Source organism: Microcoleus sp. LEGE 07076, from assembly GCF_015207455.1.
Lineage (GTDB): Bacteria > Cyanobacteriota > Cyanobacteriia > Cyanobacteriales > Microcoleaceae > Microcoleus.
This window is the reverse complement of record NZ_JADEWV010000019.1, coordinates 1-49,777: the sequence shown is the minus strand read 5'-3', so window position 1 is coordinate 49,777 and position 49,777 is coordinate 1. Positions and strand designations below refer to the sequence as shown.

General features: G+C 46.2%; 43 protein-coding genes, 1 tRNA gene, 2 pseudogenes and 1 riboswitch. Of the genes and pseudogenes, 24 read left to right on the top strand and 22 right to left on the bottom strand.

What is annotated here, in order from left to right; genetic code table 11:
* The 4 genes and pseudogenes from IQ270_RS05220 to IQ270_RS05205 form a co-directional block, all read left to right on the top strand.
* Positions 1 to 245: pseudogene (locus tag IQ270_RS05220) on the top strand (hypothetical protein); the annotation flags it as partial.
* Positions 246 to 394: 149 nt separating this feature from the next.
* A complete protein-coding gene (locus IQ270_RS05215; RefSeq protein WP_193972185.1) occupies positions 395 to 3,178 on the top strand; it encodes a DUF3536 domain-containing protein in 2,784 nt (927 codons plus the stop codon).
* Positions 3,168 to 3,398 carry a hypothetical protein gene (locus IQ270_RS05210; RefSeq protein WP_193972184.1) on the top strand — a complete coding sequence of 77 codons (231 nt, stop codon included), beginning with the start codon at positions 3,168 to 3,170 and terminating at the stop codon, positions 3,396 to 3,398. Before IQ270_RS05215 ends, IQ270_RS05210 begins: the two co-directional genes overlap by 11 nt.
* Before the next feature lie 32 nt (positions 3,399 to 3,430).
* Positions 3,431 to 3,664 carry a ferredoxin-thioredoxin reductase variable chain gene (locus IQ270_RS05205; protein WP_193972183.1) on the top strand — a complete coding sequence of 78 codons (234 nt, stop codon included), beginning with the start codon at positions 3,431 to 3,433 and terminating at the stop codon, positions 3,662 to 3,664.
* 93 nt (positions 3,665 to 3,757) lie between these two features.
* On the opposite strand, the gene IQ270_RS05200 is transcribed toward IQ270_RS05205, so the two are convergent.
* From IQ270_RS05200 to IQ270_RS05185, 4 genes are all read right to left on the bottom strand, one after another.
* A complete protein-coding gene (locus IQ270_RS05200) occupies positions 3,758 to 3,991 on the bottom strand; it encodes a hypothetical protein (RefSeq protein WP_193972187.1) in 234 nt (77 codons plus the stop codon).
* Positions 3,992 to 4,132: 141 nt separating this feature from the next.
* Positions 4,133 to 4,927 (bottom strand): YdcF family protein, encoded by a 795-nt coding sequence (locus IQ270_RS05195; protein WP_193972182.1) that lies wholly within the window; start codon positions 4,925 to 4,927, stop codon positions 4,133 to 4,135.
* A 279-nt stretch (positions 4,928 to 5,206) separates the two neighbouring features.
* Positions 5,207 to 5,533 (bottom strand): hypothetical protein, encoded by a 327-nt coding sequence (locus IQ270_RS05190; protein ID WP_193972181.1) that lies wholly within the window; start codon positions 5,531 to 5,533, stop codon positions 5,207 to 5,209.
* 87 nt (positions 5,534 to 5,620) lie between these two features.
* A complete protein-coding gene (locus IQ270_RS05185; protein WP_193972180.1) occupies positions 5,621 to 7,186 on the bottom strand; it encodes a bifunctional aminoglycoside phosphotransferase/ATP-binding protein in 1,566 nt (521 codons plus the stop codon).
* Between the two features lie 124 nt (positions 7,187 to 7,310).
* Here IQ270_RS05185 and IQ270_RS05180 point away from each other — a divergent pair, with 124 nt between their 5' ends.
* Positions 7,311 to 8,327, top strand: a complete 1,017-nt coding sequence (locus tag IQ270_RS05180; RefSeq protein WP_193972179.1) for an adenosine kinase — start codon at positions 7,311 to 7,313, stop codon at positions 8,325 to 8,327.
* Between the two features lie 332 nt (positions 8,328 to 8,659).
* Complete coding sequence (locus IQ270_RS05175; protein ID WP_193972178.1) at positions 8,660 to 9,121, top strand: hypothetical protein; 462 nt, start codon at positions 8,660 to 8,662, stop codon at positions 9,119 to 9,121.
* A 90-nt stretch (positions 9,122 to 9,211) separates the two neighbouring features.
* Here the strand turns inward: IQ270_RS05175 and crtB are convergent, their stop codons facing one another.
* The 3 genes from crtB to IQ270_RS05160 form a co-directional block, all read right to left on the bottom strand.
* The gene (gene crtB, locus IQ270_RS05170; RefSeq protein WP_193972177.1) at positions 9,212 to 10,141 is read right to left on the bottom strand and encodes a 15-cis-phytoene synthase CrtB; all 930 of its coding nucleotides are present in this window, start codon (positions 10,139 to 10,141) and stop codon (positions 9,212 to 9,214) included.
* Between the two features lie 208 nt (positions 10,142 to 10,349).
* Positions 10,350 to 11,726, bottom strand: coding sequence for a 15-cis-phytoene desaturase (pds, locus tag IQ270_RS05165; protein ID WP_193972176.1), 1,377 nt, complete (start codon positions 11,724 to 11,726; stop codon positions 10,350 to 10,352).
* A 37-nt stretch (positions 11,727 to 11,763) separates the two neighbouring features.
* On the bottom strand, positions 11,764 to 11,994 hold the full coding sequence (locus IQ270_RS05160) for a hypothetical protein (protein ID WP_193972175.1): 231 nt from the start codon (positions 11,992 to 11,994) through the stop codon (positions 11,764 to 11,766).
* A gap of 104 nt (positions 11,995 to 12,098) precedes the next feature.
* Here IQ270_RS05160 and IQ270_RS05155 point away from each other — a divergent pair, with 104 nt between their 5' ends.
* A complete protein-coding gene (locus IQ270_RS05155; protein WP_193972174.1) occupies positions 12,099 to 12,737 on the top strand; it encodes a restriction endonuclease subunit R in 639 nt (212 codons plus the stop codon).
* A 210-nt stretch (positions 12,738 to 12,947) separates the two neighbouring features.
* Here IQ270_RS05155 and cbiQ read toward each other — a convergent pair whose 3' ends face one another.
* Genes cbiQ through IQ270_RS05140 form a run of 3 tightly spaced genes read right to left on the bottom strand, consistent with a single transcriptional unit; the run spans position 12,948 to position 14,839 of the window.
* Positions 12,948 to 13,748 (bottom strand): cobalt ECF transporter T component CbiQ, encoded by an 801-nt coding sequence (gene cbiQ / locus IQ270_RS05150; RefSeq protein ID WP_193972173.1) that lies wholly within the window; start codon positions 13,746 to 13,748, stop codon positions 12,948 to 12,950.
* Positions 13,745 to 14,077 (bottom strand): energy-coupling factor ABC transporter substrate-binding protein, encoded by a 333-nt coding sequence (locus IQ270_RS05145; RefSeq protein ID WP_193972172.1) that lies wholly within the window; start codon positions 14,075 to 14,077, stop codon positions 13,745 to 13,747. The genes cbiQ and IQ270_RS05145 overlap by 4 nt, the downstream gene beginning before the upstream one ends.
* A 3-nt stretch (positions 14,078 to 14,080) precedes the next feature.
* Positions 14,081 to 14,839, bottom strand: coding sequence for an energy-coupling factor ABC transporter permease (locus IQ270_RS05140; protein WP_193972171.1), 759 nt, complete (start codon positions 14,837 to 14,839; stop codon positions 14,081 to 14,083).
* Positions 14,840 to 14,860: 21 nt separating this feature from the next.
* A riboswitch (cobalamin riboswitch) is annotated at positions 14,861 to 15,026 on the bottom strand.
* Positions 15,027 to 15,204: 178 nt separating this feature from the next.
* Between IQ270_RS05140 and IQ270_RS05135 the strand changes: the two genes are divergently transcribed.
* Both IQ270_RS05135 and IQ270_RS05130 read left to right on the top strand, forming a co-directional pair.
* Positions 15,205 to 16,050 (top strand): Uma2 family endonuclease, encoded by an 846-nt coding sequence (locus IQ270_RS05135; protein ID WP_193972170.1) that lies wholly within the window; start codon positions 15,205 to 15,207, stop codon positions 16,048 to 16,050.
* A 243-nt stretch (positions 16,051 to 16,293) separates the two neighbouring features.
* On the top strand, positions 16,294 to 17,874 hold the full coding sequence (locus tag IQ270_RS05130; RefSeq protein ID WP_193972169.1) for an FAD-dependent oxidoreductase: 1,581 nt from the start codon (positions 16,294 to 16,296) through the stop codon (positions 17,872 to 17,874).
* A gap of 327 nt (positions 17,875 to 18,201) precedes the next feature.
* On the opposite strand, the gene IQ270_RS05125 is transcribed toward IQ270_RS05130, so the two are convergent.
* Both IQ270_RS05125 and IQ270_RS05120 read right to left on the bottom strand, forming a co-directional pair.
* A complete protein-coding gene (locus tag IQ270_RS05125) occupies positions 18,202 to 20,364 on the bottom strand; it encodes a pentapeptide repeat-containing protein (protein ID WP_193972168.1) in 2,163 nt (720 codons plus the stop codon).
* A gap of 18 nt (positions 20,365 to 20,382) precedes the next feature.
* Complete coding sequence (locus IQ270_RS05120) at positions 20,383 to 20,706, bottom strand: hypothetical protein (RefSeq protein ID WP_193972167.1); 324 nt, start codon at positions 20,704 to 20,706, stop codon at positions 20,383 to 20,385.
* Between the two features lie 154 nt (positions 20,707 to 20,860).
* Between IQ270_RS05120 and IQ270_RS05115 the strand changes: the two genes are divergently transcribed.
* The gene (locus IQ270_RS05115; protein WP_193972166.1) at positions 20,861 to 21,310 is read left to right on the top strand and encodes a hypothetical protein; all 450 of its coding nucleotides are present in this window, start codon (positions 20,861 to 20,863) and stop codon (positions 21,308 to 21,310) included.
* A 152-nt stretch (positions 21,311 to 21,462) separates the two neighbouring features.
* Here the strand turns inward: IQ270_RS05115 and IQ270_RS05110 are convergent, their stop codons facing one another.
* The 4 genes from IQ270_RS05110 to folK all read right to left on the bottom strand — a co-directional run bounded on the left by IQ270_RS05110 (position 21,463) and on the right by folK (position 25,160).
* Positions 21,463 to 22,137: a Uma2 family endonuclease gene (locus IQ270_RS05110; RefSeq protein ID WP_193972165.1), complete on the bottom strand. Its 675-nt coding sequence runs from the start codon at positions 22,135 to 22,137 to the stop codon at positions 21,463 to 21,465.
* A gap of 343 nt (positions 22,138 to 22,480) precedes the next feature.
* Positions 22,481 to 23,947 carry an FAD-binding domain-containing protein gene (locus tag IQ270_RS05105; protein ID WP_193972164.1) on the bottom strand — a complete coding sequence of 489 codons (1,467 nt, stop codon included), beginning with the start codon at positions 23,945 to 23,947 and terminating at the stop codon, positions 22,481 to 22,483.
* Between the two features lie 97 nt (positions 23,948 to 24,044).
* The gene (locus tag IQ270_RS05100; RefSeq protein ID WP_193972163.1) at positions 24,045 to 24,593 is read right to left on the bottom strand and encodes an NUDIX hydrolase; all 549 of its coding nucleotides are present in this window, start codon (positions 24,591 to 24,593) and stop codon (positions 24,045 to 24,047) included.
* A 78-nt stretch (positions 24,594 to 24,671) separates the two neighbouring features.
* On the bottom strand, positions 24,672 to 25,160 hold the full coding sequence (gene folK, locus IQ270_RS05095) for a 2-amino-4-hydroxy-6-hydroxymethyldihydropteridine diphosphokinase (protein ID WP_193972162.1): 489 nt from the start codon (positions 25,158 to 25,160) through the stop codon (positions 24,672 to 24,674).
* Positions 25,161 to 25,316: 156 nt separating this feature from the next.
* Between folK and IQ270_RS05090 the strand changes: the two genes are divergently transcribed.
* Together IQ270_RS05090 and IQ270_RS05085 are read left to right on the top strand one after the other, a co-directional pair.
* Positions 25,317 to 25,784, top strand: a complete 468-nt coding sequence (locus IQ270_RS05090; RefSeq protein WP_193972161.1) for a hypothetical protein — start codon at positions 25,317 to 25,319, stop codon at positions 25,782 to 25,784.
* 347 nt (positions 25,785 to 26,131) lie between these two features.
* Entirely contained in the window at positions 26,132 to 28,483 is a 2,352-nt protein-coding gene (locus IQ270_RS05085) for a PhoX family phosphatase (RefSeq protein ID WP_193972160.1), read from the top strand.
* A 208-nt stretch (positions 28,484 to 28,691) separates the two neighbouring features.
* Here IQ270_RS05085 and IQ270_RS05080 read toward each other — a convergent pair.
* A pseudogene (locus IQ270_RS05080) lies at positions 28,692 to 29,063 on the bottom strand (ATPase); the annotation flags it as partial.
* 271 nt (positions 29,064 to 29,334) lie between these two features.
* On the opposite strand from IQ270_RS05080, the gene IQ270_RS05075 reads away from it, so the two are divergent.
* Both IQ270_RS05075 and IQ270_RS05070 read left to right on the top strand, forming a co-directional pair.
* Positions 29,335 to 30,612 carry a glycosyltransferase gene (locus IQ270_RS05075; RefSeq protein WP_193972159.1) on the top strand — a complete coding sequence of 426 codons (1,278 nt, stop codon included), beginning with the start codon at positions 29,335 to 29,337 and terminating at the stop codon, positions 30,610 to 30,612.
* 86 nt (positions 30,613 to 30,698) lie between these two features.
* Positions 30,699 to 32,801 carry an SPFH domain-containing protein gene (locus tag IQ270_RS05070; protein WP_228056092.1) on the top strand — a complete coding sequence of 701 codons (2,103 nt, stop codon included), beginning with the start codon at positions 30,699 to 30,701 and terminating at the stop codon, positions 32,799 to 32,801.
* Positions 32,802 to 33,026: 225 nt separating this feature from the next.
* On the opposite strand, the gene IQ270_RS05065 is transcribed toward IQ270_RS05070, so the two are convergent.
* A complete protein-coding gene (locus tag IQ270_RS05065; RefSeq protein WP_193972158.1) occupies positions 33,027 to 33,458 on the bottom strand; it encodes a type II toxin-antitoxin system HigA family antitoxin in 432 nt (143 codons plus the stop codon).
* Positions 33,459 to 33,555: 97 nt separating this feature from the next.
* On the opposite strand from IQ270_RS05065, the gene IQ270_RS05060 reads away from it, so the two are divergent.
* From IQ270_RS05060 to IQ270_RS05045, 4 genes are all read left to right on the top strand, one after another.
* Positions 33,556 to 33,840, top strand: coding sequence for a DUF2470 domain-containing protein (locus IQ270_RS05060; RefSeq protein ID WP_193972157.1), 285 nt, complete (start codon positions 33,556 to 33,558; stop codon positions 33,838 to 33,840).
* Positions 33,841 to 34,030: 190 nt separating this feature from the next.
* On the top strand, positions 34,031 to 35,671 hold the full coding sequence (locus IQ270_RS05055; protein ID WP_193972156.1) for an AAA family ATPase: 1,641 nt from the start codon (positions 34,031 to 34,033) through the stop codon (positions 35,669 to 35,671).
* Positions 35,672 to 35,911: 240 nt separating this feature from the next.
* Positions 35,912 to 37,015 (top strand): site-2 protease family protein, encoded by a 1,104-nt coding sequence (locus tag IQ270_RS05050; protein ID WP_193972155.1) that lies wholly within the window; start codon positions 35,912 to 35,914, stop codon positions 37,013 to 37,015.
* A gap of 466 nt (positions 37,016 to 37,481) precedes the next feature.
* On the top strand, positions 37,482 to 38,696 hold the full coding sequence (locus IQ270_RS05045; RefSeq protein WP_228056091.1) for a hypothetical protein: 1,215 nt from the start codon (positions 37,482 to 37,484) through the stop codon (positions 38,694 to 38,696).
* A 476-nt stretch (positions 38,697 to 39,172) separates the two neighbouring features.
* Here IQ270_RS05045 and IQ270_RS05040 read toward each other — a convergent pair whose 3' ends face one another.
* The 3 genes from IQ270_RS05040 to IQ270_RS05030 form a co-directional block, all read right to left on the bottom strand.
* Positions 39,173 to 42,838 (bottom strand): PAS domain S-box protein, encoded by a 3,666-nt coding sequence (locus IQ270_RS05040; protein ID WP_193972153.1) that lies wholly within the window; start codon positions 42,836 to 42,838, stop codon positions 39,173 to 39,175.
* Between the two features lie 535 nt (positions 42,839 to 43,373).
* Entirely contained in the window at positions 43,374 to 43,640 is a 267-nt protein-coding gene (locus IQ270_RS05035; protein WP_193972152.1) for a hypothetical protein, read from the bottom strand.
* Positions 43,641 to 43,748: 108 nt separating this feature from the next.
* Positions 43,749 to 44,135 (bottom strand): AbrB family transcriptional regulator, encoded by a 387-nt coding sequence (locus IQ270_RS05030; RefSeq protein WP_193972151.1) that lies wholly within the window; start codon positions 44,133 to 44,135, stop codon positions 43,749 to 43,751.
* A 265-nt stretch (positions 44,136 to 44,400) separates the two neighbouring features.
* Between IQ270_RS05030 and IQ270_RS05025 the strand changes: the two genes are divergently transcribed.
* The 4 genes from IQ270_RS05025 (at position 44,401) to pyrR (ending at position 47,184) form a co-directional block, all read left to right on the top strand.
* Positions 44,401 to 44,844 carry an Rrf2 family transcriptional regulator gene (locus IQ270_RS05025; RefSeq protein WP_193972150.1) on the top strand — a complete coding sequence of 148 codons (444 nt, stop codon included), beginning with the start codon at positions 44,401 to 44,403 and terminating at the stop codon, positions 44,842 to 44,844.
* A 174-nt stretch (positions 44,845 to 45,018) separates the two neighbouring features.
* The gene (locus IQ270_RS05020) at positions 45,019 to 45,285 is read left to right on the top strand and encodes a GFA family protein (protein ID WP_339384319.1); all 267 of its coding nucleotides are present in this window, start codon (positions 45,019 to 45,021) and stop codon (positions 45,283 to 45,285) included.
* Positions 45,286 to 45,390: 105 nt separating this feature from the next.
* Positions 45,391 to 46,470: an adenosylcobinamide-phosphate synthase CbiB gene (gene cbiB / locus IQ270_RS05015; RefSeq protein ID WP_193972186.1), complete on the top strand. Its 1,080-nt coding sequence runs from the start codon at positions 45,391 to 45,393 to the stop codon at positions 46,468 to 46,470.
* 180 nt (positions 46,471 to 46,650) lie between these two features.
* Positions 46,651 to 47,184, top strand: coding sequence for a bifunctional pyr operon transcriptional regulator/uracil phosphoribosyltransferase PyrR (gene pyrR / locus IQ270_RS05010; RefSeq protein WP_193972149.1), 534 nt, complete (start codon positions 46,651 to 46,653; stop codon positions 47,182 to 47,184).
* A 208-nt stretch (positions 47,185 to 47,392) separates the two neighbouring features.
* Here pyrR and IQ270_RS05005 read toward each other — a convergent pair.
* Positions 47,393 to 47,465, bottom strand: a tRNA-Ile gene (locus IQ270_RS05005).
* 188 nt (positions 47,466 to 47,653) lie between these two features.
* Here IQ270_RS05005 and IQ270_RS05000 point away from each other — a divergent pair.
* Together IQ270_RS05000 and IQ270_RS04995 are read left to right on the top strand one after the other, a co-directional pair.
* Positions 47,654 to 48,325, top strand: coding sequence for a hypothetical protein (locus IQ270_RS05000; protein ID WP_193972148.1), 672 nt, complete (start codon positions 47,654 to 47,656; stop codon positions 48,323 to 48,325).
* A 113-nt stretch (positions 48,326 to 48,438) separates the two neighbouring features.
* On the top strand, positions 48,439 to 49,777 hold a 1,339-nt coding region (locus IQ270_RS04995), incomplete at its 3' end, for a hemolysin family protein (protein WP_228056093.1).

Here is a 49,777-nt window from a genome sequence, read left to right as displayed (position 1 = left end):
GCAAAATTGCCATCGCTGGCTCGATCGCCCCAGATAATATTTTTTCGGGGAAAAGTTGCTATTTAATGAATAAGACTTTAAAATCCAGCAATGTAAATCCAACTCTCAACAAGCAGCCCCTGCAAGCACTAACCCGAAATGGGTGGAAGTGGGAAAAAGCTGCAAAAATTACTTTTTTTAGCTGTTTGAAGAGCAAAGCCTTAGCAGAAAAACCCAGGGCATCGACGCTAGGCATCTTGGAATGAATGCTTGAGTCGCAATACTACAAATGTATCAAAAATTGTTTGCCAAAATTTAGCACTAACAGATGCTTGGTCAAAACCCCTGCTGCGTAAGGTTTCGGTTGCTAATGAGGCTGATTTTATTGTCATTAACTACTTGAGGATTCGATCGCATGGTTTCGATTTCTAAAACTGGGCCCGATTTGCTCCCCGTGTCTGCGCCCAGCGTAACGGCCCCAACTCAAAGCAGCACGGCTACTGCAACGGGAGTGTGCGTGACGATTCACGGTCACTTCTACCAGCCGCCCCGAGAAAACCCTTACTTGGACGCGATCGAACGCCAAGCCAGCGCCTCTCCCGCCCACGACTGGAACGAACGCATCGACATCGAGTGCTACCGCCCGAACGCCTTTGCGCGCATACTCAACGATCGCGGCGAAGTCACGGGGATCGTCAACAACTACGAGTATATGAGCTTCAACATCGGCCCGACGTTGATGAGTTGGCTGGAACGCTACGATCTGGAAGTTTACCAGCGGATTTTGGAAGCCGATCGCAAAAGCTGTCAGCGCCTCAACGGTAACGGGAACGCGATCGCCCAAGTATACAATCACATCATCATGCCGCTGGCGAACGAGCGAGACAAATACACCCAAATTCGCTGGGGGATCGCAGATTTTCGATCGAGATTCGATCGCGATCCCGAAGGAATGTGGCTGGCAGAAACCGCCGTAGACTACGCCACCCTAGAAGTTTTGGTCGCTGAAGGCATCCGCTTCATTGTCTTGGCCCCCTCCCAAGCCGAACGCTGCCGCCCGCTAATCGGGCAAAACCAAGAAGAAAACGAAGAAACAGATTGCCAGTGGCACGAAGTCGGTGGCGGCCAAATCGATCCGACTCGCCCGTACCGCTGCTATTTGAAACCGGAATTGAGGTTGATGGCTGACCACCAACTTTCGCCGCTGAGTTCTTATTACTTGGGCCGCGGACAGGGCGAGGATTCCCCAGCCCCAACGGCCAACACTCCCTACATCGATATCTTTTTCTACGACGGCCCGATCTCGCGGGATATGGGATTCAATGACGTTCTCAGCAGCAGCCAGCATTTGGTGGGGCGCTTGGGTCAAGCTGTGCGGGGAGACCACCGACGGGCCCAATTAATCTCTGTGGCGACGGATGGCGAAACTTTCGGCCACCACAAACACAGTACCGAAAAATGCCTCGCCTACGCGTTTACAGAAGAGTTTCCCCAGCGGGGCTGGACGGTGACGAATTTTGCTCACTATTTAAGCCAAAATCCTAGCAGTTGGGAAGTAGAACTCAAACCCGTGACGGCTTGGAGTTGCTCTCACGGGGTCGATCGCTGGCAAGATGATTGCGGCTGCGGTGGCGGCGGCGGGTGGCATCTGCTGTGGCGCAAGCCTTTGCGGGATACTTTGAATTGGCTGCGCGATCGGCTGATTCCGATTTACGAGGAAGCGGGACGGCAACTGTTGGGCGATCCCTGGAAAGCTAGAGATGAATATATTGATGTGATCCGCGATCGGTCGCCCGCTAATGTTGACAGTTTCCTACAACGCCATCAAGTTCGCCAACTCGATGCAGCCGAACAGGTGGACGCGCTGCGGTTGCTGGAAATGCAGCGCCACGCTTTGTTGATGTTCACTAGCTGCGGCTGGTTTTTTGAGGAAATATCTCGCCCTGAAGGCGTGCAAATTTTGCGCTACGCGGCCCGGGCGCTGGAATTGGCGGGGGAAGTTACGGGCGTTCAGCTAGAACAGGATTTTATCGATCGGCTGGGCCTGGTTCCCAGCAACGTTGACTCTTTCAAAACAGGTGCAGAAGTTTACCGCCAACTGGTGGTGACAGCCCAAATTAGCCTCAGACAAGTAGCCGCCCACTACGCGATTAGTTCTTTGTTTGCCAAATATCCCCGCCAACAGCGAGTTTACTGCTATCAAGCCCAGCAGCAAGATTTCCAAGTTCAGCGGATGGGGTCGATGACTCTGGCTGTGGGTCAATTGCAGTTAACTTCGGAAATTACGCGGGAAACAGAGGTGTTTGTGTTTGCTGCATTCCACCTCGGAGGCTGGGACTTCCACTGCTGCATTCAGCCTTTTGGCAGCCGCCGGTCTTACATGATGCTTAAGGAACGGTTGTTTGGAGTTCTGCAAGAAGCTTCGGCGGCCCACGCGATTTTGGAAATGGTGCGGCTGTTTGGAGATCAGTCGTTTAGCTTGCGGGATTTGTTCGCTGACGAACGCCACCGGATCGTACAGTTGCTGAGTCAGGAAAATTTGACTCGGTTGGATCAGCTTTACACTCAGGTTTATCGGGAAAATTACGGGGTGATGATGGCTTTCCACCGGGATGAGTTGCCGGTGCCTGTGGAGTTGCAGGTGGCTGCTGAGGTGGCTTTGGGACACCGCTGTTTGACGGCTGCGAAGGCTCTGGAACTGGAAACGGGGGAGGGGGAGTCGCGGATGGCGGAAATTGAGGCGATCGCTACTGAAACCGGCCACCTGCGCTGTCAATTGAAGGTTCCTGAAGTTAAGCAAATTTTGGAAAATATGGTTTGGCGCTCTCTGGACGCGCTGCTGCAATCTGCTGCGGGCGATCGGCAACGCTCGCCTGTTGAGTTAGAATCTGATATCGCTGCGATCGAGCGTTTGATAGCTGTGGGCGATCGGCTGAGTCTGGGTTTGTGTTTGGACAAATCGCAGGAACTGTATTTCAATTCTCTGTACAGTCAAATTGTGCCTCTGTGTTTGGGCTGGCTGCAACGGCAAGCGGAGGTGGCAGGCGAAAATAAGGTTGACCCGGTTGCTTTGGATGTCGCGCGTTCAGAGGGCGACTGGGAGTTGTCTTCGCTCCGGCAGTTGCTGGAGTTGGGTCAAACTCTGGCCGTTGATGTTGAGTGTTGGTTGAACCAGTTAAGTCGATCGCTTGCCAATTAGTCGGGAATTGATTTCCCCCGTCATAGAAGCCGCCCGATCGGGATTTAAACTCCCATCGCGCGGCTTATTAACCGAGAATCGATCGGCTTTGCGGCGGAGTGCGATCGAACTACTGACGATCGAACCGCCAATTTTGTTTAATTTTTCGCTCTACTTATGTGGGAAGATAAAGAGACTGTCCCCAAAGCGTACAGGTGTTCTGCACTTGCACGCTTTGTAGAGTTTGGAAGAAAGAACACTAAGTTTAAATTTATGAAAGTTGGCGATCGCGTTTGCGTTAAAAACTCTGTTGTTGTCTACCACCACCCTCAAAATCGCAGTCAACCATTTGATATTAAGGGCATGGAAGGAGAAGTCGTGGCGATCGTTCACGAATGGCACGGCAGACCTGTCAGTGCCAATTGGCCTGTTTTAGTTCAGTTTGACAAAAAATTTAAAGCTCATTTCAAAGAGGATGAGGTTGAATCGATCTCTTCTGAAGTCTAGCTGTTTGATACCCGACTTCTTAAAGAAGTCGGGTATCTTAGTATTCTGTTTTTTGAAGTGGGATTAAGTTAATATTCGTAATTTGTTTAATTCTTAATTTTTTTGCCGTCGGCGGCAGAACCAACTAAAGATATTCAAATCTCCCTGCATTTTCTGCAATTCCTGCTGGTGCTGCTTGGCTGTAGCGTAATACCACTGGCAGTGAAGTTCTAGTTCTTGACGGTACTTAATTTCGTCGTAAAACTCGCGGACAATTTGGTGTCTCTGAAAAATTTCGGCCGCGGGAGTCGGTTCTGGGGCAATGTTTTGCAACTCGTGGGGCAGCATGATTGTTTGGGGGCGACTGTGGCTAATATTGGCTGTAATCACTTTAAGCTAACACACTGAATCTCTTTTGGATTTTGGAAGTGACTTCACGGTTGAGACTACTTGAATTCTTCAATCCAAAATCCCCAATCTAAAATTCTGCTAAAGCCACCCGCGCAGCCGATACACGATTAAGCCGATGTATTCTTTCAGAGCTTTTGTTGACTGATGTAGATAATAGGTATCCGGCAACAAATCCAGTGCGAATGCTTGCCAGTTGTTTTGAGATGCTGCGATATCCTGCTGCGTTATCTGAAAGTCTGTTGGTGCGGCAATTGCTTGAATTCCTTGATGGTGGAAAATTAAGAGCGATCGTGTCATGTGCATCGCCGATGTCACTAGCAAAACTGACCCTTTTATGCCTTTATCCTCTAAGATTTTCCGCACGTTGACGGCATTTTGATAAGTGTTGTGTGAATCGGGTTCTTGCAAAATTGCTGCTGCCGGTACGCCGATTGTTTGGGCAATTTCTGCCATGTCTGCCGATTCTGGAGAACCCCCACCTTTCCAATCTACTCTACCGCCGCTGAGCACTAGCAGGGGAGCTTTGCCTTGACGGTAAAGTCGGGAAGCGTAGATTATTCGATCGCCCGCTTCCCCCAATTCCACCCAAGGGCGGGGCGGCAAAGCTGCTTTGACACCGCCGCCCAAGACGATAATCGCGGATGCTTGGGGGAGTTCGGCGGTTGGCAAATTTTGCCATTCGAGCGATCGAACTAAGGATTTTGACACCGAACCGCTACTTCCGAGCATTAAAATAATTAGAGCCGCAGCAATGGGCGCTGCTACCCATTTTGGACGCCGCCAAAGTGTGATTAAAGCCGCCATCATTAACAGGCAACTCAACCCCAAAGGATAAATCAACAGCGGCAGCAGTTTCGACAAAAATACAAACATTCAGCAAGTCAGTCGATTTGAAATTTGAGATTTACTTGCAGCATTAAATCAGCGTGCTTGAACGAAAGTCTAAATTTCGGCTGTCTGCGCGACTTAAGTCTGGGAGTTCTATTCGTTTTTGGGCTGGTAATTCAAATTACTAATCTGAAGAAATGGGTGATTAATTATCGGTAATTAGTAATTTTGTTGCTCGAAATGTTTAATTTTTATTATTGAGTTCTTCGATTTTAACTCTTTAACTTAAAGCTCAAAACTCAATATTAAAAACTTTTTTATCTGCTAGCGGCGGTCTTCAGTTTTCGACAGCCAGTCAAACAGCGAAGTAGCTTCACGCCTGGAGCTTGTACTATATCTTTTACCGTCGGTTTCCACTACTTGTTTGTTAAGGATAGCATCCGAGGTGTTATCCTTTGAACGTTTGTTCGGGTTGAGTAGTAGTTCGTTGTGCCACCAAGCGACTATTAAACCTGCTGCTACGCCGCCGACGACACCAAAGCCGATACTGATGGGCAGCGTACATCCTATGAAGCGAAACCCAACGGTAAACAACACAAACCATATCAGCGCGGGGCTAAACCCCTTCGAGTCTCCGTTAAATTTTGCCATGATCTGCAAGTTGTTTTTGTAATAATACAGAAAGATATTGACAATATTAGCAGACAAGTAAGATTGACCAGGGCGATCGCACTGCAACTACTGCCCACAAATCAAGTTTAATTGTACCTCTAAATCTTGCGCGGTATCTATAATGTTTACAGAAATTTGCTCAAATTCTGTAAAAGGTTCAAAAGCTGCTTGCTGCGAGCTCAATAGTTCTGCTGTCGCGTCGGCAATATCGCCCCGCCGCTGTTGCAGTCGTTCTCGCAATACTTCAATTGGTGCGGTGCAGTAAACAATTTGCGAGGACAAGCCGCGGGATTGAGCTCTATCTATCACATCGGTTCTCAAGTTTTGGCGATCGAACTTAGCATCTAAAATCACATTCCAACCTCCCTGGGCCATAATTATCCCCAACTCTAACAATCTATCATAAGTCTGCGCCGTCATTTCATCCGAATACAAATCTTGCCCGCCCCGTTGATTTAAAGAAATTCCGCCTAAATGTTTGCGAACAGCATCGGAACGAATCTGGATTGCACCTGTGCGGCGAGCCAAATATCGAGCTGCTGTACTCTTACCAGAACCAGACAAACCCGACATCAAAGTTAACTTTCCCCGGCGCGGTTGCGTGTATTGCCAAGCCTGTTTATAGTAATTAGCTGCTGTCTGTGAAATTTCTGCTTTTTCCGTAGTTGAAATAGCCGCATCGTCCAACATTAACGAAGTCACTTTTGCTCTAACATAAGCTTGACGGCTCAAATAAAGTGGCAGCAATTGTAGCCCTTCCCAATCCCCTGTTTGTTCGATGTAAGTATTGATAAAAGCATTGCCTAAGTCTCTGCGCCCCCGCGATTCCAAATCCATTAAGGTAAAAGCTACATCGTACATCACATCAACAAAGCGAAAATACTCATTAAATTCAATGCAATCAAACAGCAATATTTTATCGTGCCACAATGCGATATTCCGCAGGTGCAAATCTCCGTGACATTCGCGAATTTTATTGTCGGCAATCCGCTGGTTAAATAACTCTTTGTTTTTGAGAAAAAACGCATCAGTATATTTTTTTGTTTCCTGATATTGTGTCTGACTCTGCGGCCCGCCGATATATTTTTGCGAAATCAAGTAATTGTTGTCTATTGCTGTGCGAATTTGACTGACTTCGCCAAATGTGCGAATGTAGCTATTACTAACGGCAGTGCCGTGAAACTTGGCAACTTCTGCCCCTAATCGCACCATAAGTTGCTCGGTCAACAGTCCGCGTTCCAATAAACTGAGAAACAGCGAATCTTGAGAAAATTCCCGCATTTTTAGCGCGTATTCTACAGGATTTTCTGCCGGAGTTGTCTCGGCTGAATCGCTGCCAAATTGAAACAAATCGCCGTTTTGAACAATTGGCAAAACTTCGAGATAAATTTCCGGTGCCGTGCGTCGGTTCATCAGCAATTCTTGGGTACAAAAATGCTGCCTTTTCGGCAATGTTGAATAGTCCATAAAGCCAAAATTGACTGGTTTTTTGATTTTGTAAACATATTCTCCTGTCAGGAACACAAAGGAAGCGTGAGTCTGAATTAGTTGCACGGGTTCTGTGACGCTGTGGGGGTAGAACCCTGGGTGTAACATTTGCTCAATTAGAGGCGGGAGATAAGTATCAGTCATATCGATTTTGGATGAGATCGATTTGGGCTGGGGGATTTAGAGCGAGATAACTTGAAGAAAATAGATGTTGAGTTGAAGTAGATTTATTATAAAGTTGATAATTAGTGTAAACCAAAAATTAGTGATGACAGAAAATAATCAAGATTCCCGTTCGGTGGATGTGTTTGGGGTAGGTAATGCTCTGGTAGACATCTTAGCATTGGTGGAAGATGAATTTGTACGGGGCCACGGACTGAATCGCGGCGGGATGACGCTGATGGATTCGGAAACTCAGGGGGGGATTTTGCACGATTTGGATGGGAATTTGCTGCAAATGCGATCGGGTGGTTCGGCTGCAAATACGATGATTGGCTTGGCCCAAAGTGGCGGTAAAGCTTATTATTCGGGGAAGGTTGCTAAGGATACTAACGGCGAATTTTACCGACAAGATTTGCTGGCGGCGGGGATTAGTTTTGACGTACATCCTGCAACTGAGTCTAATGGGCCAACGGGTACTTGTGTAGTGCTGACTACGCCTGATGCGGAACGCACGATGTGTACTCATTTGGGGGTTTCTACTACTTTGGCTGCGACAGATATTGATGTCGATCGCCTGTCTCATTGCAAGTACAGTTATGTTGAGGGCTATCTGTGGGATGCTGCCGAGCCGCGAAAGGCTAGTATTGAGACGATGGAACAGTCTAAGCGTCTGGGCGTGAAGGTGGCTTTTACTTTCTCTGATGGTTTTTTGGTCGATCGATTTGCTGATGATTTTCACAAGGTTGTTTCGGAATATTGCGATGTAATCTTGTGCAATGCTGATGAGGTGCGGAGCTTTTTTAAGGAGGAATCTTTGTCAGAGTGCGCTCGCAAAATGAGCGATATTGCGGATTTGGCTTTTATCACTAATGGGGCGAAAGGCTGCATGGTGGTGGAGAACAAACAGATTGTTGAAGTACCGGGCTATCCGGTACACGCGATCGATACTGTTGGTGCTGGGGATGCTTTTGCTGGCGGTGTTTTGTTTGGAATTACTAATGGTTACACTTCTGCACAAGCGGCTCGCTGGGGCAATTTTTTGGCTTCAATGGTGGTGCAGGTTCAGGGGCCGCGTCTTGAGGGTTCTCAGGCTCACCGGTTGAGCAAGGTGATTCCTAGTTAGTAATTGAAATGGGCGATCGCACTTTTTTGAACCGATCTGTTGCACGGGCTAACAAGCCCGTGTAACAGCGGACATGAGTCATCTCCAATCCGGTTGTATTGGAATGATAACTAATAGGTGGTAAGATTGAATGAACCGCGAAGATCCAAAGAGCGCGAAGTAACATACTCCCTTTATGATTCGGCGGTTGAAACCAGGTTTACACAATTGATGTCGGCCCCAAGGCCACTGGTTTATCAAGGGGATCCCCAACCCGGATTTGGTATTAAATACTCAGAACTGTTATATTTGTTAGTGCCAATTCCCAATTCCCTGTTTTGCCAATTCCCCTGATGTTATATTTAGCCCAAGTACACAAACAGGACGTTTCAGGCAATATATGTCTGCAATTGCTAGCTTGTCAAAACTCTGATGATACTTGGGCGATAGTTTTGGCAGAAAATGTGTTGGTGCTACCGCCAAATAATTCCCAAAATGTTTTAAATGAAGGGATGCTGGTATTAGCGGATATTGGCGAAAAAAACCTGGTTTTGCATATTCAAACAGCTACAAACTGGGTGCTAGAATTAGTTGAGAAGTATCTAACAACTGGTATTACACCAGAATTTTTGCAGCAAGAATCCCAGAAAGCAGAAGAGTGGCGCCAATCTCTTACTTTGGAGAGTCAAAAATTGTCTCGCCGATCGCTCGAAGTTGAAGCCCGCCGGGAACAAATTCAAAATTTAGAAGCCCAACTCCAGCAGGAAAAGCAATTGCTCAAAAGTACGATCGCCCAATTGAAAACAGATCAGTGAAAACAGAATTTGAACCCGCTCAATAGAATTCGGGGCTGTGCAAACAAAGTCCCAGCAGAGTGGGACTAAGATATCAGCACGATCTTTCGGCTAAAGCACCTTTGACTTTAGCCATGCGGCGGGAAGACACAGCAGTTTCTGAGAATTGCGAACATAAGCCCGCTTCTGAAACACATCGTACTGATTGCGTTCGATCGCATTTAAGATTCTGCTGTACAGCATCGTAGCAGCCCACACTGTCCAGCGGATATCGGGACTCAAAACTTTGATTCCCGGTTCGGCGCTGGCGTACAATTTGCGAGCTCGCTGAATTTGAAACTTCATCAATTCCCGCCAGCGGTTGTCAATTACACCGTTGAATAAATCTGCCTCGGTATAGTTAAACAGGGCTAAGTCTTCTAACGGAAGGTAAATGCGGCCGCGCCGGGCGTCTTCTCCGACATCGCGCAGAATATTCGTCAACTGCTTGGCTATACCCAGGGAAATTGCTTCTTCTTTGGGAATTTGACTGTCCCAGTGCCAGTTCCAGTTAGCAGCGGAGTTTGATTTGTCCACACCCATCACAGACATCGACATCAGCCCGACGGTACCGGCTACTCGATAACAGTAAAGATTGAGCTCTTCAAAAGTTTCGTAGCGGCTGCGGTACAAGTCCATTTGCTGGCCCGCAATCATCTCTCTAAACGGTTGAATGTCGATCGGGAAACGAGACAGCGTATCCACCAAAGCCACGTCGTAATCGTCGTGAGGATGGCCGGCAAACACAGATTCTAGGCGTTTTTCCCACAAATTTAGGGTTTCAGGGGTTGTGGCCTCAGAACCTGGCCCGTCTACAAGTTCGTCGGTGCGGCGGCACCAGACATAAATTGCCCAGATTGCCCGACGCTTGGCTTCGGGCATAAGTTGAGTGCCTAAATAAAAATTTTTGGCATAACTCGCTGTGACTTGGCGGCACAGTTCGTAGGATTCATCCAAAGAAGCCAGAGTTCTCATGCACTGGAGTTTTGACAGTTGCAGCATCCGAGAATAAGAAATTTAAAGATTAGAACTGACATTCCCCCGTTTAGACAACGGGAGATTTTTTACGTCTTTAGGAATTACGCGCTTGAATAAAGAAACCGGGGTTTTTGAACCGAAATTGAGGGTTTTAAGCAAATATTTTGGTTAAAAACCAAACTAATGGTCGCCCGCGCGCAAATCCTAGTCTTTATGAAAAATTCTTAATTTTTCATTTTTTATTGGCCGAAGTTGAAATAGCCTGCGCTGTCAGCTTACCAGAAAGCACAGCACCTTCCATGCTCGCAAGATAACGCTGCATTGTATAGTCCCCCGTTAGATAGAAATTGCTAATCGGAGTTGTTTGCGAGGGACGGCACTCTTGGCGGCCAGGAGTTGCTTTGTAAACGGAACGGGGGGTTTTGACTACGTGATATTTGAGCAGTTTGGCGGGTTCTGGAATTTGGTCGGGAAAGAGCTTTTCTAACTCGACCATTGTGGCTGCGACGATATCTTCGTCAGATTTGCCGATCCAATCTTTTGCCGGTGCGAGTACCAGTTCCAGCATGGATTTGTCTGGGTTGGCATATTCGCGGCAGGTGTTGCTCATGTCGGCGTAAACGCTCAGCAGGGGCGATCGCGAGAACAGCAAATGGTCGATATCTGTTAATTTGCGATCGAACCACAAGTGTACGTTAATAACGGGTACTCCCTCCAAACCTTCGAGCTTTTTGAAATAATCCATTTCGCCCCAAGGTTTCGGCAGCATCAGCTTCAGCGGGTCAACCGGCATCGCCGAAACGTAAATATCGGCTGTCAGAACTTCTGACTCTGCCCCCTTGACACCCCGAATCTGGAAACCGCGCACCGTGTTGTCATCATTGAGCAAAAACTCCCCGATGGGTGCATTCAGCCGGACTTCGCCACCGCGCTCAGTTATGTAGTCTACCATCGGCTGACACAACCTCTCCGTAGGGGAACCGTCTAAAAAAGCCATTTTCGAGCCTTTTGTCTCTTGCAAGAAGCGGTTGAGGGCTGTCAGCAGAATGGTTGCAGATATTTCGTGGGGGTCGATGAAATTCAGCGCCTTGGACATGGCGATGAATACTTCTTTTTCGACTCTGGGGGGGACATTTTGCTTTTTGAGCCAGTCGGAAAAGGAGTATTTGTCCATTTCTTCAACGTATTTCTGGCCCTGAAGTATCGCCGGAACCAAACCGATGCCGAAACTGATTTTTTCGGCCCAAGTGAGCATATCGTTGTTTCTGAGGATAGCCACAAGGCCGTTGAAGGGAGCCGGAATATTCGGAAAGTCAAAGCGCGAATAGGTTCCGGGTGTTTCCGGCTGATTGAAAATCATCGAGTGCTGTTTCCATTGCAGCCTGTCTTCGATGTCGAGCTCTTTGAACAGTTGCAGCATATTCGGGTATGCGCCGAAGAAGATGTGCAGCCCGGTTTCGTACCAGTCACCGTCTGCATCTTTCCAGGCGGCGACTTTGCCGCCGAGTACGTCCCGACTTTCTAGGAGGATGGGGGTGTGGCCCGCGTCGGTAAGATATTTAGCGCAGGAAAGTCCTGCTAAGCCTGCTCCGGCGATCGCAACTCGCATTTGATACTACTTGGCCTCTGTGTTCGCTTTCGTCTCATTATAGTTTACAACTCGTTACAATATTTTGGGAACTCGGGCCGGTGCGGGGAGAGGGGGATGTGTTTGGAGGTGTCGGCTTAGCCCGAAAGTCCCCCAGGGGTTTAAACCGGTGCCGGAGTGCGGGAACTACCTTAAGCTGATTGATTAGACCAAAGGCAATGCCGGCACGGGGAAGCTGCACGGGCGATCGAAAACCGGGTTTTTGCGAAAATACTCGATCGCTCTTCACTAATTTCCTGTTCTCAAAGACTCAAAACTTCAAGTATTTTAATCCAAATTTAGCAACTTTTGCTATCATAAATTAAAAGCAAATTTAATAGAATCCTTGAGCTTATGGTACAAACAATTCAAGCGAGAAATGGAGCGCTGAACGATTTGGAAAATCAATTCAAAATAAAGTGGGTTGAAGACGACCAATTTTTTCGCGAGTGGCAAGACGATCTGCCGGAAATCAGCGATTATGAAAAACAGCGATTAGACAGAGTGAAAGCAAGTTACAGGAATTTGCTCAAACGTCCCCCCCTACTCGAAAATACAGTCAAAATGGTAGTGCTATCTCCGTTTTTGGACTTAGCCGATTTTGATCTTGCTCCTTTTCATGTTACTTCCGAAAAGTCTGTAGAAATTGTTGACGAAGATGAAGGAGTAATTGTCAGGGGACAGTTGGATGTTTTAGCTTTGTTTCAGGAGTTTTGGGTAGTGGTTATCGAATCTAAGAAAGCGGCGTTTTCTCTGGAAGTGGGGATTCCGCAGTTGCTGGCTTATATGTTAGCTAGCGTAACGGGCGATCGACCAACTTACGGATTGTTAACCAATGGATCTAGTTTTCTGTTTGTCAAGTTAGTTAAAGGGGAAGCACCGCAGTACGCTTTTTCGCGCTGGTTTTCTATGTTCAATCCGGGGAACGATTTGTACACCGTACTGAGTATTTTGAAGCGCCTCGGTGAGTTGAATAGGCTATCTCCTACTTAGGGTTATCGATTTATCAGACAATTGGGTTGTCAACCCAATTGTCTGATAAAGGGTATCCAAAACCCGCATTTGATATGACTGGTTCCCAGGAAGAGCTTGGGAAACGATTTCTAAAGGCTCTTCCTCACTCTTAGAGATCGAGAATTTGAGGCAGAGGCTCCGGATCTGCGTTACCAGGAAGAGCCTGGTAACGACTAGAGATTCATGAATTTAGGGTTTAAATAATGCGCTTAACAAAGTTAAAACCGTGCATCCAAATAGGGCTTCAAATGTATATCTTCGCGAAGGTTTGTAAGGGTGAGAATGCCAAACACGCAATTCTCCATTGAAGCCGCGCGATACCAAACTCAGCGAAACTTGACGGTAATTTTCCAAGGTTCGCTGCAACAATTGCCCGATTAAAATGCTTAAACTGTGCATTCCCAGTTTCCAAGTGCGGTAGCCGCAGCGCGAGTTTTGCGCTATCCAAAGTTCATCGGCAATAGCCAACAAACTAAAAATAAACCGATACATCAACAACAAAAGTTCTGCGATTAATACCGGACACCCCCGCTGTCTCAGAACTTGCAATGTTTCAGTAAATGGCACCGTCAACAGAATAAAATACATACAGCTTGTCGAGGCCAAGGTGCGGGGGAATAATAGACTCGCTTGGTATAAGCCAGTGCGACTCACATACAGATAAAATTTGCCGATGCTAATTCCCCAACCTTGCCAAATATCCGCCTGTATTGCTTGGATTTGATTTAATTGAATTCCACCCATGACAAATGCAGGCAAACTTGTCAGCAAAAACATCAACGGCAATGATAGCAACCGCAGGTAAAATTTTGCTGGAATGCGTGCATAAATAACGATCCAAACTGTCAACCAAAGGGCGATCGACAATTGGACGACTGCCCCAGAAACCAGAGACAGAATCAAAAGGGCGATCGCAAAGGATAATTTGTGAGTTGGTGGCAATCCGCGCAAACGATTGGTATAAGCCAGACTATCGATCTGATGATTCATTCCAACGGCGATTTATGATCAGATTGCTGAGATTGCGATCGACCTTTATAAACCCCGATCGCATATCCAATCGCACCCGCCCCCAGCGCCGCCTGAGTCGCAAATAACAGACTTTCGATTTCTCCACTCGCCGGCTCAAACAAATGATTGAACCAAGGTTTATAATCTGGTTGAATTTTGGTAATCGCCATTTGGGCTTGGTCGTCCGATCCGCCATATTCACCGCGCACGAAAGCTAGGGGAATAACGGCAAGGGCGACAACTCCAATTACCAACAGCCAATTTTGTTGTGAAGTAGCTTGCTGATTGCTTGTATTTTTTTCACTCATGACTTAGGACTCCTGTTTCAATAATTTCAGAATTTCCAACTCTGGTTGCCCGTAAGAATGCAGCCAATTCCAAACCAGTACAGTCAGCAATCCCTCACTAATCGCCAGCGGTAATTGAGTAATCGCAAAAATGCTAAGAAACTTGAGGAATGAAGCCATAAAACCGCCAATCGCAGCCGGGAAAGCTAACGCCAACTGCATCGAAGTTGTCACATAAGTCAGCAAATTTGCGATCGCAGCAGCACAAAAAATTGCCCCCCGCTGGCTGCCAGTTCGCATCAGCAATAGATAGATAAAATACGCAGCAAACGGCCCGACAATCGCCATCGAAAACATATTTGCTCCCAGGGTTGTCAGCCCGCCGTGGGCCAACAAAACCGATTGAAATAACAGCACTAAAGCACCGAGTACCGCCATCACCGAAGGGCCAAACAAAATTGCACCCAAACCAGTACCCGTCGGGTGAGAAGAACTTCCAGTTACCGAAGGAATTTTCAAAGCAGAAAGTACAAAAGTAAATGCACCTGCTAAAGCTAATAACAGTTTAAGTTCCGGGTGTTTTTTGGTAATTCGGGCGATCGCACGCAAACCTACCACAAAAAAAGGCAAAGCCACCATCCACCAAAATGCAGCCCATTGTACAGGCAAAAAACCTTCTGAAATGTGCATAGCAGCGGCCGGTGTTGCCGAAGCCAGGACAAGATAACAACTCAAGCCAGCCATCAATCCCAGGCTAACTAACTTCCGATTTCGCGCCTTCATCAAGTACCTCGCAGATGAGACCATTTAAACCAACACATCGGCGGGCATTCTGACTTGAGAGGTAGAGGACTGAAGTCCGAACGATCAAACCTCTTTACAGTTGCGGGACAGCGTTGGACTTGCACCAAACTTTCCCCGTTTCATCTAATGGCTGCTCCCCATTAGAACCGAGTTGTTAAATTGAGTATAGTCGATCGCGCAACTCTCAACCGATATTTTACAAAAATTATTTCAGATTAAGTAAATCAAAATCAGCTATCTTCTTGCTTCTCTTCCTTCGTGTCCTTCGCGTCTTCGCGGTTCGTTCAATATTATCATCAAACCAGTAAATGTTATAATTTTAATAAGTTTTGAGGAAAGCCGCAATGTTAAAGTACAAATTGCCCAGGAACTTGCCCTCAGCCGACGAACTACCAGATTCGGATGAAACACCTGTGGATAACGAACTGCAAGAACTAATACCAGGGTTACTAAAAGCAATCTTGCTGATACTTTGGTCAGAACGCATGGACTGGTTTTTTGGCATAGATATGGGTATTTACCATCACCCAGATGAACCTGCCATTGTCCCCGATGCTTTTTTAAGTTTAGGAGTAGAACGGTTTTATGACGAAGAATTGCGTCCCAGTTACGTGCTGTGGGATGAAAATGTCATGCCACTTTTTGTGCTAGAAGTTGTTTCCCCAACTTATCGCAAGGAATACAGCGCAAAACTAGACATTTATCAAGATTTAGGCGTACTTTATTACGTCATTTATTCTTCCCGCCGCCGTCGAAAACCTCATTTGGAAGTACACAAGTTAGTCAATGGAAAGTACGAGTTACAGTCAGGGAATCCAATTTGGATGCCAGAAATAGGTTTGGGAATTGGTTGTGAAAGGGGAAACTATTCTGGGGTAGCAAGGGAGTGGTTGTATTGGTATGATGCCGATGGCAAACGCTATCTGACACCTGAAGAACAGGTAAAACAATCAGCAGAACGCGCCCAACAGGAATCGCAACGCGCCCAACAGGAATCGCAGCGTGCCCAACAGGAATCGCAACGCGCCCAACAGGAATCGCAGCGTGCCCAACAGGAATCGCAACGCGCCCAACAGGAATCGCAGCGTGCCCAACAGGAATCGCAGCGTGCTGAGCAATTAGCAGAACGCGCCGAACAATTAGCTCAGCGATTGCGGGAGTTGGGGGTAGATCCAGATAATCTGAGCTGATTGCAGTCAAGAGTGCAATACTGACGCACTGTTGACTTTCTGAAACGGGGTTTTTCAAGCGATTGTCGATCGTCCTCAACGGAGAATTTTCCGTAACAACCCCGTTTCTGCGTCCAGGAATGTATGAATATTTATCAAAAAAGATCGGAAAGGGTGCGCGTAGATTTGAAACAGACAGATAATTTGACAGCAAACATTGACAAGCAGCTAGAACAAATAAAAATCTGGAGAGGTTATTAAATAATGGTGATGGATCTGCGTTTTTACGATGTCATAGGCTTTGGGGATGAAGTTCCTGGAGTTCTAGCCGTTATCTCAGCAGCCCGAGAATACCGCCGCCGGACAAAGCGCTATCCGCGAGTTTTGCTGATGTCTAAAGGAAACTTGCAAGAAGGGATTGGCGGGCATTTGGTAAGAGGGGGTCTGGCTTATTTAGATAGAAGTCAGATCGGTAAAGAACTGCGACAATCTTTAAATTTAGATACCTTTGGTTCACCGGCGACAATCTATCAAGAGTTTCTGCAAAAATCCGGTGTCAGCGCGATCGCACTTGACCCCCGCAAAGCCAGCGCAGCGCTGAAAGAAATGCTGTTACAAGCCGGGGTAGATATCCTCAGCCAAGTAGAAATTCAATCAGTCAACAAACAACGCCAAAAAATTGCCAGCATAACCACATCTAGAGGCATTGTTTATGCAGGTAAGCAATTTATTGATGCCACTGTCAATGCCGAATTAGCTCAAGCTGCCGGGGCGAGCAAGCTGAATGGATTTGAAACCTTTGGTCTGTCTAACTCAGAACTTCCCGTCACCCTTATTTTTGAAACCCAAGGACTCAGTGCAAGAAGACTGAAAGAACTCGATTACATTTATCTAAAACGCTTCACAAACCTCGCCGATTCTGAAAGTCAAAAGTTTTTGCTGTACGCTGCAGGCAAGGATGTCAAACTAGCAGAAGAACTCCGGCAGGAAATGAGCGACACCAAAGGAAATCTCAAAACTCTGTGGGCTGGTAACGATTACATCGATGTGCGATCGCCTGCGCTGTCTGTAGCTTACCACTCCTTTAGAGGAAGAAAGCTATCTTTTCCTGAAACAGGCATAATTTTAGATGAGGGAAATATAGCCATACTTCCAGATAGCAGACTTTCCTGGAATGCCTTGTTATTTGCAGTCACTGGCAGCGAAGCAGAAGCCTTAGCCAGAAGCGGTAGCAAACCGACAGCTAATATGCAAAAAGAGATGTTATTTGTAGCAACTTGGCTGAGGAGTTTGGGGGCTACTTCTGTTAATTATGCCTCAGAACTGTATATCAGACACGCAGGCAATGTGACGGGAGTTGTAGAACCTTTAACGGGCGCACAAATGCTGTTAGGTGGCGTACCGGCAAATCAGGCACTGGCAACATTTAGCTATCATTTTGATGTGCGCGGAGGCATCGCTGGTATGGGGGAGAAAGCAAACAGTTTAGGGTGGTTTAACAGTCTGAGTTTTAAACAGCCTACCTTCAATATTGGCATCCGCCACGCATTGATGAAAAACATTCCTAACCTGGCAGTTGTCAGTCCGTGTTCTGGATTTGAAGGGTTTGCCTGTTCTGTGGGCAGAATTGTTGAATTCAACGCCGCAGTTGGTCAAGGTGTCGGTATCGCTGCCATTAATGCTATTCTAAACAACAAAACTCTAGCTGATGTATCTAACGGAGAAGTCAGACAAGTTCTCGTTGAAACAGGTCAGTTGCCTAGAATTTTTGGAGTTGCTAACAATGCTGATGGAATGCTGTTGGCGCAATTCGAGACTCTTGTCGGTGCTGATGCTATTGCTTAAGAAGTCATTTGTTATTGGTTATTTGTTATTTGTTATTTGTTATTTGTTATTTGTTATTTGTTATTTGTTATTTGTTATTTGTTATTTGTTATTTGTAACAACTGGCAACTGACAAATAACAACTGACAACTGGCAACTGCTTTCCGTCCAACGTCATCAGGAAGAAGGAAGAAGGAGCATCAAGCGCGCTAGCTTTTGTAGTGCTGTCCTCGCTCGCACGGGCTTTTATCACCAAGCGAGCGAGGACATCGCTCAAACAAAAAATGCTTTTTACAAAAATGAAATGCTCCCCTTGAGTCCTCACTACAAACCGATAATCAGCAACCTTTAATTCTTGGGCGGGCACTTGGGATGGAACCCCCCCTGCAAACAAATGTAAGCAATTTGACTTCGATCTAAATTTTTAGCGTCGGCAAAATCAACTCCTTGGAATCGACCTGATTTACTACCTACCGGACTTTGAATAAATTGATCCGAACCCGCCTTTGAGAGAAACACAGCCCCTTTAAAATTGGCTCCCGCTAAATTCGCGCCCCTAAAATCAACGGAACTCAAATCCGCATTCTGCAAATTAGCATCTTGCAACCGAGCATCTTTAAAATTCGCGTTGGCGAGTTTAGCCGAACTTAAATCGGCATTTTGTAAGTTCGCACCGTTCAAATCTGCACCGGACAAATCAGCACCTTGCCATTCCGATTTTGACAAATTTGTCAAGGATAACTGAGTGCCTTGAGCCTTGACTTTTCCCAAACGCGCGCCTGACAAATTTGCTTCCGAAAAATTCGCGCTGCCGATATCTGCACCGGTAAAACTGGCATCTTTTAACATTGCTTGCTGCAAGTTTGCCCCAATTAAAAGAGCACTGCTCAAATTAGCTCCATTCAAGATTCCGTTTGACAAATTAGCTTTGTTCATGACAGCGCGGACAAAAGTAGTCCGGTTCATTACAGCACTGTTCAAAGATGCTCCGGTTAAATTTGCTCCTTCAAAATTAGCGGCGCTCAAGTCAGAAATCCAATCGTCAAATGTACCCGGACGCCTGTCTTCGCCGGTGCCGTAAAAGCGAGTTCCCTGCAAGCTGGCATTGGTTAAATTAGTGTTTCTCAGTTTAATTCCTGATAAGTCAACTTTGTCTAATACTAAAAGAAACTGAGCCGGGCCGGCAGGACTTTGACTTAAATCTGTGCGGCTGAGATCCGCGCCGTTGAGCTGGCTGCTATACACTGTGAGAATTTTGCCGATCGCCCTTTGGACTGTTCGCTGGCGGGCCGCGGCTAACTCGCGTTCGGGGGCTTTCCCCCCGAAACGCAAGGATTCGAGGTCATTGCTGAGTGCTTGGTTTAACCGCCGCAAGTCAGGTAAAGCTTTCGGGCCGGTACTGACTAAAGCTTGCTGGATCGCGTCCAGCATTGGGCGGCTGTCTTCTTGGGCTAGCAAATCCGCTAGCAGGGGTACGGCGCGGGAGTCTTCCACTGCCCCCAAAGCCAAAATTGCCGATCGCCTCCCCGATGTTCCGCTAGCCGAAGCCGGAGACAATTTGCTAACTAAAGCTACAAATAACTCGTCATTTCGCTGCCGAGAATCCCGCAAATTAGCTTGACTTTGAGTGTAGATCAGAGTGCCAACAAACAAACTTAAAATCAATCCCGCACTGCCAATCGTAACTATCACTAAAGTTGTGCCTGGATGTTGGCGCATCCAATTCCACAAACTGGGTTCTTCTTTGACATTGGTTTCTGGAGTCACAACCAAAGCTGCAATTTGCGCGTCTTCTTCAGTCCAATCTTGACTCTCGACAGGATTGGGCGACATTTGGTCCGATTCCCTACGGGATAGCTTCGCTTCACGAGCATTTACCCCCAAAGTATTCGCGAGGCGATCGTGCCCGGATTGCCGTTTGTAGCGGAATGCCAAAGCGCCATCTGCCAGCACTGCCAAGCCGCTCAGCCCCCCTAAAATGATTAAATCAGGAAACGCACCGGACAAGCGCCAAATGCCGTAGGCGATGCCCAGAGGCACTCCCCAGCGCCCCAAACTTTCGCGGAGCAGCACTCGTCCAAAACCCGGACGAGTACCCGAGGCTGTGACGACTTTAACCGCAAACCAGCGTTTCGGGAGAGTTTGACCGGTTCTGGCGAGCAAAAACAATTGCCACGCGGCTAAAACAGCAGGTGCCAGCAGCGCCCCGGACCAGAATAGATTAGTTAGAGGTGCGACTCTGGGGTTGCGATCGCGCACGGGGATGCCCAAAATACGGGCTACAGTTTCCGATACTGCTGCTACTGAGGAATTCAGCGGTACAGTTTGAGCATCCTTGTTGACTAATGACCCGATACTGAAAGGAACGAGGGCGCTGGCCGCAATTAAGGAAATTTCAACGGCCCAAGCGCCGCACCTGCGAACCAACAGTGGCATTTGCTGGGATTGTGCTTGCCAAGAGGGAGACGGATCGGGTTGATTAATGCCACCGGGTGCGGTTGGGCTAGCCATATTTATAATTTCCTATTGTTAGTCGTTAGTGTTGGAGGAATCAGGAGAAATTGTCAATTTATATGCTATGTAGATTAGCACTCCGAGAACGCCAAGAGTCACCAGTGCGGAAATTAGCTGTACGATGCTATTGAACACTGTCAGGACAACGATCGCCCCGACAGCAAAGACTGCCACTTGCCCGGGTTTGGGGAGTTTTTGAAACTTATCGAGAAATTGATTGTAGAAAGTTCCGAGCGCTTGATAGGTATCTGAATTTTGTTGGATGAGGGGCGATCGCTCTAGTTTAGCTTTTAGTTGTGCGATCGCTTGCTGCCAATTGAAGTTATTTTGAGGATTCATAAAAAAATTTGGGAGTTAGTTTAGCTGTAAGCCGATCGTTTTAGGGCGGTCAGATTAATAAGAGTCACATTAGCCCGTTCGGAACCGCTAATTATCCTCTACCGTCAAACAAGTGGAACCTTCCGCCATTGTGTTCGGATAAATAAGGATAAAAATGAAGATATGCTATCCGTGCGATCGCCCCAGACAGCGCCTTGGCTCGATCGCAATCCTAGCCCTAGGAATGATTTTAACTGCACCGGGGGCCCTTCGCAGCCAACCGCTACAAATTGCTCCAGGATTTCGCGAACCGCTGAGTGTTTCAGGAATCTCCGGCGGCCCGAACAATAGCGGCGAGTGCGGTTTCGTAGCCGCCGGGCCGAACCACGTCATCGAAGTAACGCAGGATTTACCTTACTGGAAAATTGCAGTACAAACAGCGGGAGCGCCGAGTTTGATGATTCAGGGGCCCAGGGGTAGTTTCTGCGTCCTACCGGCGAATGCTGCTGCGGGGAATGTAGAATTTTCCGGTTATGGGGACAAGGGAACTTATGTAATTTTCGTGGGCGATCGATCGCAAGGTCAACACCCTTACTCTCTCTCTATCACTCAACAGCGCAACTAAAAAAGCAATTAGATTGTAGCAAGTTGGTTAGTAGTAAGGACTTTAGTCCTCAAAGCGTGATCTCGTTTCCGGTTGCATCCCAATCATAAAATCGAGTCAACAGTTAACACTCAACCATTCAGTTTTTCGACCCGCCCGTCAACAGTCAACAGTCAACAATCACCTGACGGTGCAACCGGAATTGATAGGATTTGTTCTCTCACCCACTTGCGAAACAATCGGAGAGTTTGACTCGTGCCCGCTGTTTGACTTTGTTCGCAATATTCAGAAATAGCTTCAATAATTGGCAAATTGGGAAATGTTGGACTAATTGCCGATTCAACATATTTCCCATCTTCAAGCACATTAATTTGAAGTTGGTTATTTTCATAGCGCCAAATTTCCGGTACTCCCAGCGCCTCGTAAGCATCCAGTTGAGTCTTGGAAGTTAAATCCACTTCAATTGCTAAATCCGGCGGCGGATCGATACTTAAGTCAATGCGCTTTTTGCCAATCATTAAAGCGTAATTCTGGATGTAAAAACATTCATCCGGTTCAATTCCTTGCAACATACTTTTTCGCTTAAAAGTAGTTGAACCAAATGGTTCAAAGTCTATTTCAAGTTCCTCAAACAAAATTTTCACTAAATAGCCAATAATAATTTTAGCCTTCTCATGTTCTGGTAGCGGCATCCTAATCTCCAAAATTCCTTGACTGTAAGCTATTCTAGAGGCGCGGTGTTCTCCCAACTCCTCTAGAATAGCTTCAAATTCCTGCCAGTTGACATCGTTCAACAGCAGTCTATGTCCGGGCGGTACACTGATTTGTCTTAATTGCAGCGTTACCATTTCAACCTCCGATTTATATGACTTTATTATAACTTGTGGAATATTTTAAATTTTGCGATTCGATCGTTCGGACTTCAGTCCTCCCAGGTTCGATCGTTGGGACTTCAGTCCTCTCCGTTTTGGACAAAGAAGGGCTAAAGTCCTCAATACAAACCACAAGAAATTCAGTTTTATATGTTTGGATAAAGAAAAACTAAAGTCCTGACTACAAACCACAAGAAATTCAGTCCTATATGTTTGGATAAAGAAAAACTAAAGTCCTCACTACAAACCACAAATAATCTATATTAGACTTCTTGCAAAATAGTTAGGACGTTGCTCAGAGCAACGTCCCAAAATTTGATTAAAATGACTTTTCCAAGAAATCTGTTTTTTGCTGCTTAAAAAGTTCCTTAAACTTGCGCTGCTGCTCCTTGTGGTCTACAATCGGATCGGGATAATGAAGCAGTCGGCGTTCTATAGGTGAAATATTTCCTGTTAGCAAAAGTTTTGTATCAACTCGGCGCAATTCTGGAACCCAGTGCCGGATATATTCTCCTTCCGGGTCAAATTTCTGAGCTTGACTGGCGGGATTAAATATTCGCAAAGGTTTCGGATCCATACCGCTCGATGCGCTCCACTGCCAGCCCCCATTGTTAGCAGAAAGGTCGCCGTCAATCAAATTTTGCATGAAGTATTTTTCACCCCACTGCCAGTTAATAATTAAATCTTTTGTGAGGAAACTAGCGACTATCATCCGACAGCGATTGTGCATCCAACCAGTCTGATTTAACTGCCGCATTGCCGCATCGATAATCGGATAACCAGTTTTGCCCCTGCACCAAACTTGAAATAGTTTTTCATCGTTATCCCAAGGAAAGTTTTTGAATGCTTCACGGTAGGGCCCATCTGCTAATTCAGGGAAGTTATACATGGCGTGTTGGTAAAATTCCCGCCACGCTATTTCCTGTTGCCAAGTGCTAATGCTTGTGCGCGCTTCTTCGCTGCGACAAGTGTCCATTACTCTCTGGGTAGCTTGCCAAACTGTGCGGATACCAATTGCACCGAATTTGAGGGCTGCGCTGAGTTGCGATGTGCCATTAATTGCGGGAAAATTGCGCTGTTCTTGATATTGGTAAATTGCGATTTCGCAAAATTCTTCCAACTTTGCTCGCGCTGCATCTTCTCCGGGTTCTATTACTAACTGATTTTCCCAAGTAAATCCCAAACTAGATGCCGTTGGCAGTGTTTCTATTGCACCTGCTTGGTTGGCGATTTCTTGTTCTTGGGCGGTTAATCCGGTCACTAATTTCAGATAAGTTATCGGCAGTGTCTCTACTGGTTCAGCTTTGGGTTTGCTGTTCCAATTTTTCCAAAATGGTGTATAAACTGTGTAGGGTTGTCCTGCACCGCTGCGAATTTCATCTGGGGCGTGCAGGATTTGATCCCAGAAAATTTCAACTTTAATTACTGCTTGTTCGAGAGCTTTTGATACGCTTATATCTCGCTCTTTTGCATAGGGTTCAATATCCCGGTTCCAAAATACTGCTTTAGCATTGAGTGCCGTTGCTAATTTCGGTATTCCCAGACGCGGGTCATCTTGAATTATTAGTAATTGGCTGCCTGCTTCGCTGTAACGTGAGGAGAGTTTTTCCAAACAACCTATCATGTATGTGACACGGGCGGGCGCTACGTCATCGCGATCTAGTATATGGGTATCGAGACAAAAAATTCCGACTACTTTCGGGCTTTGCTGGCGCGCGGCAGCCAATCCGATGTTGTCAGAAATACGTAAATCTCGACGGTGCCAAAATAAAATTAAGTCTGACATTTGATTTGAGGTTTGAGATTTTTGTATGGTGCGTCGCGGCCACAATTCTAGTTGTTTATGACTGTATGTGAGCGACGCACCGTACCGCGATACTATTTTACATCAAAAAAGGGCGCGCTAGGAAAAAGCTAGAAATTGATTTTGCATCAATTGGTTCGCCTGCTAAGATAGCTTTTTCTAATTCCTCTGGAGTGAATAAAACTGTTTCCATGTCTTCATCATCGTCTTGTTCTGGCGGCTTTTCCAGCTTGACCAAATCTTGGGCTAAAAAAGCATAAATGATTTCGTCGGAGTAGCCCGGGGCGAGAAAAAATTTGCCTAATTCGTGCCATTTTCCGGCGCGATATCCGGTTTCTTCTTCGATTTCGCGTTTGATAGTTTCGGCGGGCTCTTCATTCAGTTCGATCGTCCCGGCGGGAAATTCTAAAATCCGCCCTTTGGCGGCGAACCGGTATTGCCGCACCAAGACGAGTTTACCTTCGGGGGTGACGGGAACTGCAAGTGCTCCGCCGGGGTGGCGAATACATTCCCAGTCGCCTTCGGAACCGTTGGGAAGGCGGAGGCTGGCTACGTCGAAGTTGAATTTGCGTCCTTGGTAAAACAGGCGCTGTTTGAGGAGTTGGGGCAGTTCTTTTCCTAATGGCATAAGCGAGAAGCGAATAATGTTTGATTGCACCGATTTAAGACATCATAGGCGATCGCAGTCCTGGATTTTGCTCAATTTCTACATTTTCATTTTTGCAACTCCTGAACAGTTTACCTTTTGCACGAGTTGGTCGATCGCACTTTTCGTCACTGGATGCACCCAATCCGGCGCAATTTCTGCTAAAGGTACTAATACAAAAGCTCTTTCGAGCATCCGGGGATGAGGTAAAGTCAGCGTCGGAGTTTCTAGGATTAAATTATCATATAGCAGCAAATCGAGGTCTAGGGTTCTCGGCCCCCATTTTTCGCGGCGAATCCGATTAAATTTTATTTCTATTGCTAATAAAGCTGCTAGCAATTGTTGTGGTTCTAGGGCAACTTCTAGGATGGCACAGGCGTTGATGTAATCGGGTTGGGGAGGCCCGACTGGGGCGGTTTGATACCAGCTAGAATGGGATTTTACTGTGATTTCTGGGGTGTTGTTGAGAGTGGCGATCGCGCTTTTGAGCGTGGCTAGGGAGTCGCCTAGGTTGCTGCCGAGGGCGATGGCGCATTTTGTTGATTTCATTGATTATTAGTTATTGGTTATTAGTTATTGGTTATTAGTTATTGGTTACTTTCTGAGTGACGCGGGAAAAGTTTTATTATCTTAATTTTAGCTTAATTTACGGTTAATCTTTATTGATTATCATTAATAAATGTCAATATTCAATTTACAAATATAATGAGTTTTCACCGTCGCCTCTTGTCTGCCGTTATTTTAGTAACTATCAATTTTACAGCAAATGTATCGCTCGGTTTAGCAGAAGCTAAGGAAACGTATCTTACCTTAAATTCGGACGATAGTCAATCTTTCACGGGTTTAGTTCAGCAGGCGGAAGATTTGGCGAAAGAGTCGATCGCCCAAGAATTCCAAAATAATCCCGAATTAACAGAAGTTACGGCGATCGTTACAGCCACTCGCAGCCGGCAAAGAGTTCCGGTTTTGCGATCGAGAGTATCCCGCAGCCAGTGGCAAAAAGATTCGAGAATCGAACAGTGGACTCGATATTTTGCGGATGCTAAATTGCTGCTGGGATTCAGAGACAGCAATGTTTCCCCCGCAAATTCCAGGCCTTCGCAAACCATTAATGTACCTGCACCGAGTCGATCGGCATCCCGACAAAACGATCCGGGTTTTCGAGATGATTGAGAAATTGGGAATTGGGAATTGGTCATTGGGGATTGGTCATTGGGGATTGGGGATTGGGGATTGGTAACAAACAAGCAATAACTAATAATATCTTCTGTGGTGGTGGAGCGACCACAATAAAATTGGTTTGTAGTGAGGACTTTAGTCCTCAGATTTTTAGAGGACTAAAGTCTTCATTACAAACATCTAGATTGCTGGTAATTGACCGGACATGATAGAACCAATAACCAATTGTTAACCAAAAGATTCCCCTACTTTAATTAACCTTGAGGTTAACTATCCTTAATTTAACAGTGATAAATTTTTAGGTAAATCACGATTAGGGATGTTGGGTTGAACAGGAATTTATGTCTAAAATAACTCGCCGACAACTGTTAATTTTCTTCGGTAGCAGTGCAGCTACCACTGTGCTTGCACCTCAACTAACTCAAAGATTATTAGGCATCAATTCCACTTCGGCCGAAGCTGTTGTAAGTCCCATATCTTTGACTCCGTTAAGACTACCTCATCCACTGCCAGTTTATCAAGAATTGCCGAGCTTTATGCCGATCGCCCCAAACGGACAGGGGACGGTAATGGCGGCATCGCAGAATACGAGATTAACCAGTTACAGCGTGGTTGACGATGTGGTTGTACCCCCAGAATACGAACGATATGTGATTCTCCGCTGGGGCGATCGAGTTTTCCCGAATCTGGCTGACTATTTCGGCTACAACAACGACTATACCGGTTTTGTAGGGATTCGCGGCAGTAATGACGACGGCTATCTCTGGGTAAACCACGAGTACGTATCTTTCCCGATGTCGAAAATCGCGCCGGATACGCCGTCAGATGTGGCCTCGTTCCCCGCAGCCGATCGCGCCGTCCTCGGTATAGACTTATCCGTAAAAAATCAAGCTACCCTCGGCGAATTTCTGTACAATCTCGGTGGTTCGATCGTCCGCATCACCAAACAAGCTGACGGAAAATTTAGGGCGATCGCCCGCGATCCCCTCAACCGACGCATTCACGGACTTTCCGGCCTCGGAATCAACAGCCAGCGCAGCGACAAATACAAAGATGTCACCTCCTGGGGAACCAGACAAGGCGACGACAAATATCTCACAGGTACGGGCCCCGCAGCCACCCAAGTCTTCGCTACCGTCAACAGCGACGGGCTCGGAAACCGCATCATCGGTACAGCCTACAACTGTTCCGGCGGCACAACCCCGTGGGGAACAATCCTCTCCGCCGAAGAAAACTTCCAAGGTAGCGAAGCATTTTTCGTGGGAGTCCAGGAAAGCGTCAAACCCAACGGCGGCCAAACCAGCTACGCCAAGGGCACTACGGGCGAAGAATTCGGCTTAGTCGGCGAAAAATACGGCTGGATGGTAGAAGTCGATCCCCAAGATCCGAATTTCCGCCCCCGCAAACACACCGCTTTAGGCCGTTTCCGCCACGAAAATGTGGCGATGCGCGCTGAAGCAGGCCGCAGGTTAGTAGTGTACATGGGGGACGATCGGCGCGGCGGACACACCTGGAAATTTGTCAGCAACGGTACTGTCACAAATCCCGCAGATAAAAGCAACAGCCGCTTATTGGAAGATGGCATTTTGTACGTCGCCCAATACAACCGCAACGGTGCAGGAAGATGGCTGCCGCTAGCAATCAATAGCCCGACGAATCCAGTCAGTCCTTCTAAAGTTGGCGAAGCGGAATTAGCAAGTTTTGGCAAAGCTCAAAGAGATGCTAATACTCGCTTGCCCAAACGCAGCGGAATTGCAGCTCAAACAGAAGACGGCGGTTCTTTTGTAGTAGATACAACTAATGAAGCAACAGCACTTCCCGGCTACAGAAATAAAACTCTTGCTAATTTCTATGCCAGCCAAGGTGCGATTTTAGTTGATGCCTTTTTAGCTGCTAATTTAATCGGCGGTACTCCAACGGCACGGCCTGAAGATTTGGAAGTGAATCCTACTACTAAGGAAGTTTTCATTGCTTATACGGACGGCGCACCCGGTAGCGACGGTTATCCAGATTCCCGCATTTTTACTGTTGCTAAATACACTGCGGCCCTCAATAGCACTCAGCAGTCGGGAGGAATTTACAAAATAATTGAAGATAGTTCCGACGGTGCGGGTTCGACATTCCGCTGGCAGCGTTTTGTTCAAGGTGGAGAAGCGGGTGCGGTAGCTGGCGCGGGATTTGCTAGTGTAGACAATTTGGCTTTTGACACTCAAGGTAATATTTGGGGTGTCACTGATATGTCTACGAGCACGCACAACGGTTTTGATGTTGGTGCTGCTGGGAAGCCAAATGCGATCGACCACAAAAAGACTGGAAATATCTCGGATTTTACGGGTGTTTTCGGCAACAATTGGCTGTTTTACATTCCGACTTCCGGGCCGAATGCAGGTAGTGTAATTCCGTTTGCTCAAGGCCCGAACCGCTGCGAAATGACAGGGCCGACTTTTGTGGGAGATACGCTGGTGATTTCGGTGCAGCATCCTGGGGAAGATTGTCCGATCGATGATGGTACTGTACTGAGTCGGCAAATTGAAATGTTGGATTTGAGCGGTGCTGTTTTCAATCAAACTCGGGCTGTTTCGCGCGGGAGTTTGTGGCCGAGCAATATCTCGAATGATTCGCGCCGATCGCCGATGCCCTCGGTGATTGGAATTCGCCGCGTGCGAACAAGTCCCACTGGCCAGTTTGTTTAAATATGACTTACGATTGAAGCCGTAGAAACCGGGTTTTTTGCCCAGATATGTCGTCGCAGTCGGCAGATTAGGTAAAAAACCCGGTTTCTCGATCGATACTGTTTGTAGTGATGGTTTTATGGCCGGAAATGATATCATATCAAATCCGTTGATATCGGAATTATTATCTCTCTGTTCTCTTCCTCTGTGTCCTCTGCGCTCTCTGCGGTTAAATCATTCCAATGATATACTGCCTCAACACAGGTGGCAGAGTGTAACTACTTTCTTGTTGCTCTATCAAGCAGCGTCGCGATAGAGATTGCAGCGCATTTACCAAATCTGACAGCCCGATTGTATCATTTTCGAGCAATTTTGTGCGGTTGACTGGCTGACTTTCTTTCGCCAACAAAGAGATTACTTGTTTTTCTAGTTCCGAAAGGCGATCGAACTGCATCTGTAAAACATCTTTCAAATCTGACGGCAACAATATGGTATCATTTGGTAATAACTGATTCACGCCTCCTCCCAATTCTTGAATCAGAGTCGCCACGCTTTTTAACCATAGGGGGTTGCCTTGGTAGCGGTGAATGAGTGCTTCAGACATACTTAAATACTGCGAGAAAATCCTTAACTTATTGGAACAGGAAACTAGATAGCAGACAGATCGCCCGATCGCGCATCAAGAGCGAGATCCCTTTGTTGTTTCTGATGAGCGAGATCCTAAAAAAAAAGAGCGATCGCCCATAAGTCAAGAAATCATGTACACCTATATACCGATACTAAAAAGTTTAGGGCAACTGCAAAAAAAGGTTAATATAAAAAAAATTAACTTGCTTTATAAGTTAAATTAAATTCATGGGGAGCCTTTACTAATGACCCATTTCGGCATTATCTGTCCCGCCGACACCGGCCACCTCAACGTCATGATGCCTTTAGGAAACGAACTGTTGCGCCGAGGCCATCGAGTCACAGTAGTGGGCTTCCTCGATGCTAGACCGAAAGCCTTAGCTAGCGGATTAGAATTTCAGTCATTAGCTGAAGATGAATTTCCCCTAGGCTCAAACGTAGAAGAGTTTGCCCAACGAGGAAAACTTAGCGGACTGGATGCTTTGAAACATACTCTTCAAGCAGTGCAGAAAAGATTAGCTGTTATCGTCAGAGATGCGCCAAAAACTATTAAACAAGCTGGTATAGAAGCTCTACTCGTAGACCAAGTTTCAATTGAAGGAGGAACAATTGCAGATTTTCTCAACCTTCCTTTTATCACTGTTTGCGGTGCCTTAATTTTGAATCGAGAACCAAACATTCCTCCCATTTGCACTACTTGGCAATACAATCCAACTTGGAAAGGGCGCTTACGCAATAAAATCGGCTTTCGGTTAGTCGAACAGCTTGCAAAACCAATTCGCAAGACGATCGCCCAATATCGCGAAGAGTGGAAATTACCTCTCTACTCTCACCCGAATGATTATTACTCTAAACTCGCTCAAATCAGCCAGCAACCGCCTGAATTTGATTTTCCTCGGCAAAATTTACCGCCGCATTTCCATTTCGTCGGTCATTTTCACAATCCTGCACTGCGCCAATCAGTACCTTTTCCTTTTGAACGATTAACTGGGAAACCATTAATTTATGCCTCTATGGGAACTATTCAAAATCGCTTGTTGGAGGTATTTCAAACGATCGCCTCTGCTTGTGAAGGGTTAGACGCTCAATTGGCGATCGATCTCGGCGGAGGTGCGACTCCAGAATCCTTACCAAAATTGCCGGGAAATCCAATAGTTGTTGGCTATGCACCGCAATTAGAACTGCTGCAAAAAGCCACTCTCACGATTACGCACGCTGGGATGAATACAACTTTGGAATCGTTGAGTAATGGAGTACCATTAGTGGCAATTCCTGTGGCGAACGACCAGCCTGGAGTCGCTGCACGTATTGCTTACACGGGTGTTGGCGAAGTTGTTACATTGAAGGAATTGAGCGTTGCCAAACTGCGATCGGCAATTGTAAAAGTGCTGGCCCAAGAGTCGTATAAACAAAGGGCGATCGCCCTCCAAGAGGCAATTGCGCGATCGGGCGGAACTAAGCACGCTGCTGATATTATTGAACAGGTTGTATTGACTGGAAAACCTGTTTTAGCTCAAAAATAACCGCAGAGTTTCAATAAGTTTTATGTAGGCACTGGGAATCAAGCTTAAGCTAGATGTAATAACACTCTATAGCTTGTAAGAAAAAAATGCTTTATTCACTTTTGCCTAAATCTCAACTCAAAGTTCGGGTTTTAAAACAATTAGCAGCCGCTGTTTCGGCTTCTTTAGCCCTCAGTGCAATTACCACTTTGAAACCCTCGCCGATATTAGCAGCTAGCGATATCCCTCCCCCAAGTCAAACCTCGACTCAGCTAGCAGCAAAACCCGATTCTAGCTTGCAGCTAGGGCAGTTGCGTACCACTGTTCCCGTGCAGACAATGCAGCTCGATGGAGGTGGATTTATCCCGATCGCGATCGGCAGTATGATAATTATTCTAGTGCTGCCTTTATTTTTTGGCGGATTAGTCGTAATTGGCGATCGCGAAGTGGGAATTGTCAGTAAAAAGTTTAGCTTCGGCGGCAAGTCTTTGCCACCAGGAGATTTAATTGCCTTAAACTCAGAAGCGGGATATCAAGCTGACACTTTGCCCCCCGGCTGGCACTGGGGTTATTGGCCCATACAGTACAGCGTCCGCAAAGAATCTCTGACTGTGGTTCCCCAAGGCGAAATTGCCCTGATTATCGCAGCAGGCGGCGCATCAATTCCACCACAACGAATCCTCGGCAAATACACAGAATGCGACAACTTTCAAGATGCTCGCAAATTCCTGAAAGAAGGCGGGGAAAAAGGCAGACAATTAGGTATTTTAACAGGCGGCAGCTATCGAATCAACACGGCATTGTTTACCGTAATTACAGCAGCAAATGCTCCCAAACACGGAATGACAGCCGAACACTTAAAGCTGTACAAAATTGCCCCAGATAAAGTGGGAATTGTCACAACTTTTGACGGCGTTCCGATTCAAGATGGCGAAATTGCCGGCCCGATTATTCCGAACCACGACAACTTCCAAAACGCGCAAAAATTTATCACCGGCGGCGGGCGGCGCGGCTTGCAGGAACAGGTTTTGCTTTCCGGTTCGTGGAACTTGAATCCTTGGTTTGTCGGGATCGAGCAAGTCGCAATGACCGAAATCCCGATCGGCTATGTCGGCGCGGTGATTTCCTATGTCGGCAAAACCTCGGAAGATGTCAGCGGCGCTGCTTTCACCCACGGAAATTTAGTAAATGTCGGCAACAAAGGCGTTTGGGTAACACCTCTTTATCCGGGCAAACATCCGCTGAATACTCGCATTTTGAAAGTAGAATTAGTGCCGACTACTAATATAGTATTGAATTGGTCTAGTAAAACAGAACGGCACAGTTACGATTCTCAACTTTCATCTTTAACCGTGCGTTCTAGAGACGGTTTTGCCTTCGATTTAGAAGTAGCTCAAATTATTCACGTTGGAGCTTTGGATGCTCCGAAAGTCATCTCTCGCGTCGGTTCGATGCAGAATTTAGTAGACCACGTTTTGCAGCCGACAATCGGCAATTATTTCCGCAACTCTGCTCAAGCTTATTCTGTATTAGATTTTCTATCGGCAAGAAGCGGCAGACAAGCGGAAGCCGCCGAGTATATCAAAGCAGCTTTGCGTACCTACGACGTGCAAGCAATTGATACTTTGATCGGGGATATTTTGCCGCCCGCAGAGTTGATGCAAACTCAAACCGATCGCAAAATTGCAGAAGAACAATGCAAGACTTATGAAGTGCAGCAATTAGCGCAAACTCAGCGCCAACAATTAGTGCGAGAAACAGCTTTAGCTGAGATCCAGCAAGAGATGGTAAAATCCGAGCAAGGCGTGAAGATTTCTGAGTTAAAAGCGAATTCCCAGGTGAAACAAGCTCAAGGCGAAGCTGAGTCGATTCGGGTGAAGGGAAATGCTCAAGCTGAAGCTTATCGAGCGGGTGTTGTGGCTTTGGGCGGTTCTGGTTATACAGCTTTGCAGTTAATGCAAATTATAGGCGATCGCAACGTGCGAGTTGTGCCGGATGTTGCGGTTAGCGGGAATGGTAGCGGCGGCGGTTTGGTTGACGGTTTGCTGGGAATGATGATGTGGAATCAAACGGGCAAAAATGGCGAGAATGGCGGGGAATTGCCGATAGTTAAGTTGGAAAAATCGCAGCCTGTTGCTGTAGAAAATTTTCCTGATTTACCAGTAGCTAAACTGCATTCAAGCAACCAAGCAACAAGTAGCGAAGCCTGATATCAAATCCTCTCTTCATCGGAATGCTTCAGATATATATTCTCTCCCTCTGTGTACTCTGTGTTCTCTGTGGTTAAATCATTCCGATACCAGCGGAAACGATATGAGACTTTCCATGAGACTGAGATTGATTCGCTGTTTGATGAATTGCCATTTGACGACAAATATTTTAGTTAGGTTGTGTAGTTTGTAGTGAGAACGATCGTCCTATATGAAAGCTTTTAGTCAATAAAGACGAAATTTCTTACTACAAACAACTTTATGCAGTGGAAAGAAAACAGCCGGCGAGACGCTGAAAAAATCTGCAAGTTTTTGTATATGTTCGGTGGTAAGTTGACGCTTTTCATGGAGGATATCAGAGACAATAGACTCGGTTTTAAAAATAGGAACTAGGTCTTTTTGTCTTAGTTCAAATTCTTCGATCAAAGCCTTTAATAGTTCTATGCCGTAAATGTCAGGTATGGGTTCTAAAGTTTGCTCATACTCATAAACCAGGGTTCCTAGTACGTTTAGATAGTCGCGTTCGTCTGGAGTCAGTTCGCCTTTATCCAACAGAGAGTCGATCGCTTCTTGAGTTGCCATTAACTCCTCCTCACCAGTTATGGGTCGGGGAGGAAATGTTTTGAGTAGTTCGATATAAGCGCTAGAGTTGTTCATGTGATTGTTCGTTATTAAAAACAATATTATCATTTATACTCTCTGTTACGACAAATCGCAGTACAATCGATCGCAATATTGCATATGAGGAATCCCCATGTCAGAACAGTTTTCCACTGAGATTAGCGATCGCATCTGCACTCACATGAACGACGATCACGCTAGCGCCGTAGTTTTGTACGCTCAAGCCTATGGCGGCAAACCAGAGGCGACATCCGCTCAAATGCTCGCGATTGATGCCAACGGCATGGATTTAACCGCTCAAGTCAATGACGAAACAGTGCCTGTAAGAGTAAATTTCGATCGCACTTTAACAGACGCCGAAGATGCTCATCACACCCTCATTGAGATGGTGAAACAAGCCCGAAAAGTTGCTAACTAGCGAAATTATCCCTATTCTGTTATAATTTCAAGGTGCGTTCGTAGTACGGACTTTAGTTTGTTTAAATCCTTGATACGGACTAAAGTCCGTACTACAAACCTTTAGTTCGTTTATTTGTTTAAAAACTAAAGTCCTTACTACCAACAAAATATTTAACTTAGTTAAATTGATATCTAAAATCTTAAATAATATGACTGAAAAACACCCCCAAGTCCGAGAAAAAGATGGCACAAATGCCACTAAAAATAACCCTTTCGATGCCCTAATCAAGCGACTGGATTTGATGATTCGCGCCCGCTACTCGCTGCTGTACATTGTCGGCGCTGAGGAGGAACCCGTCGAAGTTGTAATTGCCCAAGTAGCGCTGCAAGTAACTCCCGCGCGCCGAGTGTTGTTCTGGGATATCGTGCGCGGCTGGGAAGACAACGGTTCTGCAAAAGGTTCGGTAATGGCGGCGCTCGATCGCATCGGCAAAACTGCTGTCGAAGAATATACCATATTTGTCCTGCGGGATTTGCACCCAATTTTGAGAGCTCCGTACACCGAAAAAAATGCTCCGGTAGTGCGGGAATTACGCAATTTAACGCGGGAATTGAAGCGCAGCAAAAAAACAATAATTCTTACTTCTCACTCCCTAGAATTGCCCGAAGAATTGAAAGAAGAAGTAACAGTAATTGATTTTCCATTGCCCAATGTCCAAGAAATCGACAGTTTAATTTCCCATATTGTGGAAAAGCCTGAACAGTTGCAAATTAGCGGTTTAGCAAAGGAACAATTAGTTAAAGCTTGTCAAGGTTTGAGCCGCGCTCGAATTAGGCGGGTTTTAGCTAAAGCTTTGGCAGCCAAACAGCTAATTAACGACTCAGATATTGAGGGAGTTTTGGAAGAAAAACAGCAAGCAATTCGCAAAACCGGGATTTTGGAGTTTTTCAACTCGCGAGAATCCCTAAAAAGTGTGGGCGGATTGGAGAATTTGAAGCAGTGGGTAAAGATACGGCAAGATGCTTTTACTGACGAAGCGCGCCGCTACGGTATACCCAATCCTAAAGGCGTTTTGTTAGTAGGAATTCAAGGTACTGGCAAATCTTTGTCTGCGAAAACAATCGCCTCGGAATGGCGTTTGCCGCTGCTGCGTTTGGATACTGGGAGATTGTTCGGGGGCGTGGTCGGGGAAAGCGAAAGTCGCGTCAGACAAATGATACAATTGGCAGAGGCGATCGCACCTTGCGTTTTGTGGATCGATGAAATAGATAAAGCCTTCGGCAACATTATCAGCGGCGGCGACGGCGATTCGGGAACTTCGCGCCGCGTATTCGGCAGTTTGATTACTTGGATGCAGGAAAAAACCAGCCCGGTGTTTATCGTAGCAACTGCAAATAACGTGCGAATTTTGCCGGCAGAGTTGTTGAGAAAAGGCAGATTTGATGAGATTTTCTTTCTAAATTTGCCGTCGGAATCGGAACGACAAGATATTTTTAAGGTGCATTTGCAGCGTTTGCGCCCGACTAGATTGCGCGACTTTGATTTGGATGTTTTGGCGAAATGCGCTAAGGATTTTAGCGGTGCGGAAATTGAGCAAGTTGTGATTGATGGATTGTACCGGGCTTTTGGCACTTTTGTAAACGGACAGCGCCGGGATTTGACGACGGATGATATTTTGAGGTCGATCGAGGATACAGTACCATTAGCTGCGATCGCCCGATCGCAAATTGAAGATTTGAAGCGGTGGGCGGCCGAAGCCGGCGCGAGAACAGCTTCTAACGATACTCGATTGATTGATGAATTGAAGCGCTACAGCCGGCCGCTGGGAGGAGATGCGATCGACAATTAACTTAATTTGCGTTTGCAGCATCAGAATCCAAGTTCTTTATAAATGCGGACGCTCAGTCGTCACTACGAACCTGAGCCCTTACCTCATCAATCATTCCCAATCTCAAATCTCAAATCGTAAAACCGAACCTGCCCAGACGGATAACACCCTAATTCAAACATTAACATCTTAGTTACATTTCGTTACCATAGGAACACGGAGAAAAAAAACTCTCGCCCATAATATAAGAGGTAGCCAATTATGAACGGTACATTTCGCGTCGGCAACCTGTTTGGAATTCCCTTCTTTGTCAACGCATCTTGGTTTCTAGTTCTGGGTTTAGTAACTTGGCAGTACGGTGGCCAATTAGCCTTTCTGTTTCCCGCATTAGGCCCCGTAGCGCCCTGGATGCTGGGATTGTTCACAGCTCTGCTGTTATTTGCTTCCGTCTTAGCCCACGAATTAGGACACAGTTGGGTAGCCATCAAACAGGGAATTGGCGTGAAATCAATTTCGCTATTTCTGTTTGGCGGACTGGCTAATTTAGAAAGAGAATCCAAAACCCCAGCCGAAGCATTTTGGGTCGCCATTGCAGGCCCGTTAGTCAGCTTATTTTTGTCCGGTTCGTTAACTGCGATCGGCATCGGTGCAGGCCTCACAGGCCCGGCAGCCGCCATCGTCGGACTTTTAGCTTCCATCAATTTAGTTCTGGCTTTATTTAACTTAATTCCCGGTTTGCCCCTCGACGGCGGCAACATCCTCAAAGCCATTGTCTGGAAGATTACCGGCAACCCTTACAAAGGCATAATTTTTGCTAGTCGCGTCGGTCAAATCGTTGGTTGGATTGCCATTGCTACAGGCATATTCGGTAATATTTGGAATCTAGTCATTGGTTGGTTCTTGCTGCAAAATGCAGGTCAATCCGCACAATACGGTACTGTTCAAAACGAACTAGCAGGGCTGACAGCCGCAGATGCTGTTACCGCCGAAAGCCCGATCGTCCCAGAAAACTTGTCGCTCAGAGAATTTGCCAACAACTACGTGATCGGTAATGCTCAAAACTGGCGCCGGTATTTGGTAACAGATGATGCCGGACAACTCGTAGGGGCGATCGAGATTGACGAGCTTAAAACCATTCCTACCGGAAGCTGGCCCCAAGTTTTGGTGAAAGAACTCCTCAAGCCGATCGAATTTTCCACAACCGTCAAACCAGAATTATCCCTCCTCGAAGTCGTCACCCTCCTGGAACAACTTAAAGTACAAGAACTCCCCGTCATTCGCGAAAACGGTGTCCTCGTCGGACTTGTAGAAAAAGCTGAAATTGCCCGCCTGCTACAAAGACGAGCTCAAGCCAACCCTGTTTGATACCCTCAGATACTTGACAAATAACACCACTTTTCCCAAATAATCCAACTCTCAGGAAGATCCAAACTCTCGTACTCATCACTCATACCCAATTCTGCCATCGACAAAAATCTTCAATTCCAAGACATCGAAAATGGTATAATAAATAACCCTCTCGATTCCCCTTACCAAAAGGGCGATCGGGGGGGTTAACTGTAGGCTCACACAACTCAAGTAAAAAATTAAATTATTAGCAGCAAATCAACGATGATAATTATAATAGTCTTTTAATCAACTGAGCGAGGACGTTATGCCATCTCAGGAGTTTTTATCTCAATCCGACACACAAGAGTCAAAAGTTCTCCCTGCTCTCACAAACAATATATTTCCGGATGAGTGTGAGCCTCAACCAAAAGCTCAATTAAAAAAATCAGAGCTAACCGTTTCCGCAGCTCAAGATATAATTTACAAATTTTTTATAAATCAGATGGACTACTCAGCATCAGAAGTAGTTTTTCAAGAATTTAAAAAAATATTTATCGAACAAACTGCTCCAGTCAACCCCAAAGTAATTCAAGCCCTCCACACAATCATTGAATTAGACAGTCAACAACAATTCAACAACTTATTTAAACGCTGCTGCTACATCTTAATAAATAACTGGACAAGTCAGAGAAAATACCAACTTGCTCGCGACTTAATTCAAATTATTAGCGAGATAACCCTCACCGAACTCCACCCGGACAATTGTCTCAAAATACTGAGAGTGTGGGTGGCAAACTTTATCAAAACCCAACACTACGAAGACCTTAAATTATCTGTATTAAAGTACGACGACTACCATCCAGTAGAAAAGAAATGGACTTTTCGCTATCAGCCTTATTTACTAGCCACTCAATATCTAGATCCTAAAAACACCATCGAAGAACGCCAAAATGCCAAACTATTGTCGCAGCAGCTAAAAGAAAAGTACAAATTCGATTTAGCCATGTATACATCGCGCTCTCAGTCTGGCACAGCCCAATTAAAAGATTTTTATAATCCCACACTTTTAGGAGATGAAGCTCTGCGTTTAATCAAAATAATTTTGGTCAAGCGAGGCTCATTAAACTATCGCAACTTAGCCAATATTTTTCTCGATCAGATTCAAAATATTACCTACAAGCGGTTTAAGGAATCTCTGATTAAGTATTTATTTTATTACGATCAAACTTTCTATGTTACAGAGATTGACCGCGAACAGTTAATTAATATTTTACAAAATTTTCATCCCGAAAATGATGAAGAAACTTTGACCAGTAGCCTGCATCTGAGAACTTGCAATTATCTAATCAAATCCTTGACTGTGGAACCTTCCGGGGAACCTACAGCCTTATTTCTACTGTGCGCCGCTCAACTAAATCCTTTAACATTAGCAATTTTGATGCTCAAAATTATTTTGATTTCTGCCTATTCCCGAACCTATTTAGAACTTTGTTTGGCTCGATTAATTGAATACTATCAGGATAAATCGGCTGATGAATGTCAGTGGCTCGTGAATTTTTTAGAAGTTTGTCAGATTGCTCTAACTATTTATGAAAAAAATGTTCAATACAATCTAGTGAATATGTCACAAAAGCATCAAGAAGAACAGTCATTTGTTGACCTTAATGACTGTCGAGTCTTTTCGCAACACAAACAAATTCAACCAGAGAAAGATTAGTTAGTTGTTAGTTGTTAGTTGTTAGTTGTGAGTTGTTATAGCAATCCTAAATGATTATACTCGTTACTCGTTACCAGGAAGAGCCTGGTAACGCAGATAGGCGAGGCTCTGCCTCCATTTTCGCAGGCGAGGCAGAGCCTCGCTGACATCGGTTCCCAGGTAGAGCCTGGGAACCAGTTATTGAAAATCATTTAGGATTGCTATAGTTGTTAGTTGTTAGTTGTTAGTTGTTAGTTGTTAGTTGTTAGTTGTTAGTTGTTATACTAAATCAGGGTAACATACCCCCTTTATCATGCGGCGGTTGAAACCGCGTCTACACAAACGATGTCGGCCCCAAGGCCAACAGGTTCATAAAGGGAATCCAAACCAGGATTTGGTATTAGTTGTTATTAGCTAATGCCAACTACCAACTGCCAACTGCCAACTGCCAACTAGCAACTGCCCAAGTCATCATTCATTGGCTGTGGCTGACGCACCTACAGCTCAATTTCTGTAATTAAATCAAGTATTTTTTGATAATCAAAATTATCTAAATGATTCATCAAAACTCCGGCAAAAACTTCATTCTCGCTTCGGATTTCCTCAATAGTTGTAGCAATTAAGTCGAAGTCTGCGTCGCGCAGTGCTTGTTTGAGATTGCTCGTCCATTCAGGAGAAACTTTCGGCTTCGACTCAAGCGTAAATATTTCACCACTGTCGAATACTTCTTGTTTGACGGTAGTTGAACTTTCAGAAAAATCTGTGGCTTCAACTGGAGCGACTGCTGTCACAGCTTGAATGTCAAACTTAAATACTGTACCTCGTCCCACTTCGCTCTCGGCGGTAATTTCGCCGCCCATTAATTTTATGAACTCGCGGCTGATATTTAATCCTAAGCCCGTACCTTTTTGAACTTTTTTTCCCGATGAACTTTGCACGAATAATTCAAATATACTATCTAATTCTTCTGGGTAAATGCCAACTCCTGTATCGGCAATTTCAAAGTTGATCAAAACTTTTTGGGAATTTTCCTGTAAATTTAAATTTTCTCCTTCTACAGGCTTGGTGTTTCCTTCTTGGTTCGCTCTGACGGTGACTGCTACCGATCCTGTATCGGTAAATTTAAGTGCATTTTCTAATAGATGAATTAGCACTTGTCGCAACTTGACATCATCAGTTTGCAGGTATTGAGGGACATCGGAGGAATAGTCAATGATTAATTTGATTTTTTTATTTTTTGCGGGAATTTGGAACATATTTTGCACGTCGCCCAGCAAGCGGTACAAGTCAAAGTATCTGGGGTGGAGTTTCATGCGTCCACCTTCAATTTTAGATAAGTCTAAGATTCGATCGATCAGTTGAAGCAGGTGTTCTCCGCTGCGGCGAATAATTTTGATATTTTCTTTTTCCGGCAAACTTAAATTAGCGCTGGGTTCGATTAATTGAGCGAAGCCGAGAATGGCGTTGAGGGGGGTTCGCAATTCGTGGGTCATGTTGGCGAGAAAAATGCTTTTAGTTTTGTTGGCAGCTTCTGCGGCTTCTGCGGCTTGTTTTAGTTCTTGTTCTGCTTGTTTGCGATCGCTAATATCAAGTATTACGCCGTGCCAGACAATATCTCCATTTTCGCGCAATTCCGGTCGAGAATGACCTTGCAGCCATTTGAGCTTTCCCGATGCTGTGACAATCCGCCACTCGTGGACAAATGGTTCGAGATTTGCGGCACTGTTGACAATCGCCTCGAAGTGGCTGGGACGATCGTCCGGGTGCATTTGTTCGTAGAGTAAAGCAGAGTTGTTCTGGATTTCCTCCGGCTCTAATTCTTGAATTTCTCGGCACATCGGACTGATATATTCCATCTTGACAGAGCCGTCAGGATGCTGTACGAATATGTAAAGTTCTCCGGGAACAGTGATTGCTAGTTTCTGAAACAGAGCTTCGCTTTTTTGCAAGGCTATTTGTGCTTGTTTGCGATCGCCAATATCAATCCCAAATCCAAAAAGAAAGTCAAAATTGCCATTTTCATCCAAAACAGGCGTACCGTGCCACTCGACTAACAAAGTACGCGAGGCGTAGCTATCCCGTAGGGAATCGCCCTTGGTGAGAATCCGGTGCTCGTTAACCGTTTGTTCCGGGCCTGTGACGCGCTCAAAAATCGAATGCAATCCGGCTCGATCGCTCTCGGGTACAAATGTAGCTAAGTAATCTTTGCCCGCAACTTCTGCTGCAGTATAACCGACAGCTTGCAGCATACAATCATTGGCAAGCAGGATTTTACCCTCCGAGTCGATCGCCACAAAAAAAATCGGAGAATTTTCGATAATTTTTAAGTTAAAATCCCGCTCTTTGCGAATAATTTTTTCAGCTTGCTGGCGCTCCTCAATTTCGAGTTCCAAACGGGCATTGATTTGAGCTAGCTCGATCGTCCGCGAGGTTACTTCCGTTTCCAGGGTACGGTTGTAGTCTGCCAATATTTGCTCTCCTTGTTTGCGCGCCGTGATATCTTGAAACACAATAAGTACGTAAATCACATTCCCCTCAGCATCAAATATTGGCTGCGAGCGCACTTGCAAGGAAATAACTTTCCCATCCCGACGCACATCCATATCTTCTAGGAACATTTCTTGGCCCATCACGGCGCGTTCAAAGGGCGAATCTTCGATCGGGTACAGCTTATCTGTTCCCGCTACATAAAGTTGATAAGTTTCTGAAAGTTCTTCAGGGGTTGTATTTTCCACCGCCCCTTTACCAGTAATTTCTCCTCCCATCGAATTCATAAAAATCGCGCTACCAGCCGGAGTCAGGGCTATCACCCCAACCGGCAAGCTTTCTACCAGCTTGATAAATTTTTCCTCGCTGGCGGCCAAAGCTTGAAAGGAATTTTTCAGTTTCACTACCATCTCGTTAAAAGATTGGGCTAATTCCCCTACTTCATCAGCGCGACTCACCGCCACAGTGCGATCGAATTGTCCTTTAGCGATATCTTTGGCAGCTTCGTTGAGGTGCAGCAGCGGCTGCGTCACCCATCTAGCCACCAGCACTCCGGCAATTGTCGATACTAGCAGCGCCAGCGCGCAAATTAAAATGGTAGTGCGGGTATTTTTGTTAATTTTCCCCATGAAATCGGATTTGGGAACTGCCAGCACGATCAGCAAGTTCAAACCGTAACTACCGGAAAACGGCAGCACTTCCACAAAATATTCCTGCCCGTCTCGGCCCAATTTCAGTTGCTGCCGCTGCTTAATGTTGCCCCATCCCCCGAAGCGATCGTACAAATACTTGGCTGCGGTGCGAATCACAGGAGTTTGGCTGTCTAAAACATTCAGCCGCTCAAATTCCTGCTTTCGGGCGATCTTTCTGAAGGATGATTCTTGACTCGAACTTACAACCAGCAAGCCCGATCGTTCGATCGCGAAAATTTCTCCAGTGTTGCTAACCTTGAGGCGAGCGAGATATTGCTGAAGTTCCCAGAGCGAAAAGTTTACTGCACAAACTCCCAGCAATTTACCATTTCGAGCGCGAATCGGTTGGCTGACAGCAATAAAAACTGTCTCCGGACTAAACCCCCGATAAATGCTCGTCCAAATCGGTTTGTTAGCTGCGACAGCTTCTTTGTACCAGGGGCGCAGGCGGGCATCGTAGGTTCCCGGTTCTGTGTTTAATTTGGCGGTGCGAGCGCCTGTGCCGTCTGTAGCGTAGAAAATATTCTGATAGTTAGTAGACTTGTTAGCCGCGACAATTTGCAAGCTGTTGTCCTTCGGGTTGCGCCAAATGCCGAGAAATTCTCCTGATTCAGAACCCAGAGAAATCCGCTGAATGCTTTTAAACGATCGCATTTGTTCCCAGAGAAACTTCTCTCCCCGAGGCTGGGGCTGTCCTAACTGTAAGTTTAATTGAGCGCGGTCGATCGCTTCAGCATTAAGTTTATTTATCCACTGCGTATTTTCCACAACAGCAGTCAGTTGTTCTTCAACTCTGTTCCCCGTCTGGGCGATCGATTTCTGGGCGATTTCTTCGACTGCTGTTTCGGCGCTGCGAAACGAAAAATATCCCACAATCCCGACTGCTGCGACGATTTGCAGTACAAAACAGGCAACTAGAACGTGGCGCAGGGGTATTTTTGTTGGCTGTTGGGAAGTTTTGCTCGCGAATCGGGGCAACGGCATAGGCTGGTGACTAATTGCTCTCTAATACTTTAACTGTTCGAGCCCCTAATTTCTACTTACGGGCGATCGGAGCTGTTTGCTTGCCGTCAAAACAAGTCCCACACAAGCAAAATCAGGAGCGATCGCAGGACTTATACAATTTTAGATTAAAGATTTTAGAAATAGAAGAATTGGGAATGAATTATGCTGCATGGATTTGGAACAGGCCCCAAGCACTTAAATTCTTATTTTCATGGGATTACGCACTGTTAGCTGACCATTCCTCCGCCTTTTTCTGGCTTTGTTCGCTTTCCTAGCTCAACCCAACCTACTTCTTCCGTCAAACCTGTTCCCGACATCCGTTACATCTGAGATATTGCAAGCTGCGAGTTAAATCCGTTAAATGCATTATCAAATCCCCTGCTGAGCATCCATCCGTTACATCTCTTACATCCGCTACACAATCCGTTCAGGAATGAGAATTAAATAACTTGCAATCTTTACTGTTCTTGTGGGATGGGTTCTCCCGCCCATCCCACAAACTCGTCTAAATTATTTAATTCACGATCCTAAGCTGTCGGACAAATAAACATTGTATGTTCAGGGCGATGCTCAGAGGAACCGCCCACTCATTCGGGGAATTGTTTTTTGACCGATAATTTATATGCCGCCACAGCTTACCGAACTTGTCTTCAACAGTAGTTACGAGGAAAATCCCCCGCTTCTCCAAACAGATATAGCGAGGGGCGAGAATAGGTATTCTCAGAAAATATAAAGTAGTGGCAGTGGCTTTTGTCGAGCCATTGCCATCTATAGAAGCCATACTGTTTTAGGCACACAGAAAGATTTCAGAGCTAACTCTCGGCTTGCACTCAATGCTTGAAATCAAACCCACCAGTTCCAGCAAAAAGTCAAAGCAAATCGTCCAGGCTTAGGATACTTCTTCGCGATCGATTTGGCGCAGGTGAATGTGCTTGCGTCCCAGAGAGATTTCAAATTCATCTCCTGGCTGGAGTTCCATTTGTTTGGTATAGGCAGCTCCAATCAGTAAGTTGCCGTTAGATTGAACGCTAATCCGATAGCTGGCAGAGCGTCCGCCGCGTCCGTTGCCATTTTGCTTCCCGTCTAACTGAATGCCTTCTGCATCAATCAGCGCATTCAGGAATTTCATCATGTTAACCCGTTCTACGCCGTTCTTAGTAACGGTATAGTAGCCACAGGCTCTAGCCTTTTCTTCCTTGGTAAGGTTCTCTAGGTCTTTGACCTTTTGGATCAGGTCTTCGCCTTCGAGGGGTTCGATATTTTTCTTTTTCGCCATCTACTGAGTCCTGAAATATTCAACTGGTGTACGGAATTTTTCTCGGTTGGTTTTGGGTTAGACCAAGAAACTTTAGCTTTATAGCCGGTCGTAAAACCATATTACACCTATCGGCTCAATTGTTAACCACTATTGTCTAAATATTTTTAACAAGGTGCAGTCTTTCTTGAGGAGTAGCAGCAGTCGGTGCGAACAATCTCTAAACTCAGTAGCATCAGCTATCAGCTATCAGTTAGCTAAATATTTGCCCCAATATTAAAATCCCATGAAGTTAACTACACGCGGACACTACAGTGTCAAAGCATTACTGGATCTAAGTTTGCAACCTCAGTTCGGGCCGACATCGGTGAAATCGATCGCGAACCGACAGGAGTTACCGGCTCCGTATCTCGAAAAATTGCTGATTGAAATGCGACGAGCCGGTTTAGTCCAATCAGTTCGGGGCTCCCAAGGAGGATATCAATTGGCCCGCGAGCCGGCTCAAATCTCTTTAGGACAAATCTTAGAGGCGGTAGGCGAAACTATTGAACCTTTACCTCGACATTCTCCCGACGCTTCCCAAGCAGAGGACTGGGTTACATTCAGTTTGTGGAACCGATTGCACAAAAAACTTGCCGAAGCGCTGTACACTATTTCCCTCGAAGACTTATACTATGATGTCCGCAGTTGGCAAGCGGCTCTGGGGGAAGAAACTAGCTTTATCATTTAGATGGTAAGTTGATTTATTTGATCGCTCTTCTAGCAAATATGGACGAAACACTTGTTACCTACTCGGGCACCACAGGCTGCGGTGCTGTAGGCTTCCGAGCCGGCGCCAACAAACACCAAGCATCTGATTGCAACTGCTCTATCTGTAAAAAGAAAGGATTTTTGGCAGCTAATTGTGCGCCCGGAACCTTTTACGTTGCTGTGCGGCGAAGATGTTTTGACAACCTATACGTTTAATACAGGCACCGCTCAACATACTTTCTGCCGGATTTGCGGGATTCACTCGTTCTATCGTCCGCTCGCGCATCCCGATCGATTCGATGTCAACATCGGCTGTCTTGACTCTGATGCGGTTTCGCACTTTCGGAGCCTACGCTTTGACGGTGTTAATTGGGAGCAGAACGTACACTTGCCGGACAATGAAAATAATCTCAGCATTTAAAATCACACTTCAAAAATCCAACTCCGCTCTGGGTAACAGCGGTTAAAACCAGCTCGACCGATCGACGAACCGACGGACGGACTATCAAATTTGACACAATATATAATGATGTCGGCTCAATTTACTGTTTTGATTTTAGCTGCGGTATTGGATTATTCGATCGGCGATCCTTGGGGTTGGCCGCATCCGGTGCAGGCGATGGGTTGGGCGATCGACCGCTATACTCGGCTCGTGTTTAATATATCGAATCATCCCGCAGGTAAAATGTCTCCCGCTGGCGATCGTCCCGCTGTGGTCGGGCGCAAACTGCTGCTGCGATGTGCTGGTACAATACTAGCGATCGGGCTGATTCTAGGCAGTTATACTGTCAGTTGGTCGATCGTCCTTGCTGCTAGTTGGGTGCACCCACTTTTAAGTATTGCCCTGCAGACCATTTTGCTCGCAAGCTGTTTTGCCGGTCGCAGTTTGAGGGCGGCTGCGGAGGATGTGCTAGCACCTTTAACTGTTGGAGATTTAGTCAAGGCGCGGGAACGGTTGAGTCTTTACGTCGGCCGGGATACCGAAAACTTATCCGAGCCAGAAATTCTGCGAGCTCTGTTAGAAACAGTAACAGAGAATGCAGTCGATGGCGTGATTGCCCCGCTATTTTATGCCTTAGTTGGGTTCGCTCTGCCGCATCTATTATTAAGTTTTACCAATGTGCCGATCGCTCCTGACTCGATAGCAGCAAGCGCGATCGTTTCCTTGGCGATCGCTTACAAAGCAGCCAGCACATTAGATTCTACCGTCGGCTACAAAGAAGAGCCATACACTGATTTAGGATGGTTTAGCGCCAAACTAGAAGACGTGCTGACATGGATTCCTTGCCGGCTAACAGTGATTACTTTAGCCCTGATATCTGGCAAACCAATGTACATTTGGCAGATTTGTCAGAGAGATGCTGTGAAAGATGCCAGTCCCAATTCCGGTTGGAGCGAGTGCGCCTACGCGGCTATCTTGGGAGTACAACTAGGAGGTACAAATTCCTATCGGGGAGTTATCAAACACAAACCGCTCTTAGGCGAGCCGATTCACCCGATCGCCCCGGAACAGATTTGTCAAGCTTTGCAATTAACTCGGTATTGCTTTGTGATTTGGTTGGGACTATCATTAGTTTTTTATAGTTCATGGTGTTTTGTCCGCTAACTGCTGGCCTCACCTGCGGACAGAGACATACCTGCGACAGGATTCTGGGATAGCAAAAAAAGTTTTGACGTGAGTAGTTCAAACCCCCAGACTCATCTGTCAAGTCAATCTAAAATCTCAAATCTCAAATCTAAAATTGTTCGATCGGCCAACAGCCAACAATTAACTCGCAGCAAAACAATGACTAAAATTATCAAAATTTTATCGCCGGATGAAGTGAGGCGCACTCTCACCCGCGTTGCTTCCCAGATTGTCGAAAAATCTCGGGAACCCTCGGAGTTAGTGTTGTTGGGGATTTATACTAGAGGAGTGCCATTAGCTCAAATGTTGGCAGCTCAAATTGAAGTCCTCGAACAAGTCAAAGTATCCGTGGGCGCTTTGGATATTACGTTTTACCGAGATGACTTGGATCGAGTGGCGATGCGGACACCGGCTAAAACAGAAATTCCGTTCGATTTGACGGGCAAAACCGTTGTGCTGGTAGATGACGTTATATATAAAGGCAGAACGATTCGAGCCGCTTTGAATGCGGTAAACGATTACGGGCGGCCGGAGAAAATTTGGTTGGCGGTATTAGTCGATCGAGGCCACAGAGAAGTACCGATTCAGCCGGATTTTACGGGTAAAAAGTTGCCGACAGCAAAGGAAGAACAAGTTAAGGTTTACGTTCAAGAATATGACGGGCGCTACGGAGTGGAATTGATTAAGGGTTGATACGGTTGTCGTTGGCGACGGCACCATAATTTTTTGAGTCAGGGTGGCTAACCGTCCCCAAGATCGATCGCGCGTCTGGTTGGCGAGTGCACCCTCACCTCAGAAACCCGGTTTCTCGCAACCGATCCGTCCAAAACTAAGATCTTCCCACCAACCGAGTCTTGAACCTCGGCGGAGCGTTGTGATTGATTAAAAATCGGATTAAAAATCGGCAGTGCAGGAGTTGAACCTGCCTGGGGCGAATTATGAGTTCGCTGCCTAAACCGCTCGGCCAACTGCCGTAAAATTGCATTGTTTGATGCAACTAAAAACTAATTATAACATAATTTCCCAGTTCGTGCTAGAACTAGAGAACAAAAATCAAAATCTTGAGATTTGTTGAGTCCCCGATCGCCCCGAACGCCTCTGCGCTGTAAGATCGATCGACCGGACAAAGCATTTTCTACGACTCGGCATAAAATTATAGGCAATGGCAGTGAATTCAACAGTAGTGCTGACTCTAATTCTGCTGGTTCTAATGTTTGGAGCAGGTGTGACGAGTTCTGTTTTGGGATTTACTACAGGTAGAGAAGCCTTGAAAGGAACGACTCAACCCGATGTTCGCCCCAACAACTATGCAGGCACCGGCAAGCAAGGAACTGTGGCTAGCAAAGACCAAGTGAGCATTTTGAAAGAAACAGACATTCTGAAAACCGTCAAAGCGCGGGTAGAAGGTCGCGAGCCAGAAAAAACAACCGATCGAGCAAACACTAAACCAGCCACAGCCAAAAAACCTGCAGCACAAAAGGCCAGCGCCAAGTTTCCCCTAAACAGTCGCGACGGGGGAGTAACATTGGAAGTGAGCGCGGCCAGTCAGCGCGGCAACTCGATGCTGCTAGACGTGAGCATGAAAAACGAAGGCTCCCAAGCTGTGAGGTTTCTCTACAGTTTCTTGAACGTCACCGACGACCGCAGCCGCGCCCTTTCGGCGACTGCTGAGGATTTGCCGGCGGAACTGCCCGCCAACGGGCAGGTGTATTACGGTACGGTGAGTATTCCCACAGCTTTGCTGGAAAATGCTAAAGAAGTTTCCCTGACGCTGACAGATTATCCAGGTCAAAAATTGCAGTTGCAAATAGCTGGCATTCCAGTAGCGAAGTAAGACAAAAGGAGCAAACGCTCCAGGGATTCTGAAGTTCGATCGAGAAAGTTGTTCTAGGAAGAACTGTGTCACTTTTAGGGGCGAGAGTGCAGGAGATAGCTGATTTACCCGCGATGACTTGGGCAGAGATGGTGTCGCGGTTGCTCTCAGTGCTGCTGCTGATTGCGATAAATGCTTTTTTTGTGGCGGCTGAGTTTTCGATGGTGACGGTACGCCGATCGCGCATCAATCAGTTAGTGGAAGCTGGCGACATTGCAGCTCTAACTGTTCAATCTTTGCAGAAAAGTATCGAGCGATTGCTCTCAACAATGCAGTTGGGAATCACTCTTTCTAGTTTAGCTCTCGGCTGGATTGGAGAAGATACGATCGCCGTGCTAGTCAAATTTGCGATCGCCACTTTGCCGCTGCCAATTTATATCAAATCGGCGCTGGCCCATTCTTTGGGAATATCAATAGTAACTTTTTTCCTGCTAGCTTACCTGCAAATCGTACTCGGCGAACTCTTTCCCAAATCTGTAGCCTTACTTTATTCCGAACAGCTAGCCAGAAGTTTCGGGCCTCCGACTTTATTGATATCCCGTTTGTTCAATCCGTTTGTGTCGTTTCTAAATCAATCTACTCGATCTCTCTTGCGGCTTGCGGGTATCGAATACGACGCAACCCATCGGCCGGTTACTCCCGAAGAACTGCAATTAATTATAGCTACTTCCACCGAATCCAGCGGCTTGCAAGCAGAAGAGCGAGAATTGCTCAACAACGTGTTTCAATTTGGCGAAGTTTGGGTAGAAGAAGTAATGGTGCCGAGGCCCAGCATTGTCGCACTTCCCAAGACGGCCACCTTTCAAACTTTGCTCGACGAAATGGCAATTTCCAACCATTCCCGCTATCCCGTGACGGGAGATTCTTTAGACGAAATTATCGGCATTATTGGCTTCAAACAACTTGCAAAACCTCTAGCTGAAGGTTTGCTATCTCCCGACACAGAAATTGTAACTTGGATGAGTGCAGTGAGGTTTGTGCCGGAGATGATGCTGCTGGGAGAATTGCTGCCTTTGATGCAGCGTTCGTCGGAAGAAATTGCGATCGTCGTCGATGAATTTGGCGGCATTTCCGGGTTAGTGACGCTGAGGGATTTGATAGCGGAAATTATCGGCCGCACTTACGAGTCGGGCGACAGCAAAGAAATTGCTTTGCAAGTATTGGACGATCGCACTTTTTTAGTACAAGCGCAGCTAAATGTAGATGATGTCAATCAAATATTGAATTTGGATTTGCCAGTAACTGACGAATACCAAACTATTGGAGGTTTTTTGAGCTATCAGTTGCAAAGAATGCCGGCTGTTGGGGAAGTTTGGTGCGGCGAAAATGTGGAACTCACGGTTGTTTCTGCGTGCGGGCCGCGGTTGGATCAACTTCAAATTCAGTTGTTGGAAGGGGCGGCGGGCGATCGAG

Bases quoted from the DNA above. Each gene is read 5' to 3' on its own strand.
- IQ270_RS05215 (WP_193972185.1), top strand. From the start codon at position 395: ATGGTTTCGATTTCTAAAACTGGGCCCGATTTGCTCCCCGTGTCTGCG.
- IQ270_RS05205 (WP_193972183.1), top strand. From the start codon at position 3,431: ATGAAAGTTGGCGATCGCGTTTGCGTTAAAAACTCTGTTGTTGTCTAC.
- IQ270_RS05200 (WP_193972187.1), bottom strand. From the start codon at position 3,991: ATGCTGCCCCACGAGTTGCAAAACATTGCCCCAGAACCGACTCCCGCG.
- IQ270_RS05195 (WP_193972182.1), bottom strand. From the start codon at position 4,927: ATGTTTGTATTTTTGTCGAAACTGCTGCCGCTGTTGATTTATCCTTTG.
- IQ270_RS05190 (WP_193972181.1), bottom strand. From the start codon at position 5,533: ATGGCAAAATTTAACGGAGACTCGAAGGGGTTTAGCCCCGCGCTGATA.
- IQ270_RS05185 (WP_193972180.1), bottom strand. From the start codon at position 7,186: ATGACTGATACTTATCTCCCGCCTCTAATTGAGCAAATGTTACACCCA.
- IQ270_RS05180 (WP_193972179.1), top strand. From the start codon at position 7,311: ATGACAGAAAATAATCAAGATTCCCGTTCGGTGGATGTGTTTGGGGTA.
- IQ270_RS05175 (WP_193972178.1), top strand. From the start codon at position 8,660: ATGTTATATTTAGCCCAAGTACACAAACAGGACGTTTCAGGCAATATA.
- crtB (WP_193972177.1), bottom strand. From the start codon at position 10,141: ATGCTGCAACTGTCAAAACTCCAGTGCATGAGAACTCTGGCTTCTTTG.
- pds (WP_193972176.1), bottom strand. From the start codon at position 11,726: ATGCGAGTTGCGATCGCCGGAGCAGGCTTAGCAGGACTTTCCTGCGCT.
- IQ270_RS05155 (WP_193972174.1), top strand. From the start codon at position 12,099: ATGGTACAAACAATTCAAGCGAGAAATGGAGCGCTGAACGATTTGGAA.
- cbiQ (WP_193972173.1), bottom strand. From the start codon at position 13,748: ATGAATCATCAGATCGATAGTCTGGCTTATACCAATCGTTTGCGCGGA.
- IQ270_RS05145 (WP_193972172.1), bottom strand. From the start codon at position 14,077: ATGAGTGAAAAAAATACAAGCAATCAGCAAGCTACTTCACAACAAAAT.
- IQ270_RS05140 (WP_193972171.1), bottom strand. From the start codon at position 14,839: ATGAAGGCGCGAAATCGGAAGTTAGTTAGCCTGGGATTGATGGCTGGC.
- IQ270_RS05135 (WP_193972170.1), top strand. From the start codon at position 15,205: ATGTTAAAGTACAAATTGCCCAGGAACTTGCCCTCAGCCGACGAACTA.
- IQ270_RS05130 (WP_193972169.1), top strand. From the start codon at position 16,294: ATGGTGATGGATCTGCGTTTTTACGATGTCATAGGCTTTGGGGATGAA.
- IQ270_RS05125 (WP_193972168.1), bottom strand. From the start codon at position 20,364: ATGGCTAGCCCAACCGCACCCGGTGGCATTAATCAACCCGATCCGTCT.
- IQ270_RS05120 (WP_193972167.1), bottom strand. From the start codon at position 20,706: ATGAATCCTCAAAATAACTTCAATTGGCAGCAAGCGATCGCACAACTA.
- IQ270_RS05115 (WP_193972166.1), top strand. From the start codon at position 20,861: ATGAAGATATGCTATCCGTGCGATCGCCCCAGACAGCGCCTTGGCTCG.
- IQ270_RS05110 (WP_193972165.1), bottom strand. From the start codon at position 22,137: ATGGTAACGCTGCAATTAAGACAAATCAGTGTACCGCCCGGACATAGA.
- IQ270_RS05105 (WP_193972164.1), bottom strand. From the start codon at position 23,947: ATGTCAGACTTAATTTTATTTTGGCACCGTCGAGATTTACGTATTTCT.
- IQ270_RS05100 (WP_193972163.1), bottom strand. From the start codon at position 24,593: ATGCCATTAGGAAAAGAACTGCCCCAACTCCTCAAACAGCGCCTGTTT.
- folK (WP_193972162.1), bottom strand. From the start codon at position 25,160: ATGAAATCAACAAAATGCGCCATCGCCCTCGGCAGCAACCTAGGCGAC.
- IQ270_RS05090 (WP_193972161.1), top strand. From the start codon at position 25,317: ATGAGTTTTCACCGTCGCCTCTTGTCTGCCGTTATTTTAGTAACTATC.
- IQ270_RS05085 (WP_193972160.1), top strand. From the start codon at position 26,132: ATGTCTAAAATAACTCGCCGACAACTGTTAATTTTCTTCGGTAGCAGT.
- IQ270_RS05075 (WP_193972159.1), top strand. From the start codon at position 29,335: ATGACCCATTTCGGCATTATCTGTCCCGCCGACACCGGCCACCTCAAC.
- IQ270_RS05070 (WP_228056092.1), top strand. From the start codon at position 30,699: ATGCTTTATTCACTTTTGCCTAAATCTCAACTCAAAGTTCGGGTTTTA.
- IQ270_RS05065 (WP_193972158.1), bottom strand. From the start codon at position 33,458: ATGAACAACTCTAGCGCTTATATCGAACTACTCAAAACATTTCCTCCC.
- IQ270_RS05060 (WP_193972157.1), top strand. From the start codon at position 33,556: ATGTCAGAACAGTTTTCCACTGAGATTAGCGATCGCATCTGCACTCAC.
- IQ270_RS05055 (WP_193972156.1), top strand. From the start codon at position 34,031: ATGACTGAAAAACACCCCCAAGTCCGAGAAAAAGATGGCACAAATGCC.
- IQ270_RS05050 (WP_193972155.1), top strand. From the start codon at position 35,912: ATGAACGGTACATTTCGCGTCGGCAACCTGTTTGGAATTCCCTTCTTT.
- IQ270_RS05045 (WP_228056091.1), top strand. From the start codon at position 37,482: ATGGACTACTCAGCATCAGAAGTAGTTTTTCAAGAATTTAAAAAAATA.
- IQ270_RS05040 (WP_193972153.1), bottom strand. From the start codon at position 42,838: ATGCCGTTGCCCCGATTCGCGAGCAAAACTTCCCAACAGCCAACAAAA.
- IQ270_RS05035 (WP_193972152.1), bottom strand. From the start codon at position 43,640: ATGGCTTCTATAGATGGCAATGGCTCGACAAAAGCCACTGCCACTACT.
- IQ270_RS05030 (WP_193972151.1), bottom strand. From the start codon at position 44,135: ATGGCGAAAAAGAAAAATATCGAACCCCTCGAAGGCGAAGACCTGATC.
- IQ270_RS05025 (WP_193972150.1), top strand. From the start codon at position 44,401: ATGAAGTTAACTACACGCGGACACTACAGTGTCAAAGCATTACTGGAT.
- cbiB (WP_193972186.1), top strand. From the start codon at position 45,391: ATGATGTCGGCTCAATTTACTGTTTTGATTTTAGCTGCGGTATTGGAT.
- pyrR (WP_193972149.1), top strand. From the start codon at position 46,651: ATGACTAAAATTATCAAAATTTTATCGCCGGATGAAGTGAGGCGCACT.
- IQ270_RS05000 (WP_193972148.1), top strand. From the start codon at position 47,654: ATGGCAGTGAATTCAACAGTAGTGCTGACTCTAATTCTGCTGGTTCTA.